Annotated in this window: 37 protein-coding genes, 3 tRNA genes and 3 pseudogenes (2 of these 43 only partly in view); 10 read left to right on the forward strand and 33 right to left on the reverse strand. The window is 42.5% G+C overall.

Annotated elements, in window-relative coordinates:
• Positions 1-502, forward strand: partial view of an amino-acid N-acetyltransferase gene (gene argA, locus FD729_RS01265; protein WP_159931481.1) — the 3' portion only. 827 nt of this gene lie to the left of the window's left edge; 502 of the gene's 1,329 nt are visible here — the last part of the coding sequence; its start codon lies beyond the left edge, outside the window; the stop codon is at positions 500-502.
• Between the two features lie 221 nt (positions 503-723).
• Here argA and recD read toward each other — a convergent pair whose 3' ends face one another.
• The 7 genes from recD to rppH all read right to left on the reverse strand — a co-directional run bounded on the left by recD (position 724) and on the right by rppH (position 15,401).
• Positions 724-2,568, reverse strand: coding sequence for an exodeoxyribonuclease V subunit alpha (gene recD, locus FD729_RS01270; protein WP_159931482.1), 1,845 nt, complete (start codon positions 2,566-2,568; stop codon positions 724-726).
• An 8-nt stretch (positions 2,569-2,576) separates the two neighbouring features.
• On the reverse strand, positions 2,577-6,098 hold the full coding sequence (recB, locus tag FD729_RS01275) for an exodeoxyribonuclease V subunit beta (protein ID WP_159931483.1): 3,522 nt from the start codon (positions 6,096-6,098) through the stop codon (positions 2,577-2,579).
• A gap of 1,335 nt (positions 6,099-7,433) precedes the next feature.
• A complete protein-coding gene (gene recC / locus FD729_RS01280; protein WP_159931484.1) occupies positions 7,434-10,817 on the reverse strand; it encodes an exodeoxyribonuclease V subunit gamma in 3,384 nt (1,127 codons plus the stop codon).
• Positions 10,818-10,978: 161 nt separating this feature from the next.
• Positions 10,979-11,773: a thymidylate synthase gene (gene thyA, locus FD729_RS01285; RefSeq protein ID WP_159931485.1), complete on the reverse strand. Its 795-nt coding sequence runs from the start codon at positions 11,771-11,773 to the stop codon at positions 10,979-10,981.
• Positions 11,770-12,651, reverse strand: coding sequence for a prolipoprotein diacylglyceryl transferase (lgt, locus tag FD729_RS01290; RefSeq protein WP_159931486.1), 882 nt, complete (start codon positions 12,649-12,651; stop codon positions 11,770-11,772). The genes thyA and lgt overlap by 4 nt, the downstream gene beginning before the upstream one ends.
• 109 nt (positions 12,652-12,760) lie before the next feature.
• Positions 12,761-14,857 (reverse strand): phosphoenolpyruvate--protein phosphotransferase, encoded by a 2,097-nt coding sequence (ptsP, locus tag FD729_RS01295; protein WP_159931487.1) that lies wholly within the window; start codon positions 14,855-14,857, stop codon positions 12,761-12,763.
• 49 nt (positions 14,858-14,906) lie between these two features.
• The gene (gene rppH, locus FD729_RS01300; RefSeq protein WP_159931488.1) at positions 14,907-15,401 is read right to left on the reverse strand and encodes an RNA pyrophosphohydrolase; all 495 of its coding nucleotides are present in this window, start codon (positions 15,399-15,401) and stop codon (positions 14,907-14,909) included.
• A gap of 626 nt (positions 15,402-16,027) precedes the next feature.
• On the opposite strand from rppH, the gene mutH reads away from it, so the two are divergent.
• The gene (gene mutH / locus FD729_RS01305; protein ID WP_159931489.1) at positions 16,028-16,702 is read left to right on the forward strand and encodes a DNA mismatch repair endonuclease MutH; all 675 of its coding nucleotides are present in this window, start codon (positions 16,028-16,030) and stop codon (positions 16,700-16,702) included.
• Positions 16,703-17,879: 1,177 nt separating this feature from the next.
• Here mutH and FD729_RS01310 read toward each other — a convergent pair.
• A tRNA-Leu gene (locus FD729_RS01310) sits at positions 17,880-17,964 on the reverse strand.
• A gap of 839 nt (positions 17,965-18,803) precedes the next feature.
• Between FD729_RS01310 and FD729_RS01315 the strand changes: the two genes are divergently transcribed.
• Positions 18,804-19,439 carry a hypothetical protein gene (locus tag FD729_RS01315; protein WP_159931490.1) on the forward strand — a complete coding sequence of 212 codons (636 nt, stop codon included), beginning with the start codon at positions 18,804-18,806 and terminating at the stop codon, positions 19,437-19,439.
• Positions 19,440-20,536: 1,097 nt separating this feature from the next.
• Here FD729_RS01315 and lptG read toward each other — a convergent pair.
• Positions 20,537-21,613, reverse strand: coding sequence for an LPS export ABC transporter permease LptG (lptG, locus tag FD729_RS01320; protein ID WP_159931607.1), 1,077 nt, complete (start codon positions 21,611-21,613; stop codon positions 20,537-20,539).
• A gap of 1 nt (position 21,614) precedes the next feature.
• Positions 21,615-22,715 (reverse strand): LPS export ABC transporter permease LptF, encoded by a 1,101-nt coding sequence (gene lptF / locus FD729_RS01325; RefSeq protein WP_159931491.1) that lies wholly within the window; start codon positions 22,713-22,715, stop codon positions 21,615-21,617.
• Positions 22,716-22,978: 263 nt separating this feature from the next.
• Here lptF and pepA point away from each other — a divergent pair, with 263 nt between their 5' ends.
• From pepA to FD729_RS01360, 7 genes and pseudogenes are all read left to right on the forward strand, one after another.
• Positions 22,979-24,490 carry a leucyl aminopeptidase gene (pepA, locus tag FD729_RS01330; RefSeq protein ID WP_159931492.1) on the forward strand — a complete coding sequence of 504 codons (1,512 nt, stop codon included), beginning with the start codon at positions 22,979-22,981 and terminating at the stop codon, positions 24,488-24,490.
• Between the two features lie 148 nt (positions 24,491-24,638).
• Positions 24,639-25,097 carry a DNA polymerase III subunit chi gene (locus tag FD729_RS01335; protein ID WP_159931493.1) on the forward strand — a complete coding sequence of 153 codons (459 nt, stop codon included), beginning with the start codon at positions 24,639-24,641 and terminating at the stop codon, positions 25,095-25,097.
• A 5-nt stretch (positions 25,098-25,102) separates the two neighbouring features.
• A complete protein-coding gene (locus tag FD729_RS01340; protein ID WP_159931494.1) occupies positions 25,103-27,961 on the forward strand; it encodes a valine--tRNA ligase in 2,859 nt (952 codons plus the stop codon).
• A 983-nt stretch (positions 27,962-28,944) separates the two neighbouring features.
• Positions 28,945-29,952 (forward strand): ornithine carbamoyltransferase, encoded by a 1,008-nt coding sequence (gene argF / locus FD729_RS01345; protein ID WP_159931608.1) that lies wholly within the window; start codon positions 28,945-28,947, stop codon positions 29,950-29,952.
• Positions 29,953-30,206: 254 nt separating this feature from the next.
• Positions 30,207-31,142: an aspartate carbamoyltransferase gene (pyrB, locus tag FD729_RS01350; protein ID WP_159931495.1), complete on the forward strand. Its 936-nt coding sequence runs from the start codon at positions 30,207-30,209 to the stop codon at positions 31,140-31,142.
• 16 nt (positions 31,143-31,158) lie between these two features.
• Complete coding sequence (gene pyrI / locus FD729_RS01355; RefSeq protein ID WP_159931496.1) at positions 31,159-31,623, forward strand: aspartate carbamoyltransferase regulatory subunit; 465 nt, start codon at positions 31,159-31,161, stop codon at positions 31,621-31,623.
• 83 nt (positions 31,624-31,706) lie between these two features.
• Positions 31,707-32,093 (forward strand): annotated as a pseudogene (locus tag FD729_RS01360) (Rid family detoxifying hydrolase).
• A gap of 312 nt (positions 32,094-32,405) precedes the next feature.
• On the opposite strand, the gene FD729_RS01365 reads toward FD729_RS01360, so the two are convergent.
• The 23 genes and pseudogenes from FD729_RS01365 to mlaC all read right to left on the reverse strand — a co-directional run.
• Positions 32,406-32,837, reverse strand: a complete 432-nt coding sequence (locus tag FD729_RS01365; protein ID WP_159931497.1) for a YhbP family protein — start codon at positions 32,835-32,837, stop codon at positions 32,406-32,408.
• 123 nt (positions 32,838-32,960) lie between these two features.
• Positions 32,961-34,739, reverse strand: coding sequence for a DEAD/DEAH family ATP-dependent RNA helicase (locus FD729_RS01370; RefSeq protein WP_159931498.1), 1,779 nt, complete (start codon positions 34,737-34,739; stop codon positions 32,961-32,963).
• A gap of 898 nt (positions 34,740-35,637) precedes the next feature.
• Positions 35,638-37,725: a polyribonucleotide nucleotidyltransferase gene (gene pnp, locus FD729_RS01375; RefSeq protein ID WP_159931499.1), complete on the reverse strand. Its 2,088-nt coding sequence runs from the start codon at positions 37,723-37,725 to the stop codon at positions 35,638-35,640.
• 307 nt (positions 37,726-38,032) lie between these two features.
• Positions 38,033-38,302 (reverse strand): 30S ribosomal protein S15, encoded by a 270-nt coding sequence (gene rpsO, locus FD729_RS01380; protein ID WP_159931500.1) that lies wholly within the window; start codon positions 38,300-38,302, stop codon positions 38,033-38,035.
• Between the two features lie 397 nt (positions 38,303-38,699).
• Positions 38,700-39,443 (reverse strand): annotated as a pseudogene (gene truB, locus FD729_RS01385) (tRNA pseudouridine(55) synthase TruB); the annotation flags it as partial.
• A gap of 9 nt (positions 39,444-39,452) precedes the next feature.
• Positions 39,453-39,854, reverse strand: coding sequence for a 30S ribosome-binding factor RbfA (gene rbfA / locus FD729_RS01390; RefSeq protein WP_159931502.1), 402 nt, complete (start codon positions 39,852-39,854; stop codon positions 39,453-39,455).
• Positions 39,855-39,895: 41 nt separating this feature from the next.
• Complete coding sequence (infB, locus tag FD729_RS01395) at positions 39,896-42,604, reverse strand: translation initiation factor IF-2 (RefSeq protein ID WP_159931503.1); 2,709 nt, start codon at positions 42,602-42,604, stop codon at positions 39,896-39,898.
• 17 nt (positions 42,605-42,621) lie between these two features.
• Positions 42,622-44,109 carry a transcription termination factor NusA gene (gene nusA, locus FD729_RS01400; protein ID WP_159931504.1) on the reverse strand — a complete coding sequence of 496 codons (1,488 nt, stop codon included), beginning with the start codon at positions 44,107-44,109 and terminating at the stop codon, positions 42,622-42,624.
• A 24-nt stretch (positions 44,110-44,133) separates the two neighbouring features.
• A complete protein-coding gene (gene rimP, locus FD729_RS01405) occupies positions 44,134-44,586 on the reverse strand; it encodes a ribosome maturation factor RimP (protein WP_159931505.1) in 453 nt (150 codons plus the stop codon).
• 196 nt (positions 44,587-44,782) lie between these two features.
• Positions 44,783-44,856 (reverse strand) — tRNA-Met (locus FD729_RS01410).
• 69 nt (positions 44,857-44,925) lie between these two features.
• Positions 44,926-45,009, reverse strand: a tRNA-Leu gene (locus tag FD729_RS01415).
• A gap of 50 nt (positions 45,010-45,059) precedes the next feature.
• Complete coding sequence (gene secG / locus FD729_RS01420; protein ID WP_159931506.1) at positions 45,060-45,398, reverse strand: preprotein translocase subunit SecG; 339 nt, start codon at positions 45,396-45,398, stop codon at positions 45,060-45,062.
• Positions 45,399-45,594: 196 nt separating this feature from the next.
• Entirely contained in the window at positions 45,595-46,953 is a 1,359-nt protein-coding gene (gene glmM, locus FD729_RS01425; RefSeq protein ID WP_159931507.1) for a phosphoglucosamine mutase, read from the reverse strand.
• Positions 46,940-47,791 (reverse strand): dihydropteroate synthase, encoded by an 852-nt coding sequence (gene folP, locus FD729_RS01430; RefSeq protein WP_159931508.1) that lies wholly within the window; start codon positions 47,789-47,791, stop codon positions 46,940-46,942. Before folP ends, glmM begins: the two co-directional genes overlap by 14 nt.
• Before the next feature lie 89 nt (positions 47,792-47,880).
• The gene (ftsH, locus tag FD729_RS01435; protein WP_159931509.1) at positions 47,881-49,794 is read right to left on the reverse strand and encodes an ATP-dependent zinc metalloprotease FtsH; all 1,914 of its coding nucleotides are present in this window, start codon (positions 49,792-49,794) and stop codon (positions 47,881-47,883) included.
• A 1,190-nt stretch (positions 49,795-50,984) separates the two neighbouring features.
• The gene (gene greA, locus FD729_RS01440; protein ID WP_159931510.1) at positions 50,985-51,461 is read right to left on the reverse strand and encodes a transcription elongation factor GreA; all 477 of its coding nucleotides are present in this window, start codon (positions 51,459-51,461) and stop codon (positions 50,985-50,987) included.
• Between the two features lie 942 nt (positions 51,462-52,403).
• Positions 52,404-53,530 (reverse strand): annotated as a pseudogene (gene cgtA, locus FD729_RS01445) (Obg family GTPase CgtA).
• A gap of 245 nt (positions 53,531-53,775) precedes the next feature.
• On the reverse strand, positions 53,776-54,033 hold the full coding sequence (gene rpmA, locus FD729_RS01450; protein WP_159931511.1) for a 50S ribosomal protein L27: 258 nt from the start codon (positions 54,031-54,033) through the stop codon (positions 53,776-53,778).
• 3 nt (positions 54,034-54,036) lie between these two features.
• Positions 54,037-54,360, reverse strand: coding sequence for a 50S ribosomal protein L21 (rplU, locus tag FD729_RS01455; protein ID WP_159931512.1), 324 nt, complete (start codon positions 54,358-54,360; stop codon positions 54,037-54,039).
• Between the two features lie 883 nt (positions 54,361-55,243).
• Positions 55,244-56,503, reverse strand: coding sequence for a UDP-N-acetylglucosamine 1-carboxyvinyltransferase (murA, locus tag FD729_RS01460; protein WP_159931513.1), 1,260 nt, complete (start codon positions 56,501-56,503; stop codon positions 55,244-55,246).
• 52 nt (positions 56,504-56,555) lie between these two features.
• Complete coding sequence (ibaG, locus tag FD729_RS01465) at positions 56,556-56,813, reverse strand: BolA family iron metabolism protein IbaG (RefSeq protein WP_159931514.1); 258 nt, start codon at positions 56,811-56,813, stop codon at positions 56,556-56,558.
• Positions 56,814-56,930: 117 nt separating this feature from the next.
• Entirely contained in the window at positions 56,931-57,236 is a 306-nt protein-coding gene (gene mlaB, locus FD729_RS01470) for a lipid asymmetry maintenance protein MlaB (protein ID WP_159931515.1), read from the reverse strand.
• A gap of 2 nt (positions 57,237-57,238) precedes the next feature.
• On the reverse strand, positions 57,239-57,671 hold the 3' portion of the coding sequence (gene mlaC / locus FD729_RS01475; protein ID WP_159931516.1) for a phospholipid-binding protein MlaC. Its footprint extends 200 nt past the window's final position; only the last 433 of its 633 coding nucleotides appear in the window; its start codon lies beyond the right edge, outside the window; the stop codon is at positions 57,239-57,241.

Below are 57,671 nucleotides of genomic sequence, written 5' to 3' on the forward strand. Positions count from 1 at the left end.
ACAGGAGCTCTTTTCGCGCGACGGTATTGGTACGCAAATTGTAATGGAATCAAGTGAACAAATCCGCCGCGCTACCATAAACGATATTGGTGGTATACTAGAGTTGATTCGTCCATTAGAGCGGCAAGGAATTCTGGTCCGCCGGTCGCGTGAGCAACTGGAGATGGAAATTGATAAGTTCACCATTATTATACGTGATAATCTTACCATAGCTTGTGCTGCACTTTATCCTTTTACGGATGAGAAAATTGGTGAGATGGCCTGCGTAGCGGTTCACCCTGACTATCGTAACTCGTCGCACGGTGATATACTTCTGCAGCGCATCGTGCTACAGGCACGTAGAATGGGATTAAAGAAGCTCTTCGTGCTAACAACACGTAGCATCCACTGGTTTCAGGAGCGTGGATTTACGCCGGTAGACATCGAGTTACTGCCGGAAAGTAAAAAGAAAATGTACAACTATCAACGTCGCTCCAAAATATTAATGACTGAGCTAGTTTAATGTAAAAAAAACTCTGAAATTTAAAGGATTAAATTTGCTGTAGCTACAGACGTGGCTTGTATAGTCTTGTTGCATACATGCAGACGCCGTCTTATTCACATCAGCTCAGCTTACGATCAACTTAAACTCTATAAGACAAGATATGATTTGTTCTACAACACATACTATATCCTGATATAATACTATATCGTATAGTAGTAGCCAGTCTAGAATGTTAAAGATTAAGTTGCAGCAGTCAGTCTTTCTACTAGACCGCTACGTCGCTGCACTTTCAGCTGTAATGCCCGTTGAAGTACTACGGGCTCGCTGTAGAGAGTGAGCCTGTTACGCGCGCGCGTAACAGCAGTGTAAACTAGCTCGCGTGTCAAAAGAGGAGAGAACTGTACAGGCATCACTAGTACAGCGTGATCAAACTCTGAACCCTGTGATTTATGCACAGTCATCGCCCATACGGTATTATAAGACGGTAATCTACTCGGATGTACCGCTTTAACCGTTCCATCTGGCAGAGAGAAAAAAACCTTTATCTGATTTTCCATATCGTGTAGAGTAATGCCAATATCACCATTAGAGAGCCCTAGTACACTGTCATTGCGAATAACCATTATTGGCCTTCCTGCATACCAGCTACTGTCGCCAACAGGGCGACGAATGCATTTTAGTTGTAACAGACGCTGTTCAATACGCTGATTTAGTCCCTGCACGCCGAACTGACCGTCCCGTAGAACGCAAAGCAACTGATACTGGCTAAATGCTAGTAGGATCTCCTTAATCGAAGCACGAGACTGCACTAATGACAAAAAGGGCCGATAACCTTCCGCCACCGCATCAAGCATTTCCTGATAGGCTTCGCCATTTTGCAGCCTTTGAAACGTTATATCATCAAATTTTGCGTTAAACATCTCCTTTACTTCGCGAATATCGCCTAAATTGACTGCACGTGCCAACTGGCTAATACCAGATTTTACATTGAAGCGGTAACTTTTACGTAAAAGACAGATGCTGTCACGCAAGTCAGGTGCGCTCATATCATCAACTCCCTGAATCATGCACTTCGTTAGCTTGTTCAGTTGCTGTGCACGTACCAAGCTGTATCCCATTTCAGCAAAATGGCAAATATCACTTAGCACTGTTCCCGCTTCTACCGATCCTAATTGATCGCGATCACCTAGAAAAATAACGCGTGCATGATCGGGCAATGCTGCGATTAGCTTTGCCATCATTGAGATATCAATCATTGAGGTCTCATCCACTACTAGCACGTCTAAATGCAGGCGGTTAGTAGTATGGTAACGTAGGCGCTGTGTATCGAATTGTGCACCTAACAAGCGATGCAGTGTCGTAGCTTCGTTGGGAAATCGAGCACGTTCGGTACTGCTCACTGATAGAACCTGAAGAGCCTTACTGAGTGATTCTGTCAGGCGCGCCGCTGCTTTACCAGTTGGTGCAGCTAGTTGGATACGCAAACTACTATGACTCATGCGAATCATTGCTGTTAGTAATTTCGCCACAATAGTAGTTTTTCCAGTACCAGGACCGCCCGAAATAACCGCTATTTTACTAGTCAACGCTACAGCTGCTGCAATTTTTTGCCAGTCATCTGGACAATGATCCCCAAACAAGATGCTAAGCACATTCTGAGCAGCCACACAGTCTATTTCCTCTATATCCGTTTTCAAGGTAAAAAACCGTACAACTTGACCCTCACTTTGCCAGAGGCGGTGTAGATAGAGCCTATTATGATCTAGTACCAAGGGCGTAGCAATCCTGCCGTTGCTTAGTGCTGGCCAATCTGATAATACAGTTTGCCAGCACGGTGGGGCACCCGCTGCACGCCACAGAGCTTTTGCCAGCTCTGGATCGCGCGCGCCTAAAAGGCTTTCAGTATTAAGGTGTGCTATCGGAAGACAAACATGTCCGTCACCCGCCTCGGAGCTAACGCAGGCGGCCGCTAGTAACCATGCTGGATGTGAATTATCAGTTAGTAAACGAGCAAACTGTAGATCAAGTGGTCGTAACAGACGTTTTTCTACCGCTTGATTGAGCAATGACATGATTTCAGTCATGTATCCTCCTATCCTGAATAACGAAACAGTTCATCCAGTTCAGTGACACATCTCACGGATGGCCGAGCGGTAAAAATGCCGGTTTCCAAGTTATTAACTTCAATACCGCGTAAAAACAAATAAAAAATACCGCCAAAATGGCGATGGTAATCGTAACTTCTACGCAGGCGGTGCTGAAGATAGCGATGCAACGCTAAAGTATAGAGCTGATATTGTAAGTCGTAGCGATGATCGATCATTGCCTGTGCCATTACTTCAGAAGTATAGGAGGCTTGGCTATCACCTAACCAGTTAGATTTATAATCCAGAAGATAATATTTGTCTTTCCAGCGAAATATTAGATCAATAAATCCTTTTAACATGCCATGTACTTGACGAAATTCAAGTTGTGGGGCACGCGTAGAAAGCGCGTCATGCGTTCGTAGTAAAGCATCTAGATCTGCCGTATTGAGCTTGCGATTTAATGGCAAATAAAATTCCATTTCTACCAACCGGTCGCAATTTTTCAGTACCCCCAGCATCAAACCATCGTCATTAAGCGGTGTATGCAGTACCCGACTAATCCAATCTTCTAACACTAACAACCAGTGCATGGGATATCCATTTTGCTCAAGCTGAGTTTTCAGCATGTTTTTGTCAGGTGGTTGAGTAAAATCCAAAGATTCAAATAGACTATGTAGAAAATTACCGGGCGCTACGCCGCGCGGAAAGTCATGTGGTGTTAGCGTTTTTTTCACTTCGTCGCTTTCTCTGTCCGTAGCATCGGTATCAAAGGAAGTCGGCATCACCTCAATTAGAGGAGTACTACTGTACTGACATAGCTCGGAATAGCTGCTAATACGCCAAGCATCGTCGCGCATGTCACGCGTAAAATTTCGGCTACTGAGCATATGATTACATACCGGTTGCTCATGCCAATTTTCTCCGGGTATAAGCCCCTGAATCACTACCTCGGTATCAGAATCGACCAGCATCTCAAGTTTGGCGCGCAATCGGTTAGAGTCGTCGTTTTTCCCCTGTTGCAAAAGGTAACCCAGTGCACTTTTGCTCAAGTCGCTGTTACCTTTTTTTTTGTATATGCCTTTAAACAGTGGCGCAATACCGACGCTACAATGAAATACTGAGCGCGTTAAGGCCACGTAAAGCAGACGTAGATCCTCTGCTAAGCGCTCTTGCTCGGCTAACTCCATACTTTCCTTGTCGCCTTGTACATCAAGCAGCGGTGCAAAGCTTTGCTGATCGTGATAGAGGGCACTAGATACCTCTCGGAATCCGGCGGCAAAAGGCAGCCACACAATCGGATATTGTAGTCCTTTGGACTTATGAATAGTAACAATTTGCACCAGATGTCGATCGCTCTCTAGACGAAGCTGCTGGTCTGGCGACTGGCTATCCGGCCGTGATATCTTTTGGGTAAGAAAACGAAGTAGCGCATGACGGCTGCAGAACTGCATCGATGCCTCTTGTAACAGTTCACCAAGATGCATTAGGTTCGTTAACCTGCGCTCGCCATTCTCCGAAATCAGCATATTTTCTGCTAAATTTCTCTGATGCATTATATTACGCATCATCGGTAGTACACCACGCTGACGCCAAATCTTCTGCCATGTAGCAAACTGTTCTATCAGCTCATCCCATTCGCATTCATTTTGACTTAATCTATCAAGCGTAGTAGTGTCAAGGGCAAAGATAGAGGTGGCCATCGCGCGACGCAGCAAGCGTTCTTGTTCCGGTGCATGTACTGCCTGAAGTATCCACAAAAGCTCGCGCGCCTCCGAAGTGGTATAAACACTGTCGCGATTGGAGAGATAAACCGAAGGAATTGATAGCTTGTTCAATGCATCGCGGATTAGTCCAGCCTCATTGCGGCTACGTACCAGTACCGTAATATCTGACGCATAAACTGGGCGTAGATTTTCGCATTTACCCAGGAACGCTCGTCCCTTTTGTCCCGCAACAAGCCACCGACTGATGTCGGCGGCGCACTGCTGTGACATGAATTGTTGATAATCACTTACACTCACGCCATCGCCAGGCTGTAGCCAAAAGCGTAGCGCTGCCTGTGATTGCGAGTCTTTTAATAGTCTTAAATGTTGGTTAGACACGGCCGAATTAACTGGTAAAAATGGTATTGCTGAAAAGAGAAACGGTGATTTTATACAAGAGAATAGATGGTTAACACTCTGTACCATACCGGGAGTAGAGCGCCAGTTAGTATAGAGCGTATAGTGTGCGCTGATTTCTCTACGAGCACGAAGATAAGTAAAAATATCGGCGCCGCGGAATGCATAGATAGCCTGTTTAGGATCACCTATAAGCAACAGTAACAGTTCTGGCTGATTAAGGTAGAGCTTGCGAAAAATACGGTATTGCTGAGGATCAGTATCCTGAAATTCATCAATCAGTGCCACTGGAAAACGGTTGCGGATAGTATCAGCTAGCAGTGCACCGCCTGGTTTCTGCAGTGCTTCATCCATACGACTTAGAAGGTCATCAAAACCAAGAAGCGCGCGTTGTCGCTTCTCTTTATGCACGGCTTCTCGTACTTCGACCAGTGCTTTGGCAATGACTACGTCGCGTAGCGACAATGATAAAGCGAGAAAGGTCTCTACTGCCTGAAATAGCGGGTGTAGTGGCGGAGATCCCTCTTTAGTTTTCTGTACCAGCACACACTGAGCAAAACGCTTCAGTTCTATAGGAAAGAGATAATCCACAGTTTTGCTGTTAGCCCACTGTGTAATCTTAGCTATCCAAATTGGAAGGTATTTGCTATTATAAGTTCGTTTATCGATGCCTGATCGGCTGATGATCTCTTTAATTTTATTGCTGTCTGCGCGCCACTGTTGCTTGAGTACAGCGATATGATCTAAATTAGCAAGATGACGTGCAGCTAAAGTTTCGTTAGCTGCGGGTGGATTTTTCAGTAGTGGGGCGTTGCCCTGCAACAAGGGCCTTAGTGTGCTTAATAAGCTTTCCGGCCCGTCCCACTCAGTAATGATGGCACGGGCCATATCCAGCGTTAATGGATAGCAGTGACGCCGCCAAAAGTCCTCCGTCGCCTGCTTGAATAATGGGGTTTCATCCTCTATTAATTCCTGTTTGAATAGCAACCCAGATTCAAAGGCATGCAAGTTGAGCATGCGTTGACAAAAACCGTGGATAGTAAATATTGCCGCTTCATCCATCTGCCGTTCAGCTGCTAGAAGCAGCGAAGCAGCTTGGGAGAGATCATCAATCTGTGCTAGTATCGGGCCACCACCAGAGCCACGCACGCAGGCGATACGCAGCTCATGGATATTTTCGCGGATACGTCCGCGCAGTTCCGCAGTAGCAGACTCTGTAAAGGTTACAACTAAAATTTCTTCAACCGACAACGGGCGGCTATAAGCATTTTCACCGCCTAGTCCCAGCAGCAACCGTAGATAAATTATACCAATGGTAAAAGTTTTACCAGTGCCTGCCGAAGCCTCAATTAGACGATTGCCGTGTAGTGGCAATGTCAGAGAATTTAGCAATTCGGGATTATTCATTATGTCTTACTCATAACCAGTAGCGACTAGAGCATTTTGACTATTTTATTTTTTAATTCAAAAAGGCGTCAAAATTTAAATTCATTCAATAACTTTTTGAAGCCTAACGAAGGCATCTTTCCGATATTTAACGTTTCGACTATAACTTACTACTTCTGCTCTACTTCTTCATTGGGAGACAGAATAGTCCTATAACCAATTTTCCCACGTATCACAAACCTGCTGATAGAATTAAGACAGGAAGGAAGTTTTTATTGTTATTCTTTGTAAACTAATGTCTTGCTGAAACCGTATCAGCATTTAAAAAACAAATACTGTACAAAAATAGGTTCTTAGTGAGTAGTTGGTTGATAGTACTTACTAGAACTACATTATCTATGTTTAGCATAATGTTTTCACTATGCTCTAATGTTCGCGTGAGCCCAGATAATCGTATAGAACCACCACTAGTATAAAATAGGTTCTGCTGCCCACCTTTTGCAGTTTGCATTTTACTATTTTGTATAAATAAATGTTATGAGATGTTATGAGAAAGATGTGTTTTTTACGTTTTCATATTATGCTATTTAAATTACAACAAAGATATAATTTTATTATTGAAGCGTCGCATTATGGATCATATTGTTGAAATACGCCGTTACTTTATAAAACGACATCAACTTTATCAGCTATATAGTATTAGACTGTGTATCAGCTGAATAGAGAAACTTCCAAATCACAACCCTTATTTTTTATATATCGCATCTAGCTATATACTTTCTAGGCTGTAGAGCATCATAAGCACTATCAGGAGTTTCTTCCACAAAGCAGAATATTATCTATGTAAAACTGCTAGCACTGAACATACTCCCTAATTTTTCATTGCAGGGGAGGGGGGAGATTTTAATATCATTTAGCGAAGTTAGCGCTTTAAGCTTATGTAATACCTACCTTCAGCAATTAAATTATTCAGGTTAATTAACTCAAGTTGCTAGGAGTATACTGATTCGAAGTTCTAGGATGATTGAAGTTTGCTCATTATTTTTGTAGAAACAGCTGGATATTCAGTAGGACTGTATGTAATAAAATTTAATTAGTTCTATTTAGAAGAGGTTTTTAGTATCTTGTAGGACTTCAGTGTGAAGTCATCGTGAATATAGGAAATGACGGTGGAATTAAAAGTTGAGTTTAGATGATATGTCTGTTGGTGTATTAAGCAAGTTTGTTCACTGACGTAGCTAACCCCTGATGGGACGAGAACTAACAGCAGTAACATTATAACCTACCAACCTGATAAGATATACTAACATATCATTTACTAGTATACATATATAAATATTTTGAGACTGGTAGATATTACCTTTCATCATCTTGATGAGCCTGTATGACCGGTAGATACCAAAGTTTCGCAGCTTCGGTGATTTGTGTTATCCAAGCTTTATTCAATCCACGGCACAGGCGTTGTAGGTAGGGATCACCGCTCTCTCCTTCTTGATCATATCTCCCCGCCCAAGCCTGTAGAATACGATTTCTTGCCTTGATTTGTGTAACTTCATCTAGCAAAAGCTGCTGTGTTTTCACATCGTAACTTGTGGTCAACCAAGCACCACCGCTCTTATTTAACAATAGTAACGGCCGTGAAATTCCCTGCTTATAGCCCTGCATATAACGCGTTAATATTATAGCAGCTTCCTGACTTGCAATGGCTGGAAATCGCCAGTGACTATTTTCTCTGCCAATCATACGGCTCTCACCACTACCGCATAGTACGCAGTAGATCAGATGTTCTAACCAGAGCTGTAACCCATCGTTTATATTGAGTATTCCGGGACGCCAGCGTAGCAGACCATCGTATTGTACCTGCATTATCCAGCCGGTCAACTCAACGCCGTTGAGTTGTAAATTCACTTCCCATGTCTCGCTTTTGTTACGCCGTTCGATAACCGCTGCTGCGATCTCCTGCATTTTCTTCTGTTGCGCTTGCCAGAATAGTTCGCCGAATGCGCCATAAGGCAAGTTACCCGCCGCACGATATAGTGTGAAAAGATGTTGTGTATCCTTACCCTCCACTAATGCATTCAGCAATTTGGTATTAATATGGTAACGTTCCAGACCATCAAGCACGAAAGGTTCGTTATCTGATAGCTCATACTCCTTTCCCCCAAAAGTGACGCCAAGCCTATGATGGAACCACTCTCTAACTGGATGAGACCAGAAGCGTAAGAATTGCTCACATGATACAGATTTCAGTACTGGTTCCGGCAAAGGCTGCATGAAATCTACCTGTACTTCACCTTTTCCCTGCGCAGCTGGGAGCCATTCTCGGGCAAAGCTATGGTATTTTCTTTGCGGTTGGAAGTTTTCGGCAGCAAATGGCATGCGGCTATTTAGGTACTGAATATACTGCTGCACGTTTTGTGCACTTTCATCTAGTTCTTTTCCTTCATCACCGGGTAGACAGAAACTTTGTCCGATATAATCTAGCAACTCTGTGACCAGCACAGAGGGATAACGTTTAGTATTATCCTGAATTGCACAACCAATATAGCTAATATAGAAACAATCATTTGCTGAGAGTAGAGCCTCCAGAAAGAGGTAGCGATCGTCATCCCGACGGCTGCGGTCGCCTTTACGTGCCTGTTGCTGCATTAGATCGAAGCTCGGTACTGGCAACGTGCGAGGATAAATACCATCGTTCATTCCCAGTAGACAGACTACTCGAAAGGGAATAGATCGCATTGGCATCAATGTACAAAAATTAATCTGCCCAGCGATGAAGCGCTGGCTGATACGCTGCTGATCAAGACGTGCGAGCAAATCGTCACGCAGCAACGTTATAGATACAGCATCCTGATAGCACGCACCCTGCCCATATTTGATATTCTGATTCCAATGTTCTTCCAATAGTAACAATGCGGCTTCTGCTTCCATGTCACCGTGGAAAAAATCATTGATCATATCCCGGCAGAGTGGTAGCCAAGCTTCTAGCGGTCTGGGTTGTTTAAGTCTGGTGCACCAGTAGTCTAGTCGCATAATCAGTTCTGCTAGATGACCGACTAATTCGCCTACTAGTCCACTTGATTCGTCATAGGGTAGGATGCCTTGCCAATCACCGTAATGACTTTCCATAGCATAACCTAGTAGCATGCGTTCCAATCCAAAACGCCAAGTATGCTGTCCTGTAACCGGTAATATCAGTTCTTCTACGCTGTCATCACCCAGTCCCCAACGCACACCAGATTCTTTTACCCAGCGGCGTAGCAATCGCAAAGCATGCTCGCCCACTGAAAAACGATTTGCTATTGCAGGCAGCTGAAGAAGTTCGAGTACATCTTCTGCAACAAAGCGGCTATTAGGTAGCTCTAGAAGGTTCAAAAAAGTTAAGATAGCCGGGTGTGTGTGGCTGGCACGGCGATCGGAAATAGAGAATGGCAGAAAACGATCGGCAGGAGCATTAGCGAATACTGCTTGAATAAAAGGCGCATAATTGTCGATGTCAGCCACCATCACGATAATGTCGTTCGGCTTAAGCGATGGATCTGCTTCTAGCATCTCCAGTAGGTGGTCTTGTAGCACCTCCACTTCACGTTGTACACTGTGGCAGATTTGTACTCTGATAGAACGATCATTAGTGTCTAGAGAACGTTTTCTGCCGCTACATGCCGACACTTCTTCTGCGTTCAAACCTATCACCGCCCTGTTTTGTAAAAATAGCATATCGTGCTGTATTGCATGAAGTAAGTTATCTTCTTTCACATCAACAAAGGCTTCCACTTCATCTATCTCATCAATTTCACTAAGTAGGAAGAGGTTATCTCGACCCAGTTTACCCCAGGAAGCAAGTAGCGGATTACTGATCTGTTGTTCACCTTGGGTACTGAACAGTGTATATGTCTGTAGTGGATTGTAAAAAAGGTCTTTTACCTCTTCACTGTTATGGTAGCGACGTTGATGGTTTTGTAGTTTAGTCAGAAAGGTATAATTCTGAATATCGCCCCAATAATCTCTACAGGGGTTAGTCACTAACAGATAAATATCGATATGGCGACCTAGTGACTGTAGTAATTGTAGATAAATCGGCGGTAAGGCAGAAATACCGCAAATAAAGACGCGCTTTGGCAAGTTAGGCAGTGTTTGTTTCGCACGATCTAATTTCTGGATAAACTGTGCATAGAGATTAGCGCGATGCCATCTCGATTGTCCCAGTAATTCAGTGTAGTTCACTAGATCACGCCATAATAAGGACTGAGAAAGTTGTGCATCTCCTAATCCCTTAATAAGTTCGCCCTGTTCCCAGCGATTTAACCAGTCGGCTCGGTAGACCAGATACTGGTCAAAGAGATCAGCAAGGCGTGAACAGAGCTGGAATAATTTGCGCTTGTCGATATCATCGTGTAAATAGTGGCGCAAAGACACAAACGCTTCCTGTGTTAGCAGCTGAGGCAAACGGTGCATTAATTTCCATTGCATACTCGATTTATTAAAAAAACTTTCAGCTGGAATATCTGGTAGCACTCGCATGAACATATTCCAGATAAAAGAGGCTGGTAACGGAAATTCAATATTAGCGACAATGTTAAAAATTTGCGCCAGTTCTATCCGTAGCCACTGTGCCATTCCAGGACTTTGTACTAGTATAATTTCGGGGGAAAGTGGATCATTAAGCGGTTCATGTTCTATCACTGCTGCCGCGAGGATTTTTAGAACGTCAAGCTTGTTTGAGTGATAAACATGGAGCATGGAAATTCCTGTGAGGATACTTACTGTGGCATTTCTAGTATCATGAATATATCATTTCTCTACTCCATTTCCATTTCGTAGTTTGAGAATCATCGTTGTTTCAGCACACAAAAACAAAGGAGCGCCCAAGTTTAGTAAGGGTTTTCGAACCAATTAGTGCATTATACCGCGACTGGTGCCTTGATAGAAGGATGGGGATCGTAGCCTACGATCTCAAAATCTTCAAAGCGATAATCAAAAATAGAGTTGGGCTTACGTTTAATTGCTAATGTCGGCAACAGTAGTGGCTCACGCATCAGCTGTAAATGCGCCTGCTGTAGATGGTTACCGTAGAGATGAGTGTCGCCTCCGGTCCAAACAAAATCACCGATATGCAGATTGCACTGCTGTGCTACCATATTCACTAGTAAGGCATAACTAGCAATATTAAAAGGCAAGCCAAGAAAAATATCACACGAACGCTGATAAAGCTGGCAAGAGAGCTTACCCTCTACAACGTAGAATTGAAACAAAGCGTGGCACGGCGCGAGTGCCATCTTATCTAGATCTCCAACGTTCCACGCCGAGACGATGAGACGGCGTGAATCGGGATTGAATTTCAGCTGCTCAACAACTTTCGCGATTTGGTCAATCTGGTCGCCGCTTGCGGTTTCCCAACTGCGCCACTGTTTGCTGTATACTGGGCCAAGCTCACCGTTTTTATCGGCCCATTTGTCCCAGATTGTGACATTGTTCTCTTTAAGGTAACCGATATTGGTTTCTCCCTTTAAAAACCAGAGCAGCTCATGAATAATTGAGCGTATATGTAATTTTTTCGTAGTAACCAGGGGAAACCCTTCTCGCAGGTTAAAACGCATCTGGTAGCCGAACACCGACAGTGTCCCTGTGCCTGTACGGTCAGCTTTCGGTGTGCCGTTTTTCAGTACATGTTGTATCAGGTCCAGATACTGTCTCATTTGAATTCTCGATTTTGATACTGAGGGAAACGACGATACGCCCAAAACATTATTATAATTCCAATTAAAATCATCGGCATGGAGAGAATCTGCCCCATGCTAATACCTCCTTTAAAGAGGCCAAGCTGCGCATCAGGCTGCCGGAAAAGTTCAACGATAGAGCGAAATATTCCATAGCCTATTAAGAACAGACCAGAGATACTACCCATCGGGCGCACTTTGCGGATAAATAAGTTAAGAATAATAAATAGTACCACACCTTCCATCATTAGCTCATAAAGCTGAGAGGGATGACGCGGGAGCGCACCGTACGTATTCAGTAGTTCCTGATAGGTAGGATTATGTGCCGCAAGCACCATGTCTTCACTGCGTGAACTGGGAAATAACATAGCGAATTTAAAGTTGGGCGCAACGCGCCCCCATAGCTCACCGTTAATAAAATTACCGAGACGGCCTGCACCGAGTCCGAACGGGATCAGCGGTGCTACAAAATCAGAAACTTGGAAAAAAGGACGTTTAGTACGTCTTGCGAAAATTATCATTGCTACAATGACGCCAATGAGGCCGCCGTGAAACGACATACCACCATTCCAAACTTTAAATAAGTAAAGTGGATTCTCCAAAAATAGTAAAAAATTATAGAAAAGCACATAGCCAATACGGCCACCGAGAAAGACTCCTAGGAAACTAGCATAAAGTAAGTTCTCAACTTCCTCTTTTTTCCAATTACTATTAGGTTTATGGGCTCGGCGGGCCGCCAGCCACATGGCAAAAATAAAACCAATAAGGTACATCAATCCATACCAATGCACTGAAACCGGTCCAATGAAAAAGATTACTTGATTAAACTGCGGAAGTGCGATATACTGATTATTCATAATTCAATTTTCAGCCCCGAAAAGGGTAGTTCAAAAAATAACTTATAAGTTAAGATCATATCAAAGCGCAATTTTATACAGAGAAGGAACATAGAACTGAGTATATCAATCAACGTCCTCCTCGGATCAGGCCCCCTAGCCCACGCTGCTCCATAAAAGTAGTCACCTTGTGGCGTACTTCTTTAGCAGTATACGCGTTGAGAGCTTGGTTACTTAACTTCTGTGCCTCCTCATTATCTAGATGACGGAGCAAATATTTCACATGCGGCACATTCTTACCGTTCATACTGAGGTGATGATAGCCAAGCCCTACCAATAACGCTACACACATCGGGTCGCCAGCCATTTCACCACAAAGGCAGAATTCTAGATTCGCCATATGTGCTTCAGCAGCAAAAGCACGTAGAGCACGCAACATCGCTGGATGTAATGGATCGTAAAGTTTGGCAACGCGCGTATTATTTCGGTCCACCGCCATTAAATACTGAATTAAATCATTGGTGCCGACCGAGACGAAATCAACACGTGGTTGCAAGTGTTGGATCATAAACAGCATCGACGGAACTTCAATCATTATGCCTACACGTGGCTTTGGAATTACATAGCCCAACATCTCTTCCACTTCACGCCCAGCACGTCGAATAAGACACATTGCATCGTCAATCTCGTCAATATGGCTGATCATTGGTAACAGTATGCTGAGATTACCAGAAGAGGCATTAGCACGTAGCATAGCTCGCACCTGCACTAGAAAAATTTCCGTTTGATCTAGGGTAAGGCGGATGCCACGCCAGCCAAGGCAAGGATTCTCTTCGCTAATTGGCATGTAGGGCAGCTGCTTATCAGCGCCTATATCCAGAGTGCGTAACGTTACAGGTTTATTATGAATAAGCATCACCTGAATACGCTCTCCGCTTTTCAGTTCTCCCAGTTGGTCGACTGTATTTTCCGCTATTTTACTCAGTGCATTCCCTTCTTTTATTAGACGCTTATATTCCTTCACTACCATAGGTCCAGGATTAATTAACAGCTCGCCGTGATAACCGTCTACAATCAACAAACTCTGGTCAAGTTGTGCAGGCAAGATATCCGCACCCATCACCGTGGGAATACCCATAGCACGCGTCAATATAGCGGCGTGCGAGTTAATGGCACCGTTGCGTACTACGATCCCTGCTAACCTCTCGCGCGGTAGTTCTGCCAACATGGTAGCATTAAGCTCGTCTGCCACAAGTATGAAGCGTTTCGGCCAAGCGTTCATGTTGACGATAGAATCATCGAGATGGAATAACAGGCGCTGTCCTAGCACACGTAGGTCATCCGCTCGCTCACGTAGATAGTTATTATTCAACGTAGTAAATTGAACGGCAAATTTTTCAATAACTTTCTTGACTGCCCATTCCGCCACCGATCCCTTTTCAATTTCTTCGAATAAGTCTTTTTTCAGACGTGCGTCAGCTAACAAATGAGAGTAGAGATCAAAGATTGCTGAGCTCTCTTTTTGTACACCGGAGACGAAACGCTTACTAAAGCGACGAAACTCGCTAGTAGCTTCGTTCATCGCGATTAGTAGTCGTTCACGTTCGCTCTGAACGTCAAGAGTCGAGGCGGCAGAAACTTGATCTAGTAGATGCTTGCTTTCTTCCACCCAGCCAAGAGCTACAGCCACTCCTGGTGAAGTGGCAATAGCACGCACACGCATTTGACGAAATTGCCCGAATAGATGACCGAGTTGTAACTGTGATAGTAATGTCGCCATCTGCGTTGCTAGTGTAACTAGAAAAGACTCTTCACTTTTGTTAAATTGGCAGTGTTCGTGCTGTTGTACCACCAGCACACCTAGCAGATGCCGCAGATTGATGATCGGCACGCCAAGAAAGGAACGGTAGCGCTCTTCTTTTACCGCAGGAATATATTTGAAGCTAGGGTGACTTTGTGCGTCTGCGAGGTTAACTGGTTCAGCAAGTCGTCTTACCAGTCCCACGATCCCTTCGTCGAAAGCTAGTGTAATAACACGTCTACGTGGCTTTTTTAAGCCTTGCGTAGCCATTAAGTAGTAGCAATGATGGGCGTGATCTGCAATATAAATAGAGCATACTTCGGTGTGCATCGATAAGCAGATCTCATGTACTAAAATGTCAAGTGCTTCGTTGAGGCGACGCGCTCTCGCCACTTTTTCTACTATTTCGCGCAATTGAGTGAGCATACAGTACGTAAGACTATCCTCTTTTCCGTCAATAGGATGACGCGTTGTGCTACTGCTTTGAACTGTCCTGCATTAACATTACTACACCAGCGAACTCCTTCATTACACGGCGATAGACATCTCGCTTAAAAGCAATAACTTGACGCACTGGATACCAAAAGCTTACCCAGCGCCAGCTGTCGAACTCTGGTGTACTGCTGTGTTGCATATTAATATCCGCTTCATGGCACATCAACTGCAGAAGAAACCACTTTTGTTTCTGGCCGATGCACACTGGATTTGTATCCCCACGCACCAAACGTTTTGGCAATTTGTAGCGTAACCAGTTACGGGTAGATGTAAGTATTTGTACATCTTTATGGCATAAACCCACTTCTTCGAACAGTTCACGATACATCGCTTGTTCAGCAGTTTCACCCAGATTAATACCCCCCTGAGGAAATTGCCAAGAGTGCTGCCCAAAGCGTCTGGCCCATAACACTTGTCCCTGCCTATTACAGATTACGATACCAACATTCGGGCGGTAGCCATTATCATCGATCACTAGACTACCTCAAAAAAACTAAATTTGAATGGCCTAATTGTTTCATACTACTTACAGGGGGTAAATACTGATGTATGGCAAGAATGTTGAATAAAACTTAAATAAATCCATAGTTGCTCTGATTCATGAAAATCAGCTTGATTATTAATTCATTTCATCAGTTTTTTTGATAGTTCTAAATAAAACACGGTAATTACTCTAACAAATTTTTGTGAGTTGGTAAGGATTAAAGCACATGGCACTAATGGCATTTTTACGATAAAATTTTTCATATCAAATAAAATTGAAATAGAAAGAACAAAAATACCTTTTATGGGTAGAGACCTTTAATGTTAGTAAATGTCCAGTAGATATAGGTTTCCCCTCGTGAAGTACATAAAAACCTGCTCATCAGCGAGCGAAAAGCTACCTTATCAATATAGATAACTTAATTTTAAATTTTCTTCATTATTGCCTTTACTTTGAGTTAATCCGGAATGACATTATACTAATGTGGTTATACAAGAAGAGATCAGTAGAACACTCCTCACAGATTATACACGATAGTACTACTCTGTTCTTTTGGTACAGATATGGAGATGCAGCAGAAATAGGGATATATAATTTTTACAACACAAGAATTCGCCATGATCCCTCTACAAGTACCACCTGAAAATGAATCAATATTGATAGCTCGCGCCCGTGCTTTAGCAGGCCTTCCTTTAGAAGCCCTAGCAAAGGGATTGACGATGCCGGCCGATCTTAAACGCGATAAAGGCTGGGTCGGCATATTACTGGAGCGCCACCTAGGTGCCAATGCTGGCAGCAAAGCAAAGCAAGATTTTGCGCATCTCGGCATTGAGCTTAAAACGATTCCGATTGACGCAAAAAAAGGTAAACCACTGGAGACCACCTTTGTATGTTTTGCACAGCTGACTGGTAACAGCGGTATTACTTGGGAAACTAGCTATGTGCGCCGCAAGCTAGCACGGGTACTCTGGATCCCAGTAGAAGGCGACCGTAACCTTCCAATAGCTCAGCGACACGTTGGCTCCCCGCTGTTTTGGAGCCCAAACAAAAAAGAGGAGCAGATGTTGCGTCAAGATTGGGAAGAACTGATGGATATGATTGTCCTAGGCCAAGTGAAAAGCATTACTGCCCACCATGGTTGTTGTCTACAGATAAGGCCAAAAGCGGCTAATAGCCGTGCTTTAACTAAAGGAGTTGGTGAACACGGAGAACCGATTATGACACTACCTCTTGGTTTTTATTTGAGAAAAAGCTTTACTGCCTCTCTTCTGGCGAGTCATTTTAATTTGTAACTTACTCGCTAATCTAGAAGCAGAAGCATGCTAAAATAGTATTTTTAATTTTCTTACAAAAATAAAAAAAACATTTAAGAGACATATCTTTAAAAAATTAACTATTTGTAATATACAGATTTTACATAATTTTTTTACATTTAATTATATGATTAAGATCATAATGAGACTGCAGCCGCGTGTTATTATAATTTTCCGGCGTACCCACTCCATGTTTTAGCGTTTAACTTCAGGAGATACTAAGTGCTCTTATCGGAGGTATTGATATGGATGTGGTAGTAATATAAATAGGCGTCTACTCAATGACGCTGCGTTTAAACGGTATGGTAAGTAGGAACAAAGCCCAGTGAGCTATCCTACCCGATAGTAATAATCCAGTTAAAAAAAGTAAGTTTAGTAGGGATGTAGTCATTATCTGACTAATTCTATAGTCCATTGTCTTATGGTATAAAATTAATATGAAAATCTCGAACAACGCCAGATTGCTTATTCCCGTTTTGATAATTTGCACACTGTACTACGTATGAAGACGACGATTTTTTTTGCGGAAAATTTTACCCACATACTTTCCAGTATGTACTTTATGCACAATGCCCAATCGTTGATGTATACACTGAGATTAATTGTGCATCACCACAGTCATTTATTCAAAATAATAAAAAGTCAATGTGTCATTCAATATAAACATTATCAAAAGAACATTCTAATGGAATGTTCTTTATAATTTACTAGCAGATTTCTTTTTTAAAAAGAAAAAGAAAAATATCTTTTATGAGTGTTTAAATGACTCTTTTAATTAAACAGTTACACTGTATTTTTAGATAAAAAATTTAATAAATTTAATATGAGAAAATTTACTTATAGATAATTTCATTAAATATTAAACAAGTTTTTTTAAAAAAACTATTTTAGTTCTATTTTTAAAGATAGATAGTACACTACCATTACCCTATTTCATCAAATAAAGGCTTTTATCTAAAATACTTCTAGGGCATAGTGGCCATTACATCAGAATTGTATGAAATAGTACCGCTTTATACAGTGCCTAATCATTATTAGCATGCTTATGTATCAAATACATAATTTCTAAGCCGCAGGAAAACTAAAGCCAGATAGAAAAAGTTTTTCCTTCCCTTGAAGGATTTTTTGAGTAAATACTTACTCTGGTATAATATATTGGTGCCGAAGGCCGGATTTGAACCGGCAAGTATTTCTACGGTTGATTTTGAGTCAACTGCGTTTACCGATTTCGCCACTTCGGCACGTGGGGAAATTCAGTTAATATACTATTAACTATTAATTATGCAACTGAAAATCACTAAATCTAGAAGATACAACTATTTTTCCCACTGTACATTTCGTGTATATCGCATCTTTATTCCCTTCTTTTATTATTCTCACAGAAAGGGAACGGGAGGGGAATGGTCGTTTCGTCCTCTCTTCAATGTTTCTACCTTCTTATTTTGCCCTATAAACTGAAATTTTCTAATTTCAAACCTCCACACATATCCACCACTAAAATTTTCTATATATCATATTCTCTTTAAAAGAAAATAAAGAAAAACAAAGTACAGGCTTACCTAAACATAATCAGAGTACGAAAAATAAGTTAATCCCAGTCTGAGTATGCTATACTTCCCTTAGGAAGGGATTCAACCATACTTCTGGCAGAAGTTAGTACGTTTTAAGTTAATTTCAAATTAAACTATGCTTAGTATCCTTGGCAGTCAAAAACTAAAAGAGAAAATAATAGTACACTGAATAACGGTAAAGACTAATAGCTTAACTTGTAAAACCCAGGTAATAAAAGGTGGATGAAAAGCTAAAAGCCAAAGCTTGTAAGGTACTACCGAAGATATGACAAAAACATATTTATGTATAGTGTGATATGGTGCGGATTTCAAGATAAGTTGTCTATCTTTCTCCCCTAAATCATCTGCTACTTTTATTTTATTCCCTGATTACCCCTGTTTTTTGATACTAGTTTTGAACGTCATTAGGCATTTCACATGAGTCTATTCTCTTGTAAAGTGCCTAGGCACATTTCCACCACCAATCTAACAGCGCTATAGTGAAGATTTACGCCAACAGGACAGAGCGCATGCAAGATATCAACATTTCGATTTACTTTGATCCTAATCTAATTTTTGCAATTGTACATCAACCAAATAACATCTATCTTAGCAAAAAATTCCAGTACGACGATGCGGTTATAGAAGAAATCTATCAGTGGCTCGAACAGTTTACTCCAAACCGTACTCATATTTGCCTACTTAAGCACGATACTGCTGATATCCTCGCCGACGAATTAGTGGATAACGGCTACTGCGTCCATCACGTCAGTACCCATCAACTGCTTGAGTGGTTTACCGCTACTCCCCCTGCTACACCGGATGGCTCACCAGTACGCGCATTACTGCGCTATCTAGAAGAGGAGAATCCAGAGCAATACGTCTCACGCACCCCACAGATTGAAACTCTCCTTAATCTATTCGATAATCTAGATGCGCTGGAAGCAGTAGAAGATTGTGACGATGAGGACAGTCTACCAAAAGATGTATTAAGACTGGTAAAGCAGAGAAAGATTTCTGCGCTTACCGGGGCTCAGAGCCTAATCCCAGCACTCAGTGAACGCATCCGTGAACATCTAATGCGTTATCCGGAATTAATGACACCCGAACTTATGGAAGATTTCTTCCCTGAGCTTCTAGAAGCGATAGATCGTCCCAAACACTAATCTTTATTTGCTATTTCTATACATAGCGCATGATTAGCCAACAAAAAATCATGCGTTGTAGGTCGCACTCAATCCAGATTTACCAGCATAATGATTCAATACTGATAAAATGAATGTAGGCTTATAAGAAGCTCCATGCTAAGAGTACTATACTAGTGCAGTTGTACGGTGCTTGCTAGTACAGCATCAAGATGTTCATATTTCCCGACATCAGCACCTAGTAGGTGCTGAAAGAATGAGTGCTGTATCCCCACTACAAGGGGATCATCCCTTACATACCTCTCCATCGCGGAGGAAGAGTGCTGATGGTGGTAACTGTAACTAATGCAAATATGGACATAAAGTAGTCATTGAAGATGCATTTCAAAACCAGACGGGAGCGCTGTTCTCCTAATCGGAGACTTAGTTTGAGTTTTAGGAAAAATATACGGTTGTGATATTCACTTAGGGGAAACTAATATTATCGATTTAAATACTAACATTAGCATCTTTCTTCTAGAATGACCCGGGTTTTCTAAAATTCTGGAAAAGGACGTGGTCTAGTAGATCTCGATCTAAACATTAAGACGTGCGAGGAAGCTAATTCTCAGAATGCACTGTATAGAGGAACTCTTATTTATTGCCCTTTAGAGAAATTGCAGAAGATGATAGTGCGTAAGAAATTTAGCACCATGCAACCAATATGGCATCAACGTCAGATCAGCTCTTAAACCTTCACCATCTACAGCATAAATTAACTATCATACAATGGGATTTTATCCATCATACAGATTTGTAGGATCAACCTAAAATATAGCATCTCAGCGTGGTTTGGAGTTATAGTACAAAGATGATACGGAGCTTGGTAGTCAAATACTCTAAATTCCACCAATTCCTGACGCGTATTAAGTCTTTTAGTATCATGAACTACAGTTCTTACGTGCAACCCTACTTCGCACGATGAAGAACTAGGAGTACAGGATATTTTTTTAGCTACTTAAGCTGAATTATCGATAATGATTTAAATTCATATAGTTACTTATTAAATAAGTGCCAATAAAGTAATCTTTATGGGAATGCTTTTTTAGCAATTACCACAGCTTTTAGCGCTATTTCTTTTAACATCGCTTAATTAGCACAAATACACTTATAATGAAAAATAAGGCACTGGGCATTATTGCTCCCAATATCGCAGGCATACCGTAAACTAGACTCAGTGGTCCAAAGATCTGGTCCAACACGTAGAATAGAAAGCCAAAGCTGATGCCAATTACTACACGCAATCCCATTGACACCCCTCGCAATGGCCCAAAGACAAAAGAAATTGCCATTAGCATCATCACTGTTACTGATAGCGGTTGAAAAATTTTATTCCACATATTAAGCCAATAAATATTTGACTCCTGGCCACTCTGCATTAGGTATTTGATGTAATTATAGAGGCCGAGAATCGATAGAGCAGCGGGATTAAGCATTACTACACTGAGCTTGTCTGGCGTAAGATTGGTTATCCACTCGTCTCTCAATATTACCGAACTAGTAATTTGCTCCGGATCATTGAGATTGGATGCATTGACCTGCACTAAATTCCAACGCTTGTTGTTCTGGTTCCAAGTAGCATGAGCAGCGTAACGTATGCTTTTTAGGCGATGATCATCACCGACATTGTAAATAATTAAGCCATCAAGATGATAGTTGCTATGCACTCGCTCTATATAAATGAAGTTATTACCGTCTTTCTCCCATATACCGTGCTGGGTCGAAATCAACTCGCCACCGTAAAGCTGATGTGCACGGTAGTTGCGTGCCAACTGCTCACCCCTAGGCGCGACAAACTCACCGATTGCCATGGTTAATAGCACTAGCGGAATTGCGGTTTTCATCACCGATATAGCCAATTGAATGCGTAGGAAGCCTACTGCCTGCATTACTACCAGCTCGCTGCGCTGTGCCAGAGTTCCCAGACCAAGTAGCGTGCCGAGCAATACTGCCATAGGGAAAAAAATCTCAATATCTTTTGGTATGCTTAGTAACGTGTAGTAACCGGCAGCCAGAGCGGTGTAGGTGCCTTGCCCAGTTTTACGTAACTGATCGACGAATTTAATGACGCCGGAGAGCGAGACCAGCATGAAGAGCGTTAATATAATAGTATTGAAAATAGTTTTTCCAATATAACGGTCAAGAATACGAAACATATCAGACAGAAAATATGTGGCTAAATTTTGCATATACGTAACGCATCAGCACGGTATCCCATAAGTTAAGCACTATGGCTAGCAACAAATAGCCGATATTAATCGCCCACATCCAGTATGCCGGATCGAGATGCCCTTTTGCCCCATTCAACTTTAGCGAACTCTGCACTAGAAAAAAAATTAGATAAAGTAGCATAGCAGGTAACATTGATAGTATGCGCTCTTGACGCAAGTTGACCGTGCTGAGTGGTAGCACAATAAGCGCCATTACCAGAACTGAGAAAATTAGCGTCAAGCGCCAATGAAACTCAGCACGAAACGCCGGTGTATTTTTGCTCAAAAGTGTAGTGAGATCAGACTTTTCGGCGTTATTCGGATCGTATATTATTTCTTTATGGCTTATGAGGGCCTGGTAGTTAGTGAAATCGGTGATACGAAAGTAACGCGACATTGCCGAGCCTTCAAAACGCGCACCTTGATACAAAGTAATAACTTGAAAACCATCTTTATTCCGTTCTATATGGCCGCTATCCGCCAGCACTACTGATGAACGTGCATTTCCTGTGGGATGAAGCTGTGCCAAGAAAACGTTGTTGAAGTGTCTACCCTTGACGTTTTCAATGAACAGTACTGTGTTACCATCGTCAGAAGTCTGAAACTGGCCGGGCGCCAGCATAGTTGCGCTAGCATTAGCTTTTACGTTTTGCATCACCTCATCCTGATAACGCGAGGACCAAGGCACCAGCCAAATAACATTGACCATAGCCACGATAGAAGTCAAGAAAATTAACAAAATCGCTGCTTTCATCAACATACTCTTACCCAAACCACAAGCGTGCATCACGGTGATTTCGCTTTCAGTATAAAGCTTACCTAATGTCATTAACATTGCCAGGAATAGGCTTAACGGCAAGATAAGTTGTGCCATTTCAGGCACTCTTAACCCCAACAGGGTTATAATAAGATTTGTTGGAATTTCTCTGTCCACCGCAGCCCCTAAAATTCGCACTATCTTTTGGCAAGAAAAGATAAGCAAGAGGATGAAAAGGATGGCCAGTTGGCTTTTGAGTGTTTCCCGCACTAGATATCTGATGATGATCATGTTTAGTATACTTGTAATAAGTTGTCTTTTTGCAGAAAAATAGCTATTTTCAATACTTATTGGTTCCTTTCTACATCAGTAGCTCTTGTAGTGACTAAAATGGTATAGCAAAATGTGTCGCCCGAGGGGCAACCTTATACGTTATACGTTGCTATTATTAAAATTAATACTAAAGCTGATTAACAGAAAATTTAACCTATGAGTAATAGGCGGACTATCCTAGCAACAGCTGAGGTTGTTGTCTGAAAAATTCAGGAGAGTGCATGGAGTTCAGTATAAAAAGCGGCAGCCCGGAAAAACAGCGTAGTGCTTGCATTGTTGTAGGTGTTTTTGAGCCGCGTCGTTTGTCACCTATCGCAGAGCAGTTAGATAAGATCAGTGATGGTTATATTAGTGCACTGCTACGCCGTGGCGAGCTGGAAGGAAAGGTAGGCCAAGCACTACTGCTTCATCATGTACCCAATATTCTTTCTGAACGCATTTTACTGATTGGATGCGGGAAAGAACGGGAACTAGATGAACGTCAGTATAAACAGGTAATTCAGAAAACTATCAATACATTGAATGATACTGGGTCTATGGAAGCAATCTGTTTCCTGACTGAGCTGCATGTGAAAAGCCGTAATATTTACTGGAAAGTTCGTCAGGCGGTTGAGACCTCAAAAGAGGCTTGTTATAATTTTGATGAGCTAAAAAGTAATAAGACTGAGCCGCGGCGTCCGATGCGAAAACTTGTGTTTAATGTGCCAACGCGCCGCGAGCTAACTAGCGGTGAACGCGCCATCCAGCACGGTCTAGCAATCTCTTCCGGTGTGAAGGTTGCAAAAGATCTTAGTAATATGCCGCCGAATATCTGTAACGCGCATTACCTTTCCCTACAAGCGAGCAAGCTGGCTAAAGTCTTTAGCAACAAAGTCACCGCAAGTGTTATCAACGAACAGCAAATGAAAGAGCTTGGCATGAACGCGTACCTTGCCGTAAGTGCTGGTTCGCAAAACGATGCTCTAATGTCAGTCATTGAGTATAAAGGTAATCCAGATCCTGAAGTACGCCCCATTGTATTAGTGGGTAAAGGTCTCACGTTCGATTCAGGCGGAATTTCCATTAAGCATGCCGAATCTATGGATGAAATGAAATACGACATGTGCGGTGCGGCATCGGTCTACGGCGTGATGTGTATAGTGGCTGAGCTGAATCTACCACTTAATGTAGTAGGCGTGCTGGCAGGCTGTGAAAATATGCCGGATGGTAGCTCCATGCGTCCCGGTGATATCCTGACCACTATGTCGGGCCAAACTGTAGAAGTGTTGAACACTGATGCAGAAGGCCGTTTGGTGCTGTGCGATACGCTTACTTATGTTGAACGCTTTGAACCCGAAGTAGTAATTGACGTGGCGACACTAACTGGGGCATGCGTGATCGCACTAGGCCATCATATCAGTGGCCTGTTGTCCAATCATAACCCTCTGGTGCATGAGCTAATCATCGCTTCTGAACAATCTAGTGACCGTGCTTGGCGTTTGCCTATGGGGGATGAGTACCAAGAACAGCTGGAATCTAACTTCGCCGATATTGCGAATGTCGGCGGCCGTCCCGGCGGTGTTATTACTGCAGCTTGTTTCTTGTCGCGTTTCACACGCAAATATAACTGGGCGCACTTAGATATCGCTGGTACTGCTTGGCGTTCCGGTACAGCAAAAGGCGCCACTGGTCGTCCAGTGCCAATGCTATCCCAGTTCCTTCTAAACCGCGCTGGTATGAACTATGACGACTGAGTGTGGTCATAGTGTACCGCCCCTTGAGAATTAGTACGCATACGGTAGATTGCTGTAAAATGCCACCTATCGGCTCTTCCTTTTTATAGGAAGAGCCGTCACGAACCTGAGCTAGTAATATCTTCACTCTTGTTCATAAGGCATTCTCATGAAACATGCAACCTTTTACTTAATGGAATCAAATTTGCACAACAAGGCACTGAGCGCGATTGAGACTCTGGTATGCTATTTAGCGGCAACGCACTGGCGGGCAGGTAAAAGTATTCTAATCGCCTGTGAAACCGAACAGCAAGCTATTCGTTTAGACGAGGCATTGTGGCAAAATCCAGCTAACTCTTTTATACCTCACAATCTAGCAGGAGAAGGAGAAGGTCCACGCTATGGCGCACCGGTAGAACTCTCCTGGCTGCAATATCGCAGTAACTTGCCTCGCGATCTACTCATAAACCTCCTGCTATACTTTACAAATTTTTCTACTGACTTTAATGAAGTAATAGATTTCGTACCTTACAAAGAGTGCCAAAAACAGCTAGCGCGTGATCGGTATAAAGCTTATCGCAGCGTTGGTTTTCAACTGAATATGGCTAAACCGCCGCAAACGATGTGATAGTAATGGAAAAAACATACAATCCACAAGATATCGAGCAACCTCTTTACGAGCACTGGGAAGCACAAGGCTATTTTAAACCTCACGGAGACACTAACCAAGAAAGTTTCTGCATCATGCTTCCACCGCCGAACGTCACCGGCAGCCTACATATGGGACACGCTTTCCAGCAAACCATTATGGATATCATGATTCGCTACCAGCGAATGCAAGGTAAAAACACACTATGGCAAGTAGGGACTGATCATGCCGGCATAGCCACCCAAATGGTGGTAGAGCGCAAAATCGCCTCCGAAGAGGGCAAATCTCGTAAAGATTATAGCCGTGATGCCTTTATCGAAAAAATTTGGCAGTGGAAAGAAAAATTCGGTGGTACCATTACTTACCAAATGCGCAGGCTTGGTAACTCCGTGGACTGGGAGCGTGAACGCTTTACCATGGATAAGGGAATTTCCAATGCAGTAAAAGAGGTTTTCATCCGTCTCTATGAAGATAATCTGATTTACCGCGGTAAACGCCTAGTGAATTGGGATCCGAAATTATGCACTGCAATCTCCGATCTTGAAGTGGAAAACCGCGAAATCAAAGGATCAATGTGGTATATCCGTTATCCGTTGGCAAACGGCGTAAAAACAGCCGAAGGTAATAATTATTTAGTTATTGCTACGACGCGCCCAGAAACCCTCATAGGCGATACCGGCGTGGCAGTCAACCCTGCCGATCCTCGCTACAAAGACTTAATCGGAAAACAAGTCATCCTACCACTGGTTAACCGTCGAATCCCAATTGTGGGCGATGCACACGCTGATATGGGAAAAGGCACTGGCTGTGTAAAAATTACTCCAGCACATGATTTTAACGACTATGAAGTGGGTCGTCGTCATAAGCTGCCCATGGTTAATATTCTCACTTTTAACGGTTCTATCCGTGAACGAGCCGAAGTCTATGATACCAACGGTAAAGTCAGTGATACCTATTCAGACAAGATTCCAGAGCAGTTTCAGAAGATGGAGCGCTTTTCCGCGCGCGAGGCGATAGTCACTGCCGTTGATGAGCTAGGTCTGCTAGACGATATCAAACCACACGATCTAACCGTTCCTTACAGTGATAGAGGGTGTGTGGTAATAGAGCCAATGCTGACTGATCAGTGGTACGTGCGCACAGCGCCGCTAGCGAAAGTTGCGGTCAATGCTGTGAAAAACGACGAGATCCAATTTGTATCGAAGCAGTATAAAAAAATGTACTTCTCTTGGATGCGCGATATTCAAGACTGGTGTATCTCTCGCCAGCTCTGTTGGGGCCACCGCATTCCAGCATGGTACGATAATGAGGGAAGGGTCTACGTTGGCCGAAGCGAAGAGGAAATACGCAACAAGAATAATTTGGGTGCGCACATAGTGTTGCGCCAAGACGACGATGTGCTCGATACTTGGTTCTCTTCTAGCCTATGGACCTTCTCTACACTCGGATGGCCGGAAGAAAATACCGAGGCACTGCATCAATTCCATCCAACCAACGTACTAGTGAGTGGATTTGATATCATATTTTTCTGGATTGCTCGCATGATTATGTTAACCATGCATTTCATCAAAGATGATAGAGGCAGGTCGCAGATACCGTTTAAAACCGTTTATGTAACTGGTCTAATCCGCGATGAAGAAGGTCATAAAATGTCGAAATCCAAGGGGAATGTCATTGATCCCCTGGATGTAATTGAGGGTATTTCGCTGGAAGATTTACTGAAAAAACGCACTAGTAATATGATGCAGCCACAGTTAGCAGAGAAGATCCGTAAACGCACTAAGAAGCATTTTCCAGAAGGGATAGAGCCATCAGGTACCGATGCATTGCGTTTTACATTAGCAGCACTTGCTTCAACTAGTCGTGATATCAATTGGGATATGAAGCGCCTCGAAGGTTACCGTAACTTCTGCAATAAGCTATGGAATGCTAGTCGTTTTGTGCTGATTCACACTGAAGCTCAGGATTGCGGCCAGAAAGGCGGTCAAATCATTCCATCACTAGCTGATCGCTGGATCCTTGCCAAATTCAATAACACAGTGAAGGGTTACCGTGAGGCATTGGATAGTTATCGTTTTGACATAGCCGCTAATTTACTTTACGACTTTACGTGGAATCAGTTCTGTGACTGGTACCTTGAAATGACTAAGCAGGTAATAAAAAACGGTAGCGAAATAGAATTACTCAGTACACGCAATACTCTGGTAACGTTGTTAGAAGCGTTGCTACGCCTTGCCCATCCGGTTATTCCGTTTATAACTGAAACTATCTGGCAACGTGTGAAAGTGCTGAAAAATATAACTACTGATACTATCATGCTACAGCCTTTCCCACAGTTCGAAGTGGATAAAGAAGATGTAGAAGCGATAGAGAATATTGAGTGGATGAAGCAAACAATTGTCGCAGTCCGTAATATAAGAGCCGAAATGAATATTCCGCTGAACAAGCCGCTTCACGTTTTTCTGCGCAACTGTTCGTTGGTGACAGTGCGTCGTGTAGAAGAGAATCGCAATTTTTTATCGCACTTGGCGCATCTTGATCATTTGACTATTTTGCAGACTGGTAAAAAGAGTCCACCTTCTGTGACTAAAATTATCGAAGGTGCTGAATTATTAATTCCGATGGCAGGACTAGTAGATAAAACAGCGGAGCTGGAACGTTTGGCAAAAGAGTTTAGTAAGGTCGACGTTGCAATAAAGAAAACTCAGGTCAAGCTTGCTAACAAAGTCTTTGTAGACCGTGCACCAAAAGCAGTGGTGACAAAAGAACGCATGCGATTGGATAAGTTGGAAACATTAAAATCAAAAATCATTGAACAACAGTTAATGATTAAGACGTTGTAAACGTCTTAATCTGAAAGATTAAACAACCAAAGCCTGGATTAATAAATTTCATTTGTGTAGTAGTGAAAACAAATTTGTAATATCTCTCATCCTCCTAAGGACTATTGTTCGTTCACAATTTATTATGTATTACAGTTTATTTAAAGTTTTTATGGTAAATGGAAACTTGAAGCAGATTAACCCTTAATAGTAGTGCTGATGCTAAGAGGTGAACAACACGTTTGTTGATAAATATTACGGATTAGGCAAGTAACGTTCTGCGTTGAGTTACCGTGCTTTGAGTGTACAAACTAGATTGTCAGTGAGCCATAACATCTAATTTTTTGTTTTATGCGCCTCATCAATTCCGAACATATCTTATCAGAAAAATAAAAATGACAAATGAATTCAAGTGAATAGTACATGATTCACTTTTTATCAAGGTGGATAAATTAAAGACGGAGAACATAGAAAATAAAAGTAGCGTACAACTATTATCTATCACTTCCTTCTGAAAGATTATATTAGACTTTTTAAAATAGAGTCTTCAGATGTATGGAAGAGTATCTGACGTTTTGGGTTAATCAGTTACTTAACTCGAGCGTAAATTTTTTAACTTTTAACGCTCATTCACTAAGAACATTGAGGTATACACCTATTTTAATTTTATCTTAGTTACATCGTAATCCAGCTTTCAACACCTCGAAAATTTTTTTTTAGTAACCATAATTGTTATAAAAGAAATACTATTTAATAGTAAAGGCGTATTAGGATTAATACTGGCTTCCAGCAAATCATTAATAATCAGTCGTTCTTTTTCAGGTACTCTTCCGACTATGGCACTGATTCATTTCAATATTCGGCAATAAATAAGATGATTCTACACGTTTGTAGTTAACTTCCATTAAAAATGGAAAGTTTTTTTATTAGTATTGAAAATAAATCTTCGTATTTTAATATGAATTAAAATTCAAAGAAACCTAATCTACTGGAGCATATTCATGATGAGTCCATTGTTTCAACGACACTTCCTTCGGCTTCTAGATTTTACACCGACTGACATTATTTACCTGCTTGACCTCGCTGCTGAATTAAAGATAGCTAAAAAAAAAGGTAAGGAGACCCAGCGCTTAAAAGGTAAAAATATTGCGCTCGTTTTCGAAAAAAAATCAACCCGCACGCGATGCTCTTTTGAAGTTGCCGCATACGATCAAGGAGCTAACGTTACCTATCTTGGTTCAAGCGGCAGCCAGACTAGCTATAAAGAGTCTATAAAAGATACCGCACGGGTACTTGGTCGAATATATGACGGTATCCAATACCGCGGTTATGGACAAGTACTAGTAGAGACGCTAGCGAAATTTGCCGGTGTTCCGGTATGGAACGGACTTACTACTGAGTTTCATCCCACTCAGATACTTGCGGATCTCATGACCATAAAGGAGCATCTGCCAAGAAAAGATTTTAGTGAAATAACACTTGTCTACGTTGGCGATACGCGCAACAATATTGGCAACAGCATGATGGAAGCTGCAGTAATCACTGGTCTAGAACTACGTCTAGTCTCTCCTAAAAGTTTCTGGCCGAAACAAGCGATAGTCGAGCAGTTCCGACAAGTAGCTCAGAATACTGGTGGTCAGATTATTCTGACAGAAGATATCGCTGAAGGTGTCATGGGTGCAGATTTTATCTACACCGACGTGTGGGTTTCTATGGGTGAAGATAAAGCGGCGTGGAAAAACCGTATAGCGCTTCTACGCAACTACCAGGTAAACCAAGCGATGTTACTACTAACCAGTAACCCAGAGGTAAAATTCATGCACTGCCTGCCTGCTTTTCATGACGCCCAGACGACATTAGGTCGCCAGATAGTTGAACAATATGGTCTGCACGACGGTATAGAAGTAAGCAACGAAGTATTTGAATCAGAACACAGCATTGTGTTCGATCAGGCGGAAAATCGCATGCACACTATTAAGGCGGTAATGTTGGCAACGCTCAATCAAGGGTAAACTGTATTGTAAAATTTGTAACCTTTTTACCCTTGATGCAAATTACCAGACGCATATATTGCGTCGCAATTTGCCTGGAGGGCAGCATGCAGCAACATGGTCTACATGTCAAAACAAAAGTTATGCCTGAACATATGCGGCTATCATACCTCTTTCCATCATTAATTAATGGATCGTCAAAAAGCTCCTTACCTCTCCTTACCTTAAGTAGAGTATTTTTTTGTCCGAAATTCGGCAGCTCATAGGAGCAATCTATGGTTAATCCATTATATAAAAAGCATATTATTTCTATAAATGATCTCGATCGAGACGAATTGGAGCGTGTGCTGTATACAGCAGCACAGCTGAAAGCCAACCCCCAGCCGGAGTTGCTGAAGCATAAGGTAATTGCAAGCTGCTTTTTTGAGGCCTCAACACGTACGCGCCTATCATTTGAAACCGCTATTCACCGCCTAGGAGCTTCAGTAGTGGGATTTGCCGATAGTAGCAACACCTCGCTTAGTAAAAAGGGCGAAACTTTAGCTGATACTATTTCTGTGATCGGTACTTACGTTGATACCATTGTTATGAGACATTCGCAAGAAGGCACAGCGCGACTTGCCACTGAATTTTCCGGTGGCGTACCAATATTAAATGCAGGCGATGGAGCAAACCAGCATCCCACGCAAACTCTGCTGGATCTTTTTACTATTCGTGAAACACAGAGCCGCTTGGATAATTTAAGTATCGCTATGATTGGCGACCTAAAATATGGCCGCACAGTACACTCTCTGGCGCAAGCATTAGCGAAATTCGACGGTAATCGCTTCTACTTCATTGCTCCTAACACGCTATCAATGCCTGCCTACATTACCGATATGCTAGATGAGCATGGTATAGTTTGGTCACACCACAATAGCATAGAAGCAGTAATTCCGCATGCAGATATCCTTTATATGACCCGTGTACAGAAAGAGCGTCTAGATCCATCAGAGTATGCCAACGTTAAAGCACAATTTATCCTACATGTAGAAGATCTAGTAGGTGCACGTAATAACATGAAGGTGCTACATCCTCTACCACGCGTTGATGAGATCGCTATTGAAGTAGATAAAACCCCTTATGCCTGGTATTTTCAGCAGGCCAGCAACGGCATTTTTGCACGACAGGCTCTTTTAGCGTTAGTACTTAACAGCGAATTGAATCTGTAAGGAGTAAATTATTTCTATGACTCACGACAATAAACTGCAGGTAGAAGCAATTAAGCGTGGCACAGTCATTGACCATGTTCCAGCACAGATTGGGTTTAAGTTGTTATCGTTATTTCGCTTTACTGAAACTGACCAGCGCATTACCATTGGTCTTAATCTTCCGTCCGATAAAATATTTCGTAAGGATTTGATCAAAATTGAAAATACCTTCTTAACTGATGATCAAATTAACCAGTTAGCAGTCTATGCACCGCACGCTACGGTCAACCGCATTTACGATTATGAAGTGGTAGCAAAGATCGCTCCTGCTCTACCCGATTGCATCGAGCGTGTCCTGAGCTGCCCGAATAGCAATTGCATCAGTTGTAATGAACCGGTCTTCTCCAGTTTTACAGTGAAAAAGCGAGCCAAAGAAGTTATACTCACTTGTAAATATTGTGAGAAAGCCTTTGCACACTACGTAGTACTCAGTAATTGGTAACCACATCCTAAATTAATAATAAGGCAGTTTTTTTAAACAACAGAGATAATAAGTGGCTACTGCTTTAGTCATAAGGAATAGATATGTATCGAGAAATTAATACAGCAAAAGCGCCTGCTGCGATCGGTCCCTATGTTCAGGGTATAAATTTAGGTAAGATAGTCATTACCTCTGGCTAGATTCCTATTAATCCGACAACCGGCACGGTAGCGGACGATATCTCTGTTCAGGTACGTCAATCACTAGAAAATGTAAGAGCGATCGTTGAAGCCGCTGGTTTGCAAGTAAGCGATATTATCAAAACTACAGTCTTCGTTAAAGATCTCAATGATTTTAATATCATAAATGCTACTTATGAGTCTTTTTTTATTGAGCATAACGCTAGCTTCCCGGCACGTTCCTGTGTGGAAGTAGCGCGTCTTCCAAAAGATGCAAAAATTGAGATCGAAGCGATAGCGCTGCGCGGTTAATAATTTGGTGCATACATGATGTTTGTCATCAGATGCCAGGCAAGAGGAAAGCATCTACACATTCAGACGTTATAATATGCACCAGATCTCTTTCTTCTTCTACTTAACTTGAAGGATTTTGTTGAACGCAACTAATAAATACTACTTTACTGCACCAACATCTTATAACTCTACTCAATTTTCTCCTTCTGCAGTTGCCTAGTCATTTAGCCAGACGTCGAACTCTTTTTCCCAGCGTCTTAATGAAGAATGGGCTGCTACGTTTAAAAAAGTTACAAGCAAGATTGTTCTCCTGTTATGGGGCAAAGTAAATTATCGCTCTTCTCGCTGCCAAAAGATCTTTTTGCCGAACCCTAGCGAGTTATCAGTCATCTTGATTTTATCCAGCCGTATCTCCCATAGAGGCGCAGAAACTTTATGGGCCACTGAAAAATATTTTTGATAGAGTCTGCGTACTTGCTCTTCGGTATCACCTTTTAACGATACGATAGTCCCGCTATATTGTATCCCCTTAATTAACAGTACCGTTTTCGGTTGGCTGTTTACCGTACCCGCCACCTGTGAATTAGATTGTAGTAAAATCCCGTGACGTGTATGGTGTTCTGTCATTAGCCAGAACACCATACGTACTTCACCAAAGATATAGAAACAGTTGGCACACCAAAGGTCACTGGCAGAGTGACAGCAAAGAGAAAGAACATGCTGTTTTTTCAAGTAACGTACTAGATGGCCATGATTAGACAAACCTTTTTTACTCCGTGCAAAGACTACCAAATAGCGGCGGTGTTGCAGGTACATTAACGCTATTTAGCATTGTAATAATAGCTTAACAAATGTTTAATACATTTATTGTATAGCTAATAATCATCAAAACTCGCGACGATGTAATGTAGCTACACCTTCTTCCCGATGCGGACCACGCCCCCTGCAGTTGTTGCTGCCACGATATTCACTACTGAAATTACGGCCACTACTACGACGCGTACTGCGTGAATCGCTGTGCAGTTGAGCGTCTCCTAGTAACTGCATATTCATCGGTTTATTGAGAATACGGGTACGAGTGAAGTGCTGCAGAATCTCATTTGGCATACTTTTCGGTAGTTCGATTGTTGAATGGGTACCGAACAGCTTGATATTACCGATGTAACGACTATTAATATCTCCTTCGTTAGCTATAGCACCGACAATATGACGTACTTCAACACCGTCATCACGACCTACTTCAATACGGTAAAGCTCCATTTCTCTCACATTGCGTCTTTCACGGCGTGAGCGGTCGCTATCGCGGTTGCCACGGCGGTCATCGTCACGACGCTGTAAACACGGAGTATCTAAAGGTAAGATGAGTGGTCGCTCACCCTGCGCCATTTTCAGTAATACTGCGGCAAGAGTCTCCATATCTAGGTCATTGTGAGGAGAGATTTTTTCTAGTAGTGCTCGATACTGATCGATATCACTGCTTTCCAGTTGCTTCTGTACACGTCCGGCGAATTTTTCCAAACGACGGGCATTCAATATTTCCGTATTTGGCAGTTCTACTTTCGGTATGGTTAGATTCATGGTGCGCTCTATATTACGTAGCAATCGACGTTCACGGTTCTCAACAAACAGAATCGCACGTCCAGCACGTCCAGCGCGTCCAGTACGTCCGATGCGGTGGACGTAAGACTCAGCATCCAGCGGAATGTCGTAATTTACTACTAAGCTGATACGCTCAACGTCTAAGCCACGTGCTGCAACGTCGGTAGCGATCAGAATATCTAGGCGGCCATCCTTTAGACGTTCCAAAGTCTGCTCGCGCAACGCCTGGTTCATATCGCCATTTAACGCGGCAACACTGTAGCCGTTGCGCTCTAGTGCTTCAGCGACTTCTAATGTAGCATTTTTAGTACGAACGAATATGATCACTGCTTCAAATTCTTCCGCTTCAAGGAAGCGAACTAGCGCATCGTTTTTACGTCCGTATACCATCCAGTAAGATTGGCTAATATCTGGGCGTGTCGTGATATTAGACTGAATACGAACTTCCTCTAAATCTTTCATAAAACGCTTCGTGATGCGCCTAATAGCTTCTGGCATGGTTGCAGAAAATAGTACAGTCTGATGACCTTCTGGAATCTGAGCCATGATAGTTTCAACATCTTCGATGAAGCCCATACGCAGCATTTCATCAGCTTCGTCCAATACCAGACTACATAAGTGAGAAAGGTCCAGTGTACCTCGTTTCAGGTGATCGAGTAGACGCCCTGGGGTCCCTACGACAATTTGCGGGCCCTGACGTAGCGCACGTAACTGGACGTCATACCGCTGTCCGCCGTATAGGGCAACAACATTGATACCACTCATATGTTTAGAAAATTCAGTCATCGCTTCTGCTACCTGAATCGCTAGCTCACGGGTTGGTGCCAGCACCAGGATCTGCGGTACGTGAAGACAAGGATTAACATTATTTAATAATGGTAGAGAGAATGCCGCAGTTTTACCACTACCGGTCTGCGCCATACCCAGCACATTGCGGCCCGCCAGTAGATGAGGAATACACTCTGCTTGGATCGGGGACGGCTGAACATAGCCCATGCCGTTTAGTGATTCAAGGATGTCTGTGTTCAAGCTCAGATCAGCAAAAGTGATTTTTATATCAGTCATTTATTACACGTATCTCTTATTATTGCAGAAGCCAGTATCTGTACTTCTTCGTGAAGATTTGCATTCATTCTCATCAAAAAGCATGAACTGGCTCAAATTAAAGGTTTCGACGAACAAAAGCCCCTGCCCCAGATGCTAATAATTTAGCGGGCCTTTTAGGCAAAAAAAGCTCGTCAGCTATTGCTGTTTAAATTCTGATAAACCGCCCTGTGTCTGGCGCTGAGTTATGCCAGTTTCAACAATAGGTATTGGTTTTTAACAAAATTATTGATGTTTTTTGGCCAAGCTGAGGCTGGCCAGTATTCCCCAGCTGGACTTCTATACTAGATTTATATAACGATAACTCCATATTTTAATAATATTTGGGTTTACTGAAATAGTCATCGAGCAAATTATTATCTGTTGCTTATCTTTTAAGGTATTTAATAGTGCACACCTACTGCATCTCTAAACTATGATTTTATAAAATCAAATCCTTATTACAGACAACGCTATAGCCTATAGCTCTATTTCGGTAAATAAAAAACGGAGCTAAAAATCACAGAAAGGATCATTTTGATAAAACTCTTTCATATCGTAGGCTATCATACAACACTCCCCGTTCATATAACAAGCTCACGTGCCCATCTATTGGTAAAGGGGGAGCACTTCTTTAAAAATTTATTTCATATGTACGCTGATACAAGCACTCTAAGCAAGCTATAATTAGTATTTGCTACCCTCCTGTAAAACATTATAGATAATACTATTATTCTCCATACTTACTGACTGAATAAGAAAATTCCTGTATCTCGGTGAGAAAATAAAACCCCTTGTACACACATACCGCACCCCACTCCATTGCATATAGCTTGTGGATTATAACAGAGCATTCCCTCCTCTCTACACTATAATGTTTTTAAGACTCTGTAGCATCCTTAATGCTTAAGCGCACGCGATTTTGACGATCTACTTCCAGTACTTTAACAGGGACCTCTTCACCTATATGCAGGTGATCAGTAACTTTTTCAACGCGCTTGTCAGAGATTTGAGAAATATGTACCAAACCCTCTTTACCGCTACTAATGGAAACGAAAGCACCGAAGTCAACGATACGCGTTACTTTACCTGTGTAAATACGACCTACTTCTATCTCGGCGGTAATCTCTTCGATACGACGGATTACCTCTTTTGCCTTTATACCATTGGGCACTGCAATTTTGACAGTGCCGTTATCTTCGATTTCAATAGTAGCACCAGTCTCTTCCGTAAGTGCACGAATCACAGAACCGCCTCTACCTATGACATCCTTGATCTTGTCTGAATTAATCTTGATAGTATAAAGGCGCGGTGCAAATTCTGAGATTTCTTGGCGAGGTGTTCTGATTGCTCGCTCCATCACATTTAAAATATGTAGACGCGCACCTTTGGCTTGATTGAGTGCAACCTGCATAATTTCACGAGTTATGCCTTCTATCTTAATGTCCATTTGCAAAGCAGTCACTCCGTCACGGCTACCGGCTACTTTGAAATCCATATCACCGAGGTGATCTTCATCGCCAAGAATATCAGATAATACCACAAACTTATTATCTTCTTTTATCAACCCCATTGCGATACCAGCAACAGCCGCTTTAATTGGCACACCTGCATCCATTAAAGCTAATGAGGCACCACACACGGAAGCCATGGAAGAAGAACCGTTAGATTCAGTTATTTCTGATACCACACGCACAGTGTAGGGAAATTCTTGCTGCTTAGGCATAAGCGCTATTAGACTGCGTTTCGCCAGTCTTCCGTGACCAATCTCACGACGTTTCGGCGAACCTATCATACCAGTTTCACCTACCGAATACGGAGGAAAATTATAGTGAAATAAAAAACCGTCAGTACGTTCGCCCATTAACTCCTCTAAGTTCTGTGCATCACGCGGGGTGCCTAGCGTTGCGGTCACTAGTGCTTGAGTTTCACCACGGGTAAATAACGCAGAACCATGAGTACGCGGTAATACCCCAGTACGTACATCCAAGCTGCGGACCATATCTCTTTCACGACCGTCGATACGCTGCTCGTTATTCAGGATGCGAGTACGTACCACTTTCTTTTCCAAGTTATGAATGATATTACTGATTGCTGTTTTATCCAGCGTATTATCTTCATTCAACAACGTAGCAATAATATCATCTTTTATAACAACAAGTTGTGCATGACGCTCTTGCTTATCAATGATGCGGTAAGCGTCTCTGATCCGCGCTTCACCTAGTACTTCAACACGTGCAATCAGCACGTCGTTAGCTGGCTCCGGTTGCCAATCCCAACGCGGTTTGCCTGCTTTTGCAACCAGACAGTTGATATTTTCAATTACAAGTTGCTGCTGTTCGTGACCTAAGACTACTGCATCTAGCATCTGCTCTTCAGTTAAGATAGATGCTGCGGACTCAACCATTAATACCGCATTTTGGGTACCTGCAACCACTAAGTCCAGGCGTGATTGTTTTACTTCATCAATAGTCGGGTTCAACACATACTTATCGTTGATATATCCAACGCGAGCAGCACCAATCGGACCTTTAAAGGGAAGACCTGACAGCGCCAGAGCGGCAGAAACGCCTATCATCGCAATAATATCCGGGTTGACCTGTGGGTTCACGGAAACCACGGTAGCGATCACTTGAACTTCGTTCATGAAACCTTCCGGGAACAGTGGACGGACTGGGCGATCGATCAGACGAGCAATAAGCGTCTCGCTTTCGCTTGGACGACCCTCGCGACGAAAGAAATTTCCCGGGATACGACCAGCCGCATAGGTACGCTCCTGATAATTGACTGTCAGAGGAAAAAAATCCTGGCCTGGATTGGCTTTTTTCTGGGCAACAACGGTCACAAATACAGCGGTGTCGTCCATATTGGCCATAACAGCTGCAGTGGCCTGGCGCGCCATCATACCGGTTTCCAGTGTGACGGTATGCTGACCATATTGAAATTGACTTACGATCGGATTCAGCAAAATACATTCCTTACCTTCAGGGCAACGCACCTCTGGCGTACCATAGATTACCTATCTTCGGTTGCATACTCACTACTAATAACAACCTTATCACCAATTATGAGATAAAGCCTATAATTAGCTACGCGAAATTTACAAACGCAGATCACTTACAACAATACATCAATTTAGTCCAGATTGCTGTGGACTTCCAGAATAAGAGCCATAAAGGACCCTATAATCTCGAAATTAGCACAAATCTTACTGCAATATACTCTTTTTCAAAAGTAACTGCACTATATCCTTGAACAATATCTTTAAATCAGACTTAACGACGCAGACCTAAGCTTTCAATTAGTGTTGTGTAACACGCCACATCCTTCCGCTTCAGATAGTCTAGCATTTTACGACGCTGAGATACCATGCGTAGAAGACCGCAACGGCTATGGTGGTCTTTTTTATGTTTAGAGAAGTGAGATTGCAGGTGGTTAATTTGAGCAGTAAGTAACGCGATTTGAACTTTAGCTGAACCGCTTTCTTTAGCATTACGACCGTATTTAGCAATTATATCTGCTTTAACTTCTACATTTAGGGACATAATAAACTCCAGTAATAAATGAATGTACAAGTACCGATTGCTGAATGCAACAGGCTTATTTAAAAGTATCCTATTTTATTTAAACTACACTTGTTACGTACGTAACAACATCCTTTAATTGGGGAGTATGTCGCCAATGTAAAGTACGCAAGTTACAATATTCTCGTTTATACAGCTGCCGAAAACTCAACCACTAAAAGGATAAAATGCCACAACCCTATTGTTGATATGTTGTTGTTTTTAACATACTGATAAATAAATGTGGTTTAACTAATACTCTTCATCTATAGTTTCTTCGCCATCTGGGAGCATACATACCTGAAATATTTTGCTTAAAATAATTAAGCTAAGCGGCGAACGATAGGAGCTAAGTTTAACATGGGATATACTCCATTAAGCTATCCATCGGTAGCAAAAATTTGTCAAGCAGCATGTAATCTGGCGTTTCTGCTTCATTAACTGTATCTATCAAAGCTCGCGCTTGTAGTTCTTCCAGCGTCATCATTTTTTCGATTGGGTAGTGTGCTACCTGTAAACGACGCAGCATAATAACATGAGCACCACAACCGAGCTGCTCACCAAGGTCGTCAATAATAGTGCGGATATATGTTCCTTTGGAAACGTGAATTGTTAGCTCTAGTTGATTACCTTCCCAGCGGATAATCTGAATTGCAAAGACGGTAATTGGACGCGCTTGACGTGGTACAGTAATCCCTTCCCGTGCATATTCATAAAGCTTACGCCCCTGATATTTAAGGGCAGAAAACATAGTTGGTACCTGCATCGTCTCACCAAGAAATCTCTCTAGCGCTGCATTCAAATCATGACGACTAAAAGTCATCGGACGTATTGCAATAATGTTGCCATCGGCATCTGAAGTATCTGTGCGCTGGCCAAGACGTGCAATCACGTGATAACGTTTATCTGAATTGAGTAAATAATGAGAAAACTTAGTAGATTTACCAAAACAAATCGGTAGCATGCCGGTTGCCATAGGATCAAGCGAACCAGTATGGCCTGCTTTGTTAGCATTAAATAACCGTTTAACCTTCTGTAACACATTGTTGGAGGATACACCATGCTGCTTATCTAGCAAAAAAATACCGTGGACGTCGCGTCCGCGACGACGAGGACAACTCATCAATTCTCCTTATTCATCTTTTACAACATTTTCTCCGTGATATTCAACATCGTTGTTCTTTATTACGCCACTCACTAAGTTTGACATACGTATACCTTCAACCAAAGAATTATCGTAGAAGAAAGTGAGATCTGGTATAATACGTAAGCACATTGCCTTGCCGAGTAGGCTACGAATATAGCCGCTCGCGTCTTTAAGGGCTTTTAGCCCATTTTTTACTATATCCTTATCTTGATCTTTAAGAAACGTAACAAATACTTTGGCATAAGCAAGATCGCGCGATACTTCCACTCCAGATACTGTTACCATCATACTAAGGCGTGGGTCTCTGATCTCACGCTGTAAGATGATTGAAAGCTCTTTTTGCAGATTCTGCGCTACGCGTAATGAACGACCAAACTCTTTTGCCATCATCATTTATCCTAAATCACAATACATCATATGACACTTAGTCATATGGTGCGTTTAACTTCAACTACTTCGAATACTTCGATCATATCGCCAACACGAACATCATTGTAATTCTTAACGCCGATACCGCACTCCATACCATTACGTACTTCGTTAACATCATCTTTAAAGCGACGCAGAGACTCCAGTTCACCTTCATAGATAACTACATTATTACGCAGTACTCGAATCGGGTTATGACGCTTGATATTACCTTCTGTGACCATAGAGCCTGCAATCGCACCGAATTTTGGTGACTTGAACACATCACGTACTTCAGCCAGACCTATAATTTGTTGCTTAAACTCTGGTGCTAACATGCCACTCATTGCTGCTTTGACTTCATCGATCAGAGTATAGATAACGGAATAATAGCGTAGGTCGACGTTTTCAGTATCAATAATACGACGTGCAGAAGCATCGGCACGCACATTAAAACCCAAGATGATGGCATTAGAAGCTGCGGCTAATGTTGCATCCGTTTCGGTAATACCACTTACACCAGAACCAATAATTTTTACTTTCACTTCCTCGGTAGAGAGCTTGAGCAACGAGTCGGAAATTGCCTCTACAGAACCTTGCACGTCCGCTTTAAGTACGATGTTAAGTTCGGAAACTTCGCCTCCAGTCATATTAGCAAATATGTTTTCCAACTTCGATTTTTGCTGACGCGCTAATTTTACTTCGCGAAATTTACCCTGACGATGGAGAGCCACTTCACGAGCTTTCTTTTCGTCACGTACTACAGTTACTTCATCGCCAGCCGCCGGCACGCCCGAAAGGCCGAGAATCTCTACTGGAATAGAAGGACCGGCTTCAGTCACTTCACGTCCTAGTTCATTACGCATAGCACGCACACGGCCATACTCAAAGCCGCAGAGCACAATATCGCCTCTGTTCAGCGTACCTTCACGCACCAGCACGGTAGCAACTGGACCACGGCCTTTGTCAAGGAATGATTCAATTACTATACCGCTCGCCATACCTTCGCGAATAGCCGTCAGTTCTAGAACTTCCGCTTGTAGCAAAATCGCATTCATTAAATTATCAATACCGGTTCCGGTCTTTGCAGAGACGTTCACAAACATGTTTTCGCCTCCCCAAGCTTCGGGGATAATACCGTATTTTGTTAATTCATTATTCACACGCTCTGGATCAGCTTCTGGCTTATCGATCTTGTTAACAGCAACTACAACAGGCACCTCTGCTGCCTTCGCGTGCTGGATTGCTTCGATAGTTTGCGGCATTACGCCGTCATCAGCTGCGACCACTAGGATAACAATATCCGTTGCCTGTGCACCACGCGCACGCATTGCAGTAAACGCAGCATGGCCAGGGGTGTCCAGAAAAGTGATTATTCCGTTTTCAGTTTCAACGTGGTAAGCACCAATATGCTGCGTAATGCCACCTGCTTCGCCAGAAGCTACTTTGGTAGAACGAATATAATCTAGTAACGAAGTTTTACCGTGGTCAACATGTCCCATGATAGTCACCACCGGTGCCCGCGACTCCTGTACAGCATCGGTATCTCGATCGTTCATGACTGCTTCTTCTAGATCGTTTTCACGGCGCAGAATCACTTTATGACCCATTTCTTCTGCTACTAGCTGTGCTGTCTCCTGGTCGATAACCTGATTAATAGTCGCCATCGCACCCATCTTTATCATTGCTTTAATAATTTGAGAACCTTTTACAGCCATTTTGCTAGCCAGTTCAGCAACAGTGATGGTTTCACCGATGATCACGTCGCGGTTTACAGCTTGAGAAGGCCTATTGAAACTTTGCTGTAGCACGCTCGGCTTGCGGTGTTTGCCAATCTTACCGCCACGTACCGCAGCGCGCGCTTCTTCTCGATCGGTTTTTGCTTCAGAATGTTTATTGCTTTTTTTTGCTTGACGCACCACTTTAGTAGTACGAGAACGGCCACGACCACCTTCTACTTCGCGATCATTTTCGTCTTCAGCCTGGCGTGCATGATGTGAAGTCGTAATGTGATAGTCCCCATGTGTCTCCTCATCGTCTTTCTTGTTCCAATCACCAGCTTTCTCTTCAGCCAGACAACGCACTTCTTCGGCGACACGGCGGGCACTTTCTTCTAGCTTACGGTACGCTTCTTCTTCAGCCTTACGCTTTAGTTCAGCCGCTTCCGCTTCTCGACGGGCTTTGTCAAACTGCACAGTCTTGTGAGTATTGTTAGTTTGGTACTTCACCCCTTTAGCTTTTTCTTCGGTTTCACGCTTTACTTTTTCTACTGCTTCGCGTTTAGCTTTTTCTTCGGTTTCACGCTTTACTTTTTCTACTGCTTCGCGTTTAGCTTTTTCTTCGGTTTCACGCTTTACTTTTTCTACTGCTTCGCGTTTAGCTTTTTCTTCGGTTTCACGCTGTGCTTGTCTTGCTACTCCTTCCTGTTCAGTTTCAACATCACTTTTTACATAGGTGCGTTTTTTTCGCACCTCAATTTGCACAGATTTATTTTTACCTCCAGTGCCCAGTACACTCAAAGTACTACGCGTCTTACGCTGCAATGTTAACTTTTCTGAGCCGGTCTGACCATGTTCGCGATTAAGGTAAGAAAGTAGAATTTCTTTCTCTTGCTGCGTTACCGCGTCGTTTTCCGACTTGCGGATCCCCGCATCAGCTAATTGCTGCAATAATCGATTGACCGAAGTCTGAATCTCCACGGCCAGCAACTTTACGGTTACATCTGTCATGCTGTTCCTTCCTGTTATTACGCGTCATTGCCGAACCAGCAGATATTTCTTGCCGCCATAATCAGCGCGCCGGCTTGTTCATTATTTAGCCCTTCAATATCGATAAGATCATCTATACTTTGCTCAGCGAGAGCTTCTAGCGTGCGCACCCCTTTTGCAGCCAGACAACACGCCAGAGAATGCTCCATGCCATCAAGTTTCAGCAAATCCTCAGCAGGCTCCTGATTACCACGACTCTCTTCTTTCGCTAGTGCCAACGTTGTTAACACATTTTTTGCGCGTTCACGCAAATTCTCTATAGTTTCTTTGTCCAAACCATCAACGTCTAGCAGCTCTTTAAGGGGAACATATGCTAGTTCTTCTAGCGAAGAGAATCCCTCTTCTACCAGAACAGTAGCGCATTGTTTATCTATATCCAGATATTTGGTGAATATATCGATAGCTGCATAAGCTTCAGCCTGGTATTTCTCATGCAACTCACTAACAGTCATTACATTTAACTCCCAACCGCTTAGCTGAGACGCCAGACGCACATTTTGGCCGTTACGACCGATCGCTTGAGCTAGATTGTCAGCTTCAACAGCGATATCCATAGTGTGGTTGTCTTCATCAACTAATATTGACGTCACATCTGCTGGAGCCATGGCATTAATAACGAACTGTGCTGGGTTATCATCCCACAATACAATATCTATCCGTTCACCGCCTAGCTCACTCGAAACAGCCTGGACGCGCGCGCCGCGCATACCCACACAAGCACCGACTGGATCAATACGTTTATCGTTAGTTTTTACTGCAATTTTCGCACGAGAGCCTGGATCACGAGCTGCTGCTTTTATTTCTATAACCTCTTCACCGATTTCCGGCACCTCAATGCGAAATAATTCGATTAGCATTGCTGGCTTAGAGCGAGTTACAAACAGCTGTGCACCCCGCGCCTCTGGACGCACGGAGTAAAGGACACCGCGAATGCGATCTCCTAGACGAAAATTTTCTCGTGGTAGCATATCCTCACGTAAAATCACTGCTTCAGCATTACCTCCGAGGTCAAGCGTGATATTATCGCGATTAACTTTTTTTATCACGCCAGTGATAATGTCACCTTCATGTTCACGAAACTGATCAACTACCATCGCGCGTTCCGCTTCACGTACTTTCTGTACAATAACCTGCTTTGCTGTTTGGGTCGTAATACGGTCAAAAGTAACTGATTCAATCTGATCTTCAACATAATCACCCAAATTGAGAGCTACGTCCTCGAAGCGGGCTGCTTCCAGTGTGATCTCACGTGTCGGCTGTATGACATCTTCTACAATTTCCCAGCGGCGGAAGGTATCAAAGTCTCCGCTTTTACGATCGATGCTGACGCGAACATCAATCTCTTGTTCGTACTTTTTTTTTGTCGCAGTTGCCAAAGCACTCTCTAGCGCTTTGAAAATTTTCTCACGCGGAAGGGCTTTTTCGTTAGAAACAGCTTCTACAACAGCTAAGATCTCTTTGTTCATCGTTGTTAGCCTCAATCCGGACTTTTAAAAATGGGGTACTAAGTTCGCTTTCTGAATGTTGCTCAGTGCAAACACTTCATCTTTCCCTTTAACAGTCACCGTCACCATCTCGTCTTTTACCGACTTAATAATGCCTTTCCACTTACGGCGGTTCCGTACCCCTATGCGTAGGACCAGACTCACTTCTTCATTTGTAAAACGTGTATAATGTTCCGCGGTAAAGAGGGGGCGATCCAGCCCCGGTGAGGATACCTCAAGGTTAAAAGCTGCAGTAATGGGATCTTCCACATCCAAGACCGCGCCTACTTGGTAGCTTACATCTACGCAATCTTCGATATTGATGCCATTTTTATTATCAATATAGATACGTAGAGTTGAGATACGACCGTGAAAGAATTCAATTCCGACCAATTCATAGCCGAGTGCTTCTACCGGAGCTGATAACAATTTTGTCAAGTTTTGCTTTAATATAGACAATCCTCACCCCAAGACGTAAAAAAAGGGCCTAAAGAGCCCATTAGTACAAGGGTATAGTAATAAAAAACCCCGAGAATTCGGGGTTTTTTATTACTATACCCTTGTACACTGTAGTACCGTATGAGAAGAATTTTTTTCAAAAATCACACCAATAATGCACGTATTATATTTTGAAAATAACCCTCAGAGAAGGTAGTTGCGGGGGCCGGATTTGAACCGACGACCTTCGGGTTATGAGCCCGACGAGCTACCAAACTGCTCCACCCCGCGTCTGAAAAACTATGGATACTACCACCACTCTATCATTTTTACAAGTATGCAAGTAAAACTCAAGTTTGATACCGAGGACGGGACTTGAACCCATAAGCCCAAAAGGGCACTACCACCTCAAGGTAGCGTGTCTACCAATTCCACCACCTCGGCCTTTTCAAATGGCAAGTTTAAAACCCATTTTATTGAAACCGTTGGTGAAATTATTTAGGAATATCATCATTTAATGTAGCTGCCTGGGCAGGTCCCTGAGTAGGTTGTGTTCTCTGAGCAGGCTCAGACAGATTTTCCCACTGACTTCTTTTTGAGAATTTATTAGTATTTAGGTTTCCTAGAACCAAACTAATGATAAAAAACAAAGCCATGAGAATACCGGTGAGGCGAGTCATAAAGTTGCTAGAACCTGTAGAACCGAACAAAGTTGCAGATGCACCTGTACCAAAAGAAGCTCCCATGTCAGCTCCCTTACCTTGTTGAAGTACAATAAGACCCACGATAGCTATAGCTACAATAAAAAAAACAATCAAAAAAGCTTGATACATAACCCACTTCCTTGAACGGTAAACGCACATCAAGGCTAGATCTCAGAGTAAAATCATATCCATCTACTATCCTACTAGGACAGACTTTAAATATTACTCAAAGCCATATAACTCTGCAAGCACAATTTTATTTATTTCGTCTAAATATGGCAAAAAGAGCGATCTCTATAGATTTAAAAATAGAAGACGTATAAAACTATTCACCGTTAACACCTGCAAGGACCTTAATTTGATCGGCAATGAAATGAGCTAATCTAGTAACTTGCTCTTCATCCTCGCCTTCGACCATGACGCGAATCAGCGGCTCAGTGCCAGATTTGCGCAATAGCACGCGTCCGTGGCCTTGGCTGGCCAAGGTTTTTTCTACTTCTGCCGTTAGTTGTTTCACGTTTTCATTTTTTAGCGGATCGCTGACACCATTAAAACACACGTTCACCAGCACCTGCGGCAGCATTTTTATGCCTTTACAGAGATTATACAAACTTATTTGGTTACGCACCATTGTAGCAAGCACTTGCAAACTCGCTATAATGCCGTCACCGGTGCTCATTTTATCAAGTAAAATAATATGGCCGGAGTTTTCTGCACCGAGACGCCACTTCTTTTCCTGCATCTTTTCTAGAACGTAACGATCACCTACTTTAGCACGCAAAAAAGGAATATTTAGCTCCTTCAGTGCTAGTTCTAGTCCCATATTACTCATCAAGGTGCCTACTACGCCACCGTGGAGCTCACCCTGACGCAGGCCTTCGCGCGCAATAATATAGAGGATTTGATCTCCATCTACTTTCGTTCCTAAATGGTCAACCATCATAATGCGGTCGCCATCACCATCATAGGCTAGCCCTAAATCGGCTTTTTCTGCTAGAACGCACTGTTGTAACATGCGTAAATCGGTCGCGCCACACGCTTTATTGATATTCATACCGTCGGGCTGATTAGCAATAGTTATAACAGTCGCTCCTAAATCGCTGAGCACGTTTGGTGCGATCTGATAGGTTGCACCGTTGGCACAATCGACGACGATCTTCAAAGTATTCAATCTCAACTCTGTAGGAAAGGTTCCTTTACAAAAGTTAATATATCGATCTGCAGCATCTACAATACGTCCGGCTCTCCCTAGCTTGTCAGCTTTCACACAAGTCAGTGGCTTCTCCATTTCCAGCTCGATAGCTTTTTCCACCTTATCTGGTAACTTAGTACCCTCAGCCGAGAAAAATTTGATACCATTATCGTCAAATGGGTTGTGTGACGCAGAGATTACGATTCCCACGTCAGCACGGAAGATACGCATCAAGTAAGCTATAGCAGGTGTCGGCATTGGGCCTGTAAAAAAAGCGGATAAGCCCGCAGCCGCTAGCCCCGCTTCAAGGGCAGATTCAAGCATATAGCCAGAGATACGCGTATCTTTACCGATCAAAACTTTTCGGGAACCATGACGGGCTAATACTTTACCGGCCGCCCAGCCAAGTTTCAATACAAAATCAGGGGTAATAGGCGCCTTGCCAACTTTGCCGCGAATACCATCTGTACCAAAATACTTACGATTGCTCATATCTTATACCCTTTGCTTGCTGTGTCGCTTTGACAACGCGCATCGCTTCAATCGTCTCTTTTACATCATGTACACGAATAATATGTACACCTTGCATAGCCGCAATGACTGCGCAGGTCAGGCTTCCTATCAGCCGGTGCGATGGTTCGACATTCAGTAGATGACCAATCATTGATTTACGTGATATACCTACCAACAATGGCAGCTTGAAATGGTGAAAGTAGCTAAGATGAGCAAGTAACTCATAATTATGTTTGAGAGTTTTACCGAAACCAAAGCCAGGGTCGAGGAGTAGATTCGCTTTTTTAATACCAGCAACCTCGCAACGTGTGATCTGTTCTATGAAGTACGCGTCCACTTCGCTGACAACATCCCTATATCTAGGATTTTGTTGCATGGTACGCGGCTCACCCTGGATATGCATCAGACAAACTGGTAAATCGACCTCTGCCGCTGCTTCCAACACGCTCGGATTGGAAAAAAAACGAATATTGTTAATGATGTGAGCGCCTACTCGCGCTGCTTCTCGGATTACTGCAGCCTTTGAGGTGTCAACAGAGATCCATACTTCAAAACGTTGTGCGATCGCTTCTACTACAGAAATAACACGTGTTAATTCCTCTTCCACACTTACTTCATACGCACCTGGACGTGTCGACTCGCCGCCAATATCAATAATTGTTGCGCCCGCGTTCACCATCTCGTTAGTGTATGTAAGAGCATTTGCTAATGAATTATATTTTCCGCCATCAAAGAAGGAATCCGGGGTGACATTTAAAATACCCATCACATGCGGAAATGATAGATCAAGATGGATATCACGAACATATAATTTCATAGTAAAAGATCCTATAATTATTTGATAAAGAATGTAAAAAACCCCGGATAACCGGGGTTTGCAAGGATAAGATCCTGTTATTTATCAAATTAACCTGATATAGTATTGTTAGATTTTGGCATATGAGATCCATCAATTAAATGAGGCCCTTTCGATGTGCTGTTGCTGTCGGAGTTACTATGTGGGTCTTCCCAACCTGCTGGTGGACGTACTTCACGACGTGCCATCAGGTCATCAATTTGCGGCGCATCAATGGTTTCATATTTCATCAGTGCGTCTTTCATTGCATGAAGTATGTCCACATTTTCGTTTAGAATATGACGCGCGCGCTGATAGTTACTTTCGATTATATATCTAACTTCTTGGTCGATGATACGTGCGGTTTCATCAGACATGTGTTTTGATTTCGCTACTGAGCGTCCTAAGAATATTTCGCTCTCTTCTTCTGCATAGAGTAACGGTCCTAGCTTTTCTGAAAATCCCCATTGAGTAACCATGTTACGTGCCAAATTAGTAGCCACTTTGATATCGTTGGAAGCACCGGTAGAAACACGTTCTACACCGTAGATAATCTCTTCGGCCAGCCGACCTCCATAAAGAGTAGAAATTTGGCTTTCTAATTTCTGACGGCTTGCGCTGATCGCATCACCTTCCGGTAGGAAGAAGGTTACTCCAAGAGCACGACCGCGTGGGATAATTGTTACCTTGTGTACTGGATCATGTTCAGGCACTAAACGACCAATAATAGCATGGCCTGCTTCGTGATAAGCAGTTGATTCCTTCTGAGCTTCCGTCATTACCATAGAACGTCTTTCTGCACCCATCATAATTTTATCTTTTGCTTTTTCGAACTCAATCATTGAGACAACACGTTTATTGCTACGTGCAGCAAACAGTGCTGCTTCGTTTACTAAGTTAGCCAGATCCGCACCAGAAAATCCTGGCGTACCGCGTGCAATAATGCCTACATCAATATCTGTTGCTAAAGGTACACGACGCATATGTACTTTCAGGATTTGCTCACGACCGCGTACGTCCGGTAGACCGACTACAACCTGACGGTCAAAGCGGCCTGGACGTAACAGCGCTGGATCAAGAACATCTGGACGGTTAGTCGCAGCAATCACGATAATGCCCTCGTTACCTTCAAAACCATCCATCTCAACTAGCATCTGGTTTAGGGTTTGCTCACGTTCATCATGACCGCCTCCTAATCCGGCACCGCGTTGACGACCAACAGCGTCGATTTCATCAATAAAGATGATACAGGGAGCCGCTTTTTTTGCCTGTTCGAACATATCACGCACACGTGAGGCGCCAACGCCTACAAACATTTCAACGAAGTCAGAACCGGAAATAGTAAAGAACGGCACTTTAGCCTCCCCTGCGATGGCTTTTGCCAATAAGGTTTTACCAGTACCCGGCGGACCTACCATCAACACGCCTTTCGGGATTTTACCGCCCAACTTCTGGAAACGGCCAGGCTCCCGTAGATAATCTACTAGCTCACTGACTTCTTCTTTCGCTTCGTCACAGCCGGCAACGTCAGCAAAAGTAGTTTTAATCTGATCTTCCGTCAGCATGCGTGCTTTACTTTTTCCAAAGGACATTGCACCTTTGCCTCCACCACCCTGCATTTGACGCATAAAGAAGATCCATACACCAATTAATAGCAACATTGGAAACCAAGAAATGAAGATTGAAGCAAGTAAGCTTGGTTCTTCTGGAGGTTCACCAACCACTTTAACGTTCTTAGTCAATAAATTATCTAGTAATTTAGGATCATTGACAGGAATATATGTAGTGTATTTGTTACTATCTTTTTTGAGTACGTTAATCTCACGCCCGTTGATGCGTGCCTCGCGGATCTGATCTTGATTCACCTCTGATAGAAAGGTTGAATAATCAACCCTACGGCCATTCGAATCACTGGGCCCAAAGCTTTGGAATACCGACATCAGCACGACTGCTATGACTAACCAGAGAATTAGGTTTTTCGCCATGTCACTCAAGAGATTAACCTCATATTACAACAGTGTTAACAGACAACGTAGGGTACTATATATCCTTCATACATGGAATTGCGGCCAAATAAGGCTACGACTTCATTAATTTAGCTATAGTTCACTTCCTGTCGATACAATAGGCACTTCATGTGAACACGAAGCGGCCGGCTAATAATTTTTTTTATTTTCTTAAATAGGCACCCAAGTCTCTGAAATTATTCCTCAAGCCGTTTCCTTGAAAACACTTATTCACCACAAAAAAACCGCCTTACACATAAATTCCCAACATATTTCATACACCGATTCTACCTGATATTTCTCCTAGAGATATCAACTACTAGCCTTTTTCTACTCATATCGGGTGCTATACTAGACATAACCCTCTAAACTCTTTAATCGCCTATCTTCACGGAAACCTTCTTAAAAAAATTAAAGCAATAATTAAGATACATAGGCACAATACGGAAGTTATCGTGCGTTCGAGTTAGTGAATCATCTTCTAGACCATATATTCAAATGGAAGCCGCTGGATGCTGTACCTGCTCTAATGTGGTTAAATTGAGTGAAAAAGCTTGTAACTTTGTTGTATTTCAACAAATATGCCAAAATATAGCTTTTTTCCATCACTGCTTTTTTCACATGTTACTCGCTAAAACATTAGTCAACCAGCAAAGGAGATATCTCAACACTTTCGATATGTTATAGTTTCTCGACTAACAATCTACATATAACTTATAATAAGTTATGTTGATTGGGCGATAACCCCGAGATGGCGGCCGAATAAACCGTTTTCAATCCCTAAGCTAGCAAAAATACAATGAACCCAGTATCAAATAAAAACAGCACCTAAAAAGCATAACCCATCTATTAAAAATAGTAGCAAGATGCCGGAGTCGGAAATAATCTGACTGAAGGTAGTAATAGCTGCAATTTAATTTGTGCTAAAACATATTAATGAGTTAATGAAAGTTACAATGGCCTCAGAAGACGAAAAAATGGTGTTAATTATGAGGATATTGTGCATAAAAGCAACGCCTAAAAAGTGAGGGTGATTGGCGATCTGTACCAAACAAACATTTCGGGCAAGAAATAATCTGTGCTCTAGCATAGAATAAAAGGCTCCTTTGAAGCCTTTTATTCTTTTTTATATTGCGTTTTTACCTTCTTATATAAAAGGGAGGATTATTTTAAAGATATTCTACCTTAATAATTTCATATTCGACGTTACCACCTGGAGTTTTGATGATAGCAACATCATCCACTGCTTTACCTACCATACCTCGCGCCATCGGCGAGTTAACTGAAATAAGATTTTGTTTAAAATTAGCTTCGTCATCGCCCACTATCCTATAGGTAGAGGCCTCTCTGGTGTCAATGTTGAGGACTGTTACGGTTGCTCCGAAAATCACCCGACCATTATTTGGCATAGTAGTGACATCGATCACCCGCGCATTAGAGAGTTTAGCTTGGATCTCCTGAATACGTCCTTCACAAAAACCCTGCTCTTCGCGAGCAGCATGATACTCCGCGTTTTCTTTCAGATCGCCGTGCTCGCGTGCTTCCGCAATTGCAGCGACGATGCGCGGGCGTTTTACCATTTTGAGTTCGTTAAGTTCTTCGCGCAGCTTCTCAGCACCCATTAACGTCATCGGAATCTGGTTCATTTAAGCTCCTTAAGCTCCTCGCTCTCTATCCTGTTTTAATGGCATAATCCCGAGTAAGACCTCCAATAGATAGTCTTACAGCGCTTTACACTGGTTGCAAATATAAAAAACTCACTTACAGCAAGGTTATGGACTAGAAGAACCCTTCCACTTTGATAGTATCTTAGCCTAGAGTTCCTCACCAGTCATCGTTTACTTTCTACTGCTGCGGAAGCAGCAAGCAGGAACTATTTTATCTAACATATATCACGATGTGATGCAATTTTAAGACTTATGTCTGGCTTACTTTTGTATTTGTGCTGCAAGCACAAGTAAGCTCCTATTGATCAATAAATGTAGTACTTGACTTGCAACAGTCACTAGTGTTAGTAATGGGCAATTACAGTATCTGATAAAATCTATTTTTTAGATAAAGGGTTTTTAATACTGTAAATTTATTAAATGATGCACCTTTTATCAGTTACGTAAAGTTCGCTCGAATAGTTCAAATTACATGAAGTAGTACCATGCTCCTGATTTTATTCCTACATTCAACCACTAGTAGTTCAATTTAATAGGTAATAAAGAACTAGTAGGTAGCGCTACCTACAGCAAACGACGCAATCTAATTGTTATCGAAGGCCATTATCTGAAAGACGTCATACCTATATAGTGATGCCAATCTTACAAAGATGTTGTTTTTAAGTACTGTGTAGCTTAATAAATGTACTTGTGGATCTCGCCTACACGAGAGATTCTAAAAGCATGTTTGATACCAAGGTAAATGCTTACTTACCGCACTCTCTCTCAGCGAGAGGCTAAATATATAGCAGCAGCTGCTATATATTCTTAGTTCGCATTATCAAATGTGAAAGTTTAGATCCATAAAATGCTAGTATTAGTATATGTTATATGGTAATACTAGCAAGTCTGTGGTAGAATGCAGACCATCTGCAGCTCTTGCTAAGAGCATTGATAGATGATTTTAATTCCTTCGGCGTCATCATCCTCTCCAACTATCCAATGAGTTTTGGTTATAGTTATTTCGCATAAATTCAACTTTCTGCTTTTACTTATTTTGAGTGAGTTTTAGTGAAATGCATTATGTTCCAGCAAAGGTTTTTAATACCTTGACCGGTTGCCGCAGAGATCAAATAATACTTTTCTTTCCAACCTAATGAATCAGTAATTGCTTTAGCGCGCGCTTGCGCTTCATCTTTACTAATTATCAAATCAACTTTGTTAAACACTAACCAACACGGCTTATTGAATAATTTGTTTCCATATTTTTCCAACTCACTAAAAATAATACGGATGTTTTTCACCGGATTAGATTCGTCAATAGGTGCTATGTCAATAAGGTGTAGCATCAACCGACAACGCTCGAGATGCTTTAAAAAGCGAATACCTAAACCTACGCCTTCAGCGGCGCCTTCTATCAAACCTGGGATATCGGCGATCACGAAGCTTTGATCTCCATCCATACGTACTACGCCCAAACTTGGCACCAGAGTAGTGAACGGATATTCTGCAACTTTTGGCTTAGCCGCCGATATAGAGCGAATAAAAGTTGATTTTCCCGTATTCGGTAAACCCAACATACCGACATCAGCCAACAGTCTCAGCTCCAGCTGTAAATAACGCTTTTCACCAGGCGTACCCATGGTTTTTTGACGCGGAGTCCGATTGACGGATGATTTGAAACGCATGTTACCTAAACCGTGCCAACCACCTTTGGCAACCATGAGCTTTTGATCATGGTGCGTCATATCACCCAGAGTTTCGCCGGTACTCTGGTCAATTACGATTGTACCAACCGGGACTTGAAGAATACAGTCCTGACCACGTTTACCAGTACAGTCATGACTTTGGCCATTCTGGCCTCGTTTTGCACGAAAAAATTTTTCAAAGCGATAGTCAATGAGGGTATTTAAGTTCTCATCGGCTACTAAATAAAGGTCTCCGCCATCACCGCCATCTCCACCATCTGGACCTCCTTTGGGAATAGATTTTTCACGACGGAAGCTGACGCAACCATCTCCACCGTCACCGGCGGATACCAGAATTGTCGCTTCATCGACAAACTTCATTTTCTTTCTCCGTTAAACAACGGCGTCTACAGCATGGAATATGGCTTAATAAGCGTATCCCACTAGTAAGCGTCCCTCTACGTTCACTATTAGTTGATAAATTAGAAAGGATTTTCATCAAGGGGATACATTAAAGCATACTACACCATAAGTATGGCAGGTAACCAAACAGAAAAATACCGCGGATAATACCAGTGTTTTCCTATGGATTCAGACATTTATTCTATGCCTACGTTGTAACAACCTTACTCGGAAACGATACAAACATATCTACGATTATGCGGTCCTTTAACTTGAAATTTTACTTTACCATCTGCAGTAGCGAACAAGGTGTGGTCACGACCACACCTTACGTTGTCACCTGCGTGGAATTTAGTACCCCGCTGCCGAATGATGATGCTACCTGCTAGAACAGTTTCACCACCAAAACGCTTTACACCTAGACGTTTTGCATTGGAGTCACGGCCGTTACGACTTGAGCCACCGGCCTTTTTATGTGCCATTTCTCAGATCTCCTTGCAGGCGATGATGCCAATAATTTTCACATCCGTGAACCACTGACGGTGACCAGCTTGCTTACGGTAGTGTTTACGACGACGAAATTTAACTATTCTAATTTTCTTCCCACGACCGTGCGCAATAATTTCAGCTTTGATCACACTATCTAAAACTAGTGGCGTACCGATTTTTACATTTTCTCCATTTACGACCATCATCACCTGGTGAAATTCAACGACTTCACCGGTTGCGATGTCCAGTTTCTCCAAGCGAACAGTCTGGCCTTCGCTTACTCGGTGTTGTTTACCACCACTTTGAAAAACCGCGTACATATAAACCCTGCCCTTCTGCACCTAATTTTCCATCGAGAGGTGCAATAAATACCTGTTATAAAACTCAGATCCTACGCAAATCTGAAGCAGAAGACAAGTGTACTTTTCATTCTTTATTATAGAAAAGAAAGCAAAAGATAACCAAGAACATTTTTCATCCGAAAAATTCAAATATAATAAGTAACAGAATATCTGATCAAAAGGGTTGTTTTAAGCAACTACTAAAAGTCCTTGAACCTATTTAAGAGTGAACAGAAGAATAGATCTTTACAAGATATGGTAGTCATCAACTAGGCTATCCTTAGTCCAATCACAGTATAGTATTCTGATACTTGCTAGATTAATCAGCTGAAATACTAGTCATTAGAGAGGTCAACAATAGTATATCATATGTTGCATGATCATCTTGATTTTCCCTCACCATTTTAGAGCGTATGAGATCACTTACAGTTGATGAAAAACTTCGTATATTTGTTCAAAGTTACTACATAGACATCTATAATGTTCGCCTAATCTAATTAAAGATTAGGGAAATAAATCTAAGATTATAGTTTGTATATCAATACAGCATTCAAATTAATTGATAATTTTATTGACTGTAAAGCCAGCTAAGAATGCTTGAAGGAAGGCAATCAATACAGCCTGCTGCTCACTCGATACATAACTTCTGAGAATATACAGTATGATTGAGTTCATGAATATTGATAGCTTCAATGCTTCTGCAGTGCAGAAGCATCTACTGTTGCATCACAAAAAGTGGCTTATTTACCTTAGTGCAGTAAAAAAAGCAAAGAGAATCCCCACCCAATCTCTGAAATCATTCAGGAAAAAACCAACTACTCAGACTTGTAGTTTTGCTATTTTCAAGTTTACCAAAGGAGGATCACTCACCTCTTATGCGCTCGATCTGTGCTCCTATCGCTTTTAGTTTATCTTCAATGTACTCATATCCGCGATCAATATGGTATATACGATCTACTAGAGTGGTACCTTCAGCAATACAGCCCGCTAGTACCAAACTAGCCGAAGCACGCAAATCAGTTGCCATCACTTGTGCACCGGAAAGTTTCTTCACACCGTGACAGATCGCCGTGTTATTTTCGATCTCAGCCTGCGCGCCCATACGGATAAGCTCAGGGACGTGCATGAAGCGGTTTTCAAAGATAGTTTCTGTAATTACACTTGTACCTTTCGCGATCAAGTTCAGTAACGTGAATTGCGCCTGCATATCGGTTGGAAAACCAGGATACGGTGCAGTACGCACATTCACTGCTCTTGGACGCTTACCGCGCATGTCCAAACTGATCCAATCATCGCCGGTTGTGATATCAGCACCTGTGTCGTGTAGTTTCGCTAGTACGGCGTCTAGCATGCATGGGCGGGTATTACGACATACCACTCTACCACTAGATATTGCTGCAGCCGCTAAAAAGGTACCAGTTTCAATACGGTCTGGTAATATACGATAGACTCCTCCACCGAAGCGCTCAATACCTTTCACGGTGATTTTGTCCGTACCAGCGCCATTGATTTGCGCTCCTAAAGTGATCAGGAAATTAGCGGTATCAACAATTTCCGGCTCACATGCTGCGTTCTCGATAATGGTGACACCGGTTGCCAACGTTGCGGCACTCATGATGGTTACTGTTGCTCCGACGCTCACTTTACTCATTACGATATGCGCACCTTTCAAACGGCCATCGATAGATGCTTTGACATAGCCCTCTTGTAACTTAATGACTGCGCCTAACTGCTCAAGTCCTATAATATGCATGTCTACTGGACGTGTGCCAATCGCACAGCCTCCTGGTAGGGAGACTTCTCCCTGACCAAAGCGAGCCACCAGCGGCCCCAATGCCCAGATAGAGGCGCGCATAGTTTTCACTAGATCGTAGGGCGCGCAGTAAGTATTAACTTTGCTGGCATCGACGTGTACAGAGCCATTCCGCTCTACTTTCGCACCCAAATGGGTGAGCAGCTTCATAGTAGTATCAATATCACGCAGCTTTGGCACATTCTGGATCTCAACCGGTTCTTCGGTCAGTAACGTGGCAAACAGAATCGGAAGAGCAGCATTTTTCGCCCCAGAAATGTTTACTTCACCACTTAGACAGATGGGGCCTTGCACACGAAATTTATCCATAAAAACTGCTCTTAATTCACTAAATAGATAGAGCTTGATTTTCTATAAAAACTCAGAAACCGTTAAGGGCACAGTGACGTTTCCATTCATCAGGAGTATAGATTTTAATAGACACTGCATGAATACGATTATCAGCAATGTATTCCATTAATGGCGCATAAACGACCTGCTGCTTCTTAACACGACTCAGCTTTTCAAACATCTTTCCAACGGCAATCACTTGAAAATGGCTGCCGTCATTTCCTATGACATACACTGCGTCTAGTGGCAGTGCTTTCATCAGTAATGCCTGAATTTCACTATTTTCCATTGCTCATTACTTATTTAAGTTAAAAAATAAAATAGGTGACTTTTTTTAGAGTAAAGCTACGAAATCTAAAAAAATAAAAAAAACAATGTAAAAATGGGATTACGGTTACAAGAGAAATTAGTCACTTTTCTCCACAGAAAAAATAATATTCTGAAGGTTATAAAGGTTAATAAGCGACTGCAATTTATCGCTGATGCCGATAAAATACGGTGCGGCACATTGTCTACGGACAAGCTCCTGCAGATGAATAAGTAGAGCTAGACCAGCTGAATCTATTAGTATCAGTCCAGAAACATCAATGTTTTCTACCTTATTAATCAGGTCATTACGCTGTTGCCATAGTGCTATTAAAGTATCGCGATCTAGTGCACCATGCAACGCTAGCGTGCTAGCGTTGCGCTTCCAACGTAATGACTTATGCATTTTTAATGTTTATCCAGTGTGATCGGCTCTGCCGCGTAACTTTTAAGACGTGCGGTCAGGCCTTCAATACCTTTCGTTCGTAGTAGATCACTCCACTCATTTTGCTTAGTGGTAATTATGCTAATCCCTTCCGCTATCATATCATAAGCCTGCCATTTGCCATTTTGGCTATTTTTACGCCATTGAAAATCTAGGTGCACCGGAGGACGACCGTCAGGGTCGATAATGGTAACACGAATTGCAACAATATTAGCATTTCCTAGCGGTTTTTCCGGCTGGATATGATAGGTTTGGCCGTGATAAAGGGCCAGTATTTGGCCGTATGCTTCCGCCAGATAGTCGCTAAATGCATTGAAATAGGCATTGCTCTGTGCCGGAGTTGCTGCACTATAGTAACGGCCTAGTACAAGTGCACCCGCATACTTTATCTGCACA

The sequence above is a fragment of the Pantoea sp. Nvir genome (assembly GCF_009829915.1).
Classification (GTDB): Bacteria; Pseudomonadota; Gammaproteobacteria; order Enterobacterales; family Enterobacteriaceae; genus Pantoea.

Coding starts and splice junctions, on each gene's coding strand:
- glmM (WP_159931507.1), bottom strand. CDS start 46,953: ATGAGCAATCGTAAGTATTTTGGTACAGATGGTATTCGCGGCAAAGTT.
- pyrI (WP_159931496.1), top strand. CDS start 31,159: ATGACTCACGACAATAAACTGCAGGTAGAAGCAATTAAGCGTGGCACA.
- mutH (WP_159931489.1), top strand. CDS start 16,028: ATGATCCCTCTACAAGTACCACCTGAAAATGAATCAATATTGATAGCT.
- ptsP (WP_159931487.1), bottom strand. CDS start 14,857: ATGCTCACTCAATTGCGCGAAATAGTAGAAAAAGTGGCGAGAGCGCGT.
- lgt (WP_159931486.1), bottom strand. CDS start 12,651: ATGAATAATCAGTATATCGCACTTCCGCAGTTTAATCAAGTAATCTTT.
- recD (WP_159931482.1), bottom strand. CDS start 2,568: ATGACTGAAATCATGTCATTGCTCAATCAAGCGGTAGAAAAACGTCTG.
- argF (WP_159931608.1), top strand. CDS start 28,945: ATGAGTCCATTGTTTCAACGACACTTCCTTCGGCTTCTAGATTTTACA.
- rpsO (WP_159931500.1), bottom strand. CDS start 38,302: ATGTCCCTAAATGTAGAAGTTAAAGCAGATATAATTGCTAAATACGGT.
- FD729_RS01315 (WP_159931490.1), top strand. CDS start 18,804: ATGCAAGATATCAACATTTCGATTTACTTTGATCCTAATCTAATTTTT.
- infB (WP_159931503.1), bottom strand. CDS start 42,604: ATGACAGATGTAACCGTAAAGTTGCTGGCCGTGGAGATTCAGACTTCG.
- ftsH (WP_159931509.1), bottom strand. CDS start 49,794: ATGGCGAAAAACCTAATTCTCTGGTTAGTCATAGCAGTCGTGCTGATG.
- FD729_RS01340 (WP_159931494.1), top strand. CDS start 25,103: ATGGAAAAAACATACAATCCACAAGATATCGAGCAACCTCTTTACGAG.
- nusA (WP_159931504.1), bottom strand. CDS start 44,109: ATGAACAAAGAGATCTTAGCTGTTGTAGAAGCTGTTTCTAACGAAAAA.
- FD729_RS01335 (WP_159931493.1), top strand. CDS start 24,639: ATGAAACATGCAACCTTTTACTTAATGGAATCAAATTTGCACAACAAG.
- recC (WP_159931484.1), bottom strand. CDS start 10,817: ATGCTCCATGTTTATCACTCAAACAAGCTTGACGTTCTAAAAATCCTC.
- pepA (WP_159931492.1), top strand. CDS start 22,979: ATGGAGTTCAGTATAAAAAGCGGCAGCCCGGAAAAACAGCGTAGTGCT.
- mlaB (WP_159931515.1), bottom strand. CDS start 57,236: ATGCATAAGTCATTACGTTGGAAGCGCAACGCTAGCACGCTAGCGTTG.
- rplU (WP_159931512.1), bottom strand. CDS start 54,360: ATGTACGCGGTTTTTCAAAGTGGTGGTAAACAACACCGAGTAAGCGAA.
- lptG (WP_159931607.1), bottom strand. CDS start 21,613: ATGTTTCGTATTCTTGACCGTTATATTGGAAAAACTATTTTCAATACT.
- greA (WP_159931510.1), bottom strand. CDS start 51,461: ATGAACCAGATTCCGATGACGTTAATGGGTGCTGAGAAGCTGCGCGAA.
- FD729_RS01370 (WP_159931498.1), bottom strand. CDS start 34,739: ATGACTGATATAAAAATCACTTTTGCTGATCTGAGCTTGAACACAGAC.
- lptF (WP_159931491.1), bottom strand. CDS start 22,715: ATGATCATCATCAGATATCTAGTGCGGGAAACACTCAAAAGCCAACTG.
- secG (WP_159931506.1), bottom strand. CDS start 45,398: ATGTATCAAGCTTTTTTGATTGTTTTTTTTATTGTAGCTATAGCTATC.
- folP (WP_159931508.1), bottom strand. CDS start 47,791: ATGAAATTATATGTTCGTGATATCCATCTTGATCTATCATTTCCGCAT.
- pyrB (WP_159931495.1), top strand. CDS start 30,207: ATGGTTAATCCATTATATAAAAAGCATATTATTTCTATAAATGATCTC.
- ibaG (WP_159931514.1), bottom strand. CDS start 56,813: ATGGAAAATAGTGAAATTCAGGCATTACTGATGAAAGCACTGCCACTA.
- rpmA (WP_159931511.1), bottom strand. CDS start 54,033: ATGGCACATAAAAAGGCCGGTGGCTCAAGTCGTAACGGCCGTGACTCC.
- thyA (WP_159931485.1), bottom strand. CDS start 11,773: ATGAGACAGTATCTGGACCTGATACAACATGTACTGAAAAACGGCACA.
- murA (WP_159931513.1), bottom strand. CDS start 56,503: ATGGATAAATTTCGTGTGCAAGGCCCCATCTGTCTAAGTGGTGAAGTA.
- recB (WP_159931483.1), bottom strand. CDS start 6,098: ATGAATAATCCCGAATTGCTAAATTCTCTGACATTGCCACTACACGGC.
- rbfA (WP_159931502.1), bottom strand. CDS start 39,854: ATGGCAAAAGAGTTTGGTCGTTCATTACGCGTAGCGCAGAATCTGCAA.